Source organism: Cupriavidus sp. 291-E7 (genome assembly GCF_057798835.1).
Genome location: NZ_JBYOJV010000002.1, coordinates 112835 through 168719, shown reverse-complemented (window position 1 = coordinate 168719; position 55885 = coordinate 112835). Strand labels below are relative to the sequence as shown.

The following is a 55885-nucleotide window of genomic DNA, read 5'->3' as shown; positions in this document are numbered from 1 at the left end:
GACGCATGATTGAGTGGTTTCATCGCAAGCATCGGTTTCATCGTTTGATCGCTTCGACGGGGTCCCCAACGGGGGCGCTGGCGCCTTCCACGGCGGCATCGGCCGCGGCGCCGGAGCGCCGGTTCGAGTCGCCGGAGAACAGCGTACTCCAGTTGTTGAAGCGGCGGTTGAACAGCACGGACAGGCCGTTGATCGACCCGCCCTTGGCAATCAGCGACCAGCGGCGCGAGAACGCCCAGGTCAGCTTGACCACGTTCGACGCCGACGTCAGGCTCTGCTCGTAACCGACCGAAATCTGATCGGACACCGCCTTGCCGATGCTCACCACCTGCTGGTCATTCAGGCCGGCCGTGCTGGGTCCGATCGAGAATTCGTCGATGCCGAAGTGAGACACGACGCTCTTGCCCGCCTTGCCTCCGATCATGCCCAGCGCCGCCCCGCCTAGCGCGCCACCGCTCAACTGGCGCTGCTGACTCGAACCGGCGCTTTCGGCTCCGTAGCCGAACATCAGCCACGACAGCTTGTCTTCATCGGGCACGTTCGGCTCCGATACCAGCCGCACGCGCGGCAGACGCACCGTGCCCGTGACCTCGACGCCGGCTTCCACCTCCTGGTTGCGGCGCAGCGCGCGGATGTACATGTTCGGGTTATCGACCGGGCCGTTGAAGTTGATCGTGCCACGTTCGATGTCGAGCTTGCGCCCAAAAGCCTCGTAGGTGCCATCCACCACACGGACCGTGCCGGTCGCGCGCATCGGCGAAAGCGGCTCGCTCTTGATGCCGAGCTGGCCCGCCAGCAGGATGTCCGCACCGGCTCCACGGAAGCGGAAGTTGTCGCCCAGGTCGATCGTCACGTCGATCAGCGGACTGAAGCGGCTGGCCGGCTTGGCCTCCGGCACCACCGGCGTGGCGGCGGTCTTGAGTGCGCGCTCGTCCTTGCGGCGCACGACCACGACATCGTCGCCCAACACCGGCGCGCTGGCCTTGGGCAGGTCGAACAGCCCACGATCGACGCGGAATTTGCCGCGAATGGCGATCTGCTTGTTCTCATTGGCGATGCCCGCCTCGCCTGACACGATCAACGTGCGCTCGGGGCTGGCAAACAACTGCAGCTTGTCCGCCACGATCTTGCCGGTCAGGTTCGGATCGGTCTCGCCGAGCTTGACCGCGCCAGTGGCCGTCAGCGTGCCGTCACCGCCCCTGAAACGCACCTGCTTCAGTTCCACCGTGTTCTGGTCCAGCACCACGTGCACTTCGCCGTCGGTCAGCCGGATGCCCAGGTCATAGAGCGTGATGCCGATGTCGCTACCATCGATGGCGCCGGTCAGCAGCGGCTTGCCCACCGTGCCCGCCAACTGCAACGCGGCCGCCAGCTTGCCTTCCAGCGCGTATTGCGGCCCGGTCAGTGCCTCCAGCGACTTCAGCCTCGGTATGTCGGCGCTGATCGTGCCGCCGAGCGTCGACGCGGGCCCCACCGTCAGCAGGCCCTGCTCGCTGATCAGTCCCGCCGATGCATCGACGGCCACCTTGCCAATCCGTTGCGACGTGGACCCACCGCGCAGCGTCACGCGATTACCGCTGAAATCGGCGCGCAGCGCTGTCTCGCCAAGGCCGAGCGTGGTCCAGCCACGACCCGCGTTCACCGACGCATCGCCGCCGCGCCGCCGGATTTCGGCAAACCCGGTAGCAGTCTCCGCCAGGTTCAGGTTCCAGTTGGCATCGAGCACCAGATCGGAACGCACCGGCTGCGATTCGCCAGTGACCGTTTCCAGCAACTTGATGATGTTGGCCACTTCCACGCCATTGAAGTTGCCCTGCGTGCGGATGCGGCCACGATCGAATTCGAAACCATCGATTCGCATCGTCGCGCGCTCGAACTGCAATTGCGTCTGACCCAGCCGGATATGCTGATCGGCCACCAAAAGCTGCGTCGGCGCCACCAGCCTGACGCTGACAGCGCTGCGCTCTTCGAGCGTGCGGATCGTGCCCTCCCATCCCTTGGCACCACGCCACGCCCCTTGCCCCGACAGCGCCAGTTGCACCGGCCGGTCGTGCATCGAGCCAGCCGCCTTGGCATCGAACGTGTGGTTGCCCTGCGTGCCAGCCAGGGTTGCATCGAGCGTACGGATCGACGCCTGCGGGCCCTGATAATCGCGCGCGGCCAGTTGCGCGGACAGCGTGCCGTCCAGCCCGCCGCGCAGTTCCACATGGCCGCTGGCGCTGGCCACCTTGTGCGGCCCCACCACCAGCGATTGCGCGCTGTAGTCGCCCACCACTTCTGGCTTCTTCAGCGTGCCGGTGACCACGGCATCGACCTTGGCGCGGCCGCCCACGCCAAACTTCAGGCGATCCAGTTGTGGCGCGTCGATGTTGACCTTGAGACTGTCGCCGCGTGCGCCAAAGCTGCCATTCAGGTTCACCTGGTTGCCGGCCATCAGCAGCGATGCCTGGCTCGGCAGCAGCCGCTCGCCCTCCAGACGCACCTTGCCGTTGCCGGTCATCGGCAGGCCTGCATACTCGCTTTCGCCGAGCGCGAAGTCCAAGGCCACGCGCAGCACTTTCTCCAGCGAGCCTTTGGTTGAGAAGTCGGCATTGATGCGGCCCGGCGCCACCTTGGCCAGCCGCGCAGGATCGAAGTTGGCCAGCTTGCCCTTGAACTCGAACGCCTGCTCGTCCTTCAGGCCGAGCTTGCCGTCGGCGGTCAGCGTGCCGCCGCCAAGGCCCGCGCGCAGCGCCGTCAGCGTGACCGCGTCCTCGTCGATCCGCGCATCGGCAAACAGCTTGATTTCGCCGCCCGACACATCCAGCGCGACGCTCTGACGGCCCGGCTCCAGCCGAACGATCACCGGACCCGACAGGTTCGTGGCCACCATCCCCGTGTGCAACGCGGCGGCATCGAGACGGCGGACATCGAGATCGAAACCGCCGCGCCCCTCATGCAAGGTGCCCTGGCCGACGATCTCGGCACGGCCCGGCAGCGCGATACGCAGGTCGCGCAGCGTCTGCGTCATCTCGCTCAGTTCCACGCGCGTCTGCACGCTGTGCACCGGCAGCCGCTCCTTGTCGATCGGGCCGGGATCGAGGTTGCGCACCGAGACTTCGCCCGCAACGGCCAGCGGATTTCTGGCGGGTGCGGCAGGCGTGGGGACTGGCGCCGATGCCGACGCAGCCGAGGCGGCGGCCACTGCGCTAGCGGTCGACTCGCCGGGCTTGGGTTGCGCAACCTGGGGCGGCGGCGGCACCGATTCCACCGGGCGCAGCTCCGCGTGCACGGTCAGGTTGGCTTGCGGCGCGGTCGGGCTGAACAGACGCGGGTTGATGCGTTCGCCATCGACCATCAGGTGTGAAAAGGGCACCTTGCCGAACGGTGTCACGTCCGCGTTGCCACGCGCCCGAATGCGATCGCCATTGGCTTCCAGTTCCGCACGCAGGCTTTCCAGCGATCCGTTGGCCGTGGCGGAAACGGCGTACGCCTCGTCCTTCCAGCGGCCTTCCAGCAGCGCCTCGGCCGACAGCGGGAACGGCGTCTTGCCGCCGATCTGCGCATTGGCCTGCAGCTTGCCGTAGGGCGTGACGAGCTTGTCCACCACCACGCGGTGCCGCTGGCCATCGCTATGCAGCGCACCGGACAGGTCCGACAGCACCAGCGGGCTGGACGTCGTGGCCGGCCCCTGCAGCAGGGACAGTTCGGCAATCGTCAGCGTATCGACATCGACGGCAAGCGGCAGCTCCAGCGACTGCGGCATCTTTTCCGGCTCCGTGCTCGGCTCCGACGCCGGCAGCCGCGCATCGATCTTGCCAAGCCTGAGCCATTCCACATGCAGCCGCGCGGGCGACCACGTGATCTGCCATCTGGTGTCGATCCGGTCGATCGCCACGCGCGTATCGCCGCTGGCGAAGACCACGTCGTTCAGGCGCAGCCCGCTTGCCACGGTGCCGCCAGCGAACTGGCCGGCGAGCACGCCGGAGGACAACCGCGTGGCCACGTTCCAGAGCTGGCGCGTGCCGGCCTCCGTGCGTAGCGCCTGCACGGCCGTCACGACCACCGCGACCAGCAGCACCAGCACGATGGCGAAGGTCCATCCCAGCACCTTCCAGATACGGCGGCGAGGCTTACGAGGCTTGCGCGGCGAATCTCGATCTTCGCGCGGCACGGGCGGCATATCGGGCATGCTCATCAGAACGCCACCCCGAGCGAGATATGCGGACGGAACTGTTTCTGCTGGATGCCATAGCCGATATCGAGCTGCACCGGCCCTACCGGGCTGCGCCAGCGCGCGCCGACACCCACGCCGTGGTAAATCTTGATGCCGTCGAGGTTATTGGTGGCCGTACCCATATCCCAGAACACGGCCGCACCCCAGTCCGGTTTGAACCAGTACTGGTATTCGAGACTGCCCGTGCCGAGGTAGCGCGCCGGCAGCACGCTCTGGCCATTCGGTGTGCCGATCGACTGATAGCTGTAGCCGCGGATCGAATCGGTGCCGCCCGCGCGGAACCGCAGCGTCGCCGGAATCAGCGCCGGATCGTTCGAGGTCAGGTTCGCACCCAGCTCCAGCCGGGCGACGAACAAGTCCCGGTTGCCCACCGGCACGTACTGCCGAATGCGGCCGTACAGACGCAGGAACGTCGCGTCGCTGAGCACGTTCCGGGCGGCCACGCCGATCTGGGTGTTGATGACGTTGCCCCGGCGCGGGAACACGGGGTTGTCCACATCGCGGCGGGTCCATGCGAATGCCGGCACCAGCGCCTTCGAATACTGCGCGGGCTGGCCGTACGGCGTCAGCACGTCGTAGTAGAAATCGAGCGATACCGTGGTGTCGTACTTTTCGCGCGAACGCGAGCGCTTCAGGCCGGCGCGCCAGCTCTTCGTGTCGGTGCTCTCGACGTCGATCAGGCGCTCGTAGCTGGTATAGATGCTGTTCCGATAGGTGTGCGGGTCCGGCGGCATCGCCATTTCCACGAAACCGTACTGCCGCTTCTGTTCGATCCGTGCCTGCGAATCCAGCACCCAGGCGCGGTTGAACAGGTTGTAGTAGGAATAGCGGCCTTCCACCTGGGCGCCGGTATCGGTGGTGTAACCAACACCGGAACTGAGCCGGTGCGTGGGATATTCGCGCACCTTGACGCGCACTGGCGTCGTCACGGTCTGCTGCTGCGCCGCGGCCTCCTCCGAGGTGGCGGCTGGCGGCGTCTGCAGCTCCACCTGCACGTTTGAGAAGTAGGGCTGGTTCTGGATCGCGCGCTGAAATTCCAGCAGCCGCTCCACCCGATAAGGCTCACCCTCGTTCAGCGGATTGACGTTGCGGATGATCTGCGGCGGATAGCGGCGCGTGCCCTCGATCTCAAGCGGACCCAGCACATAGGCCGGCCCGCTTTCGTATTTGGCGGTCAGGTCGGCCGCCTGCTCGTCCGGTTCGATGCGTGCCTGCGACGACGCCAGCTTTGCGCCGTAATAACTCTTGCTCTGCAGCTGTACCAGCGCGTCTTCCTTGGCTTTGTCCCAATCGGCCTGGCGGAAAGGGTTGCCCACGGGCAGCCCCCACTTCTTGCGCATCTCGGCCACCTGCTCGGGCGACTGGGTGGCCGCGGGGCCGCTCACGTCAACATCGGCGCGCCGGATCAGCGTGCGCGCGCCGGGATCGACCGTGATATGGACCACGCGAGAATCGCCCTCGCCTTCGACGGTGGCCTTGGTGACGGGGTCGAACCAGCCCTCGGTGGATGCGAACTGGCGCACCTGGTCGCCCACGGTCTCCACCATGTACTGGAACTGGTCTTCGGAAATATCGGTGCGCGTGTTGTAGCGCGCCAGGTCGAGATGTTCCTCAAGGATGTCCTTGAGTGCCTTGGGCGCGTCGATCTCCACCTTGTAGACCGCCTTGGCCGCGCTGGCGGGTGCCGGCAGGGCAGCCAGCAGGATCAGCAGCAGGAACAGGGCGGCCAGCGTTGCCGCGTGCGCGAACCGGCGGGCACCGCCCTGGATGCGATGCGCCGGTGCTGCGGCGGTCGGGCCGGCCATGCGGCTCACATCAATCGTCATCCGTCCTTGTGGCTCTCGGAACAAGTCGCTATTTGACCACACCACCGGCGCCGCAAGGCCATCCGGCAGCCAAAATTCAGGATTCGGCAGCGCCGGGCGGCGGTAGCGCGCGCCGATACGGTAAAATCCTGCCCCGTTACCCCTTACACCGCCCCTGAGGGCACAGGTTTCGCTATGGCCATGTACGAATCGGATATCACCCAGTTCCTGAAGACTCTGAAGCAGGAGCGCCCGTCGCTGGAGACGGAACAGCGTGAAGGCCGCGGCCTGCTGTGGGACAAGGCCCCGATCGACCTGGACGAGAGCGCCCGCGCCGACGCCTCGCGCGTGGCCCAGAAGCCGTACGTTTACTCGTCCGACAACTGATCGGTCATCCGGCCAAGTCAGTTCCAGACCCGTCCCCGATGCATCCGAGCGATCCGCTGGACACCGGCGCGCAGGAAAAGCTGACCCTGCCCGTCGAGCTGCCCAGCGTGCCCCAGCCTGGCGCCGGCAGCGCCAATCCCGCCGACATGGTCGACGGCATGGCCTTCGCCCGCCTGTACGGCGAGCCGCTGTTCAAGCTGCCGCAGGACCTGTACATCCCGCCCGATGCACTCGAAATCTTCCTCGAAGCGTTCGAAGGCCCGCTCGATCTGCTGCTGTACCTGATCCGCAAGCAGAACTTCAACGTCCTGGACATTCCGATGGCCCAGGTGACCCGCCAGTATCTTTCGTACGTCGACCAGATCCGCCAGCGCAATCTGGAACTCGCTGCCGAGTACCTGCTGATGGCCGCGATGCTTATCGAGATCAAGTCGCGGATGTTGTTGCCGGTCAAGAAGGCCGACAGCGACGAAGAAGCCGAAGACCCGCGTGCCGAACTGGTACGTCGCCTGCTCGAATACGAGCAGATGAAACTGGCCGCCCAGCGCCTGGACACCGTGCCGCAGCTGGGCCGCGATTTCCTGCGCTCGCAGGTCTATATCGAGCAGAGCATGGCACCGCGTTTCCCGGACGTGGAAACGATCGACCTGCAATCGGCCTGGGCCGACGTGCTCAAGCGTGCCAAGCTCAACCAGCACCACAAGATCTCCCGCGAGGAACTCTCCGTGCGGGAACACATGAGCCAGATCCTGCGCCGCCTGCAGCACGCCCGGTTCATGGAATTCAGCGAGCTGTTCGAAGACGCGATCCGTTCTGGCAAGGGCGTGCCCGTGGTGGTGGTGAACTTCATCGCCATGCTCGAGCTGTCGCGCGAAGCGCTGGTTGAAATCACCCAGGCAGAGCCATTCGCACCGATTTATGTGCGATTGGCGTACACGCCGGCCTGATCCTTCCACCTCGCGGAACGATTCCCGGCGCGCGCCGGGCCTGAACCGGCACGGATGCTCTACAATCCGCCGACAGCCGGCCAATGTCTTCCCCCTAGAGTCCGGTACGCCAGCTGCCAGCCAGCGGCACGCTCCAACCACGACGGCACACCACATTCATGAAAGTCATTTCTTCCATCCAGGCGTTGCGGGACCAGTTGCGCGGCCAGAATCGCGTGGCCTTTGTCCCCACTATGGGAAACCTGCATGAAGGCCACCTGTCGCTGATGCGGCTGGCGCGCCAGCATGGCGACCCGGTGGTGGCGTCGATCTTCGTCAATCGACTGCAGTTCGGCCCGAACGAGGATTTCGACAAGTACCCGCGCACGCTGCAGGACGATATCGAGAAACTGCAGAGTGAAGGCGTGTACGTGCTGTTTGCCCCGACCGAGTCGGACATGTATCCCGTGCCGCAGGAATATCGCGTGGACCCGCCGCACGACCTGGGTGACATCCTCGAAGGCGAGTTCCGCCCGGGCTTCTTCAAGGGCGTCTGCACCGTGGTCATGAAGCTGTTCTGCTGCGTGCAGCCGCGCGTGGCCGTGTTCGGCAAGAAGGATTACCAGCAGCTGATGATCGTGCGCCGCATGGCCCAGCAGTTCGCACTGCCCGTCGATATCATCCCGGCCGAAACCGTGCGAGCCGAGGACGGCCTGGCGCTGTCGTCGCGCAATCGCTATCTCGCCGAGGCGGAGCGCAAGGAAGCGCCGATCCTCTACAAGACGCTGCACGAGGTGCGAGACTCCGTGCTGGCCAATGGCAACGTGGATCTGCTGAAGGTCGAGGCCGATGCGCTGGGCCGATTGCAGGCGCGGGGCTGGAAGCCCGACTATGTATCGATCCGCAAGCGCGACAACCTCCAGGCGCCCACGCGCGAGGAATTCGCCGCTGGCGAGCCGCTGGTGGTGCTGTCGGCCGCCAAGCTCGGCAATACCCGCCTGATCGACAACCTCGAAATCTGAGCATCCCCCTTGCCGCCTCCCCTCGCCCGCCACGCGGGAGAGGGGTTGGGGCAGAGGGCCGGGCGGTACAAATTCAGACTGTCGCGTCTGGAAATACCTGCCCCGCCCCGTCTCGTATCACGCCCGCTTCAGCCGCGCCCGCTCCCGCTCCAGGTGCCGCTTGTGGCCGCTGCGGCGCTTCCACCAGATCAGCACACCGGTCACCGCGAACGCCAGCGGCATCAGGCCGAACGCCGTGATAAACACGCGGCCGTAGGTACCGAACGCCTCGCCGGTATGAAGCGGAAACAGCCAGAGGATGAACGCATCGCCAGACTGGGCGTCGCGCGGATCGCGCGCGCCGAGCGGACGGCCGGTATAGGCATCGAGCCAGAGCCGCGTGGCGCCGCTGCCTTCCTGCAGCTCACCCTCCTGACGCAAACGGATCTCATAGGCATCGCCCGGCTTGCGTGGCAGGCTGATACGGGTGACCTGCGCACCGGGAAACTGCTGCTGCGCCGCCGTCATGGCCTGGGCAGGCGTGATGGCGTGGGCGCCGGCCGGCGGCGTGTCGGACTGGTGCTTGGCCGGCGGGCTGACGGTCATGACCGTGCTGATGATCGGCGTCACCCACTTCGGCAGGTTCAGGTACCAGCCCGAAAACGCGATGGTGGCCAGCACCGGCGCCACGAAAATCCCGCCTGCGCGATGGAACGTATAGACGAAGCGCGACCATGATCCGCCGTGCGTGATGCGGATCGACTGCTTCCACGCGCGCAGCCGCATCTTGGGCCACCACAGGGCCACGCCCATCAGCACCGTGAAGAACAGCACCATCCCGGTGATGCCGATGATGGTCTTGCCCGTGTCGCCCGACCACAGATAGCGGTGCAGGTGGAACAGCGTGGGCATGATCTGCTGGCGCGACATCCCTGGCACGCCAAACAGGCGCTCGCCCTTCACGGCCAGCGTGATCGGATCGATCATGACCTGGCGCGAGCGGCCGGGCGCGGCCTGGTCGCCCTTGATCGGGTAGTAGGCGATGAACACGTCATGCTCGTCGATTGGCAGCATGAGCAGGTTGGGCTTGCCGTAGTTCGGATCTACCATCAGTTTGGCCGTCACCGATTCCACCGTGGCCGCGCCCACCGGGATGCGGGTGGCCGACACACTGACCAGCAGGTCTGGATTCAGCCACTTGTCGATGTCATCGCGCCATGAAATCAGTGTGCCGGTCAGGCCCATCATGATGAACAGCAAGCCAAAGACCAGGCCGATATAGAGATGCAGTTTGACTAGAACGGTGCGGATACGACCGGAGACCATGTGAGTCTTTCTTATAGAGGATGTGGCACTTGCCGCATGCTTCAGGGGCACTCGGCATCGCATCTGTGCGGCAACGCGCAAATGCAAATGCGAGGAATTCGCAATTCTAGCAGCGTGAAGTTAAGATCGGAGACGCACCCATCCAATCCCCTCGTCTGGTGCCCCCTGCCATGCCTTTGATTGAACTGGTTCCCGCCTCGCCGGGCGATGCCGACCTGCTTGCCGCCATGCATGCGGACAGCTGGCGCCATGCCTATGCCGGACTGATTCCCGCCGAATACCTGGACACCCACGCACCGGCCGAACGGCTGACCACCTGGCGCGCGCGCATGCTTGAAGGCGCCGAGGCGCCGCTGGAAGCCATGATCCTGCGCGTCAACGGGCAGCCGGCCGGCTTTGCATGCCTGATGCCGTTGGCCGAACCCGGCTACGGCATCTACCTGGACAACCTTCATGTGATGCAGGAATACCACGGCCGTGGCTACGGCAAGACGCTGATGGCGTACTGCGCCACGCGCGTGGCCAGCCAGTGGCCGGGGAAGCCGCTATTTCTGTACGTGCTGGACGGAAATTCGCAGGCGCGCGAGTTTTACCGGCGCCTGGGCGGCACGGAATCGGACAGCTTCAACGACCCGTTTCCGGGCACCGACCTGATGGTGGCCGTGCGGCGCATCACCTGGGAAGACGTCGATGCGCTGGTCAGCCGGCTGGCGCCGGGTCCTTAGGTCCGTGGCTGGCATGCCGGCCGTCAAGCCAGTGCAGGATCGGCTGCCATTGCTCCCAGTCGCGCGCCACGCGTGACGGCGCCACATCCCACAGCGTCAGGCCGTGAGCGGCCAGCTGGACGTAGTTCTGCGTATCGCGCAGGTAGCCCAGCACAGGTAGCCCCAGGCCCTCTACGAAACGTTGCAGTTGTTCGGCGGCGCGCGTGCGCATGTCCACGCGCATGCCGATCACCCCGACGGTGACCTCGCCGTGCCGCACTTGCTTGTCGTCAGCCAGGTTCGCCAGAAAGTCCTGCGTGGCCAGGATGTCGAACATCGACGGTTGCAGCGGCACCACCACGCGGTGCGCCAGCTTCATGACCTCGGCGTGACGCTTGCCGTGCAGGCCGGCTGGCGTGTCGAGCACCACGTGCGTGGTGCCCTTTGGCGGACGGGCAATGTTGCCGGCGTCGATATCCCAGGTGCGGATCGGCGCGGCGGAAGCCGGGCGCAGGCCCAGCCACGCGCGCGACGACTGCTGGCGGTCGGTGTCGCCGAGCATCACGGCATGGCCGCGGCTGGCGAAATATCCGGCCAGGTTGGTGGCCAGCGTGGTCTTGCCCACGCCGCCCTTGGGGTTGGCGATCACGACTACCGGCATGAAAGTGCTCCGATATCCAGCGGATGGTCGATTCTAGCGAACCTCCAGCGGCGCGAACATCGCCCTGAGGTCCAGGTGCTCCGCCATGCTGCCGGCCAGCCGGTCGATCGACGCCTCTCGCAGCGCGTCGAGGTCCACCCCGTTGGCCTGGGCGAGTCCGGCCCAGCGCAGCAGCGCGCCGCAGGCCGCGGGCTGGTCGAACAGGCCATGCACGTAGGTGGCCAGCACCTGGTTGTCATCCGATACGGCACCATCGGGGCGCTGGCCGCTGCCGTTGTCGGCGAGCCACAGCGCCGGACGCGCGAGCGCCGGCCCTTGTGTGACACCAAGGTGGATCTCGTAACCCTCGACAGTCGCGCCGTCGGCCGCCCCATTGGCCGCCAGTTGCCCGGTCACGCGCCGCAGCTGTTTCTCGGGTGCCAGCGTGGTTTCGAAATCGAGCAGGCCCAGCCCCTCGCTGGTCCCGGCCGGTCCTTCCCGGCCGTCGGGATCATGAATGCATCGCCCCAGCATCTGCATACCGCCGCAGATACCCATCAGCTTGCCGCCATAGCGCAGATGCCGCAGCAGCGCGCGGTCCCAGCCATTGGCGCGCAGGAACGCCAGATCGGCACGCACGCTCTTGCTGCCCGGCAAGATCACGAGGTCCGCGGGCGGTATCGGCATGCCCGGGCCGATGAACTGCAGATCGACGTCCGGATGCGCGCGCAGCGCATCGAAATCGGTGTGGTTCGAAATCCGCGGCAGCACCGGTACGATCACGCGCAGCGCCTCACCTTCGCGGCTGGCTACCTGCGCGCTCGCGATGGCATCCTCGGCATCGAGATGAAGGCCGTGCAGGTAGGGCAGCACGCCAAACACCGGCTTGCCGGTGCGTTCGGTCAGCCAGTCCAGCCCCGGTTGCAGCAGCGCGATATCACCGCGAAACCGGTTGATGATGAAACCTTTTATGCGTGCACGCTCGCTTTCGGACAGGCAGTCGAGCGTGCCGACCAGATGCGCGAACACACCGCCGCGATCGATATCGGCCACCAGCACGACAGGACAATCGACCCGCTCGGCAAAACCCATGTTCGCAATATCGCGGTCCCGCAGGTTCACTTCGGCGGGGCTGCCCGCGCCTTCCACCAGCACCACGCCGTACGCCTGTTTGAGGCGGTCGTGGCTTTCCAGCACGGCGGCCATCGCCTGCGGCTTGTAGGCGTGATAGGCGCGCGCATCGAGGTCCATGCGCGCGCGGCCGTGGATGATGACCTGCGCGCCAATATCGCTGCTGGGCTTGAGCAGCACGGGATTCATGTCCGTGTGGGGCTGCAGCCCGGCCGCCTGGGCCTGCAGCGCCTGCGCGCGTCCGATTTCGCCACCGTCGACGGTGACCGCGCTGTTCAGCGCCATGTTCTGCGGCTTGAACGGTGCCACCGGCACGCCAGCGCGAGCCAGCACGCGGCACAGGCCGGCCACCACGGTGCTCTTGCCCGCATCGGAGGTGGTGCCCTGGACCATCAGGGTGCCGCGCAGGGCACGCGCCGCAAACGGAAAGGGTGGGGGATCGTTTCGCATCGCGCGATTATCGCAGCAGGTACCGCACGGGCGGCGCCGTTCTGCAAAAACCATGCATGCGGGCACCGGATGCCACGGCTACAATACGCCGGATGAAGACCCACGCCACGCCTCGGGCGCTCAATCTCTCGGCCACCTCCGAGCCGGCTTCGGCAGGCGCGGCCACGGACGCCGATCCGGCGACCGAGACCACCGCGCAACCGCAGGCCAGCACAGCCGTGCCGCGCGAGCTGACACTGGTGCTTGGCGGCGCGCGCTCGGGCAAGAGCCATTTCGCCGAACAACTGGCCAGCGATCACGCCGCCCTGACGCGCGGCCCGGTCACCTACATCGCCACGGCGCGCCACGATGCCGAGCCCGCCGACGAGGAAATGGAAGTCCGCATCGCGCTGCATCGGGCCCGCCGTCCGGCGGACTGGGCGCTGGTGGAAGAGCCGGTTCACCTGGCCGACGCCCTTTACGCGCACGCCCGCCATGATGGCTGCATCCTGGTGGACTGCGTGACGCTGTGGCTCAACAACCTGATCTTCGGCGAACATCGCAGCTACCCCGAGCACGGCGTCATCACGCCGCCGCCCGCCTTTACCGAGGAAATCGATGCACTGATGACCGCGCTGCCGATGTTGCCGGGCCAAGTCATCCTTGTGTCGAATGAAATCGGCTTCGGCGTGGTGCCGATGGGTGCCATCACACGGTTCTACGTCGACGAACTCGGCCGCCTGAATCAGAAGCTGGCCGCCGCCGCAGACCGCGTGCGGCTCCTGGTAGCCGGCATCCCGGTGGCGATCAAGGACCCGTCCCCTCCCCGACCGAACCACACGCGATGATCATGTTGTCCTGGCCGGCCTGCGTGGCGGCAGCACTTGCCGGCGTGCTGCTGGACCGCTGGCTTGGCGAGCCGCGCCGCTGGCATCCGCTGGTCGGGTTCGGCCGCATCGCCTCGGCCGTGGCCAACGCCCTCAATCGTCCCGAACGCGATGCACGCCGCCAGCGCCTGGCGGGTCTGCTGGCGTGGTCGGTCGCCGTGCTCGGACCTGCCGCCCTGGCGGCGTGGCTGGTCACCCTGGCCGGCGCGGTGCATCCGGCGCTGGCCTGGGCGATGCATGCGGCGGCGCTCTACTTCGCGCTGGGCGCGTGCAGCCTGACCCAACATATCGCGCCGATTGCCGACGCGCTGGCGCGCAACGACCTGCCCGCCGCTCGCACGCTGACCGCCCGCATCGTTTCGCGTGACACGGCCGATGCCGATGCCGAGGCCCTGGCACGCGCCGCCTGCGAATCGGCACTCGAAAACGGCAACGATGCGATCTTCGGCGCGCTGTTCTGGTTTCTGATCGGCGGCGCGCCAGCCGTGATCGTATTCAGGCTGGCCAATACGCTTGACGCGATGTGGGGCTACCGCACGCCGCGCTGGGAAATGTTCGGCTGGGCGGCGGCGCGCATCGACGATGTGCTCAACCTTGTGCCGGCACGGCTCACCGCCCTCTCCTATGCGCTGCTCGGCGCTACCGCCCAGGCGCTGCGCTGCTGGCGGATGCAGGCCGCCGCGTGGTCGAGCCCGAATGCTGGCCCCGTGATGGCGGCTGGCGCCGGCGCGGTTGGTGTGGCACTTGGGGGCGGCGCGCGCTACCACGGCGAATGGGAAGAACGCCCGCCGCTGGGCACGGGCGACGCGCCGCGCGCCGCGCACGTGCGAGCCTGCTTGCGGCTCGTGCAACGAACATTGTGGCTGTGGCTCGGCGTGGCAATGCTGAGCGTGCCGCTGGTTTCGATGGCGTCGTTGGTGTGGCCGGCATGAGCGACGTCGCACCGATCCGGCATGGCGGCAACCTGCTGGCCGCCGTGAGGCGCTATGAGCGCCCGGTGGAAGACTGGCTCGACCTGTCGACCGGCATCAATCCCGCGGGCTATCCCGTGCCGGCGCTACCCGCGGATGTTTGGCAGCGGCTACCGCAGGACGACGACGGCCTGGCGGAAATCGCCGCGCGCGCCTATGGCGCACCGCACGCGCTGCCGGTAGCCGGATCGCAGGCCGCCATCCGCACGCTGCCCACATTGCTGCAACCGGGGCGCGTGGGCATTGCCGCGCTCGGTTACAGCGAATATGCGCCTGCGTTCGCGCTCGCGGGTCATACGGTCGTGCCACTCGATGAGGCGGACTTCTCGCGCGACGACCTGCCCGATGGCCTCGATCACCTTGTCGTGGTCAATCCGAACAATCCAACGGCGCGGCTGATTCCAGCCGAGACGCTGCTGCGCTGGCACGCGCGGCTGAGCACGCTGATCGTCGACGAAGCATTCATCGACGCCACCGCCGCCCCATCGCTGGCCGCGCATGCCGGGCGCCCAGGGCTGGTGGTGCTGCGTTCGATCGGCAAGTTCTACGGGCTGGCGGGTATCCGCTGCGGTTTCGTGCTGGCCGCACCCGCTCTGCTGGATACCCTGTCACACCGGCTGGGCCACTGGACCGTATCCGGACCCGCGCGTGCCGTGGCCCGGCACGCCCTCTGCGATACGGCCTGGCAGGCACGGACAAGAGAATCGCTGACCCGGCAAGGCCAGCGCCTGGCAACGCTGCTGCGCGATCACGGCCTGCCGTCCGTCTCGCAACCGCTGTTCAGCTGGATACCGGACAAGCGCGCGCCAGCGCTGCATGAAGCGCTGGCGCGGCAAGGCATCTGGACGCGGTTGTTCGAAGCCGCTGGCGCCTGTCCGGCCAGCCTGCGCCTTGGCCTGCCTCCCGACGACGAAACGGCGTGGCAGCGGCTCGATGCGGCCCTGGCGGCCGCACTGAAAACCATCCTCTCCTGAATCCGATGAAGGCCAATCTTCTGCTCGCCGCGGCGCTGCTTGCCAGCCCCTGTGTCCACGCCGCTGTCTCCGTTGTCGACGATGCGGGCCAGACCGTCACGCTGAACCAGCCCGCGCGGCGCATTGTCTCGCTGGCGCCGCATGTGACCGAGATGATCTACGCGGCGGGCGGCGGCGAGCGCATCGTCGGCACGGTGAGCTACAGCGACTATCCGCCGCAGGCGCGCGACATCCCGCGTGTGGGCGACAACAAGGCGCTGGATCTGGAACGCATTGCGGCACTGAAGCCCGACCTGATCGTCGTCTGGCGCCACGGCAACGCCCAGAAACAGACGGACCGGCTGCGCGCGCTGGGCATGCCGCTGTTCTACAGCGAGCCGCGCAAGCTCGAAGCGATTCCCGAGAATCTGGAAAAGCTTGGCGCGTTGATGGGCACGGAGACCGTGGCCAACCGGGCCGCCAGCGATTTCCGCCAGCAGGTGGAAACGCTGCGCAAGACCTACGCCAGCCGTCCGCCCGTGACGGTGTTCTACCAGGTCTGGCAGCAACCGCTGATGACGCTGAACGGGCAACACCTGGTCAGCGATCTGCTGACGCTGTGCGGCGGCCGCAACCTGTTCGCGAAAGAAGCACCGCTGGTGCCGACGGTGTCGGTGGAAGCCGTGATCGCCGGCAATCCTGAAGCCATGCTGACCGCCGGCATGGGCGCCACGCGCCCGGACAAGCCATTGGCCGATTTTTCGATGTGGGAAAAATGGAAGCAGGTCACCGCCGTGGCGCGCAACAACCTGTTCATCATCGACGGCGACCTCGTCAACCGCGCCGGACCGCGCGTGGTGCAAGGCGCGACCGAGATCTGCAAGGATCTGGAGATCGCGCGATCGCGGCGCAAGAACTAGTCCGCCACGCGATTCCACCAGCTCATCCGCGCCGGTCCGTCGCCCAGCCGGAACCTGCACGTCGCGCCAAACTCCAGTGACCACTGCAGCGTCTGCGCCAGCGTCAGCCCCAGCCAGTGCGCGGCCAGCATGCGCATTGGCCCTGCGTGCGTGACGACCCATAGCCGTTCATCAGCGTTGACGTCGAGCGCATCGGCCCACTCGCCGACACGCGCCATGACCTGCGCCGGACTCTCGCCGCCATGCGGCCGTGCCCCCATCAGGTCGGCCGCCCAGAGGTCCAGCGCATCGCGCGGAATCGCATCCCAGCGCTGCCCCTCCCATGCACCGAAGTCCATCTCGCGCAGGCGTGGTTCCACTTCGCAAGCGGGTGGATCGGGCATGCACGCCCGTAGCCGTGCCGCGGTGTCCCGTGCGCGCTGCGCCGGACTGATCACGATTCGGTGCGGCAGCGGCAGCGCCGCTGCGATTTGCGCAGGCACCGGCGTCACGGGTTGAGCCAGCGCCAGATCGAGACTGCCATAGCAGACGCCCGCTGCCACCTCGGGCTTGGCGTGGCGGATCAGTACCACTTCCATGCGGCCGCCACGAGGTAGATCGACAGTTCCGCAAGCTGCTGCGCCATGCCCAGGCAGTCGCCGGTATAGCCGCCGATACGGCGGACGAAGTAGGCGCCCAGCGCGGCACGCACGCCTGCCAGCACCAGGACCACGATCACCGCGAACAGCGGCGAGATCCACAGCAGCGGCAGGACGCCACATGCCAGCGCAAACAGCAGGCTCTTTGTTTCCAGCCGCTGCGCCACGGGCTTGGCCTTGCCTTCGGCGCGTACATAGTCATGCGTGGCCAGGAACGTGATGGCCATCGCGCGGCTGGCGCCATGCGCGGCGATCAGTATCGCAAGCAGCATCTCGGCACCGCCGCGATCTTCCACCGATACCAGCAACTGCCATTTCAGCAGCAGCGCCACGACGATCGCGATGGCACCGAATGCGCCGACGCGCGAATCGTGCATGATCGCCAGCACGTCTTCGGGCCGATAGCCGCCGCCAAACGCATCCACGCAGTCCGCCAGCCCGTCTTCGTGGAACGCGCCCGTCAGCATCAGGGTGGCCGCCATGCCCAGCACGATGGACACCGACAGCGACCAGAACTGCCAGGCCAGCCCGGTCACCACGGCGCCAGCCAGGCCCACCAGCAGGCCCACCAGCGGAAAGTAGCGCGCAGCGGCATTCAGATAGTGCGGCGCGAATCCCACCCAGTTCGCCAGCCGCTGCGGCATGGGCACGCGCGTGAAATAGCCCACGGCGGTCAGGAAGAAACGAAGTTCGTCAGCCACGCTGCCCATGCCCGATGCTATGCCGATGTGTTGCTGACGCCCGCACCGCTGAACGTCGCCATTTCACGCAGGAAGGCGGCGGCGGATGCCACCAGCGGCCACGCCAGCGCGGCGCCGGTGCCCTCGCCCAGGCGCAGGTCCAGCGCCAGCAGCGGCTCGGCCTTGAACTCGGCCAGCAACGCACGGTGGCCCTGCTCGTGCGAGCAATGCGAGAACACGCAGTACTGCAACACGTTCGGATCGATGCGCGCGGCAACCAGCAGCGCCGCGGATGCAATGAAACCATCGACCAGGATCACCATACGGCTGGCCGCTGCCGCCAGATAGGCACCGGTCATGGCCGCGATCTCGAAACCGCCGAACGTGGCCAGCACGTCGAGCGGAGCCGTCACGTCGGGATGCCTAGCCAGCGCCCGCGCCAGAATCTCGCGCTTGCGGGCCACGCCGGCGTCATCCAGGCCGGTGCCGCGCCCGGTGCAGGCTTCCAGCGGCAAACCGGTCAGCCGGCTCATCACACACGCGGCCGCCGACGTATTGGCGATGCCCATTTCGCCAAAGCCGATCACGTTGGTGCCCTGCTGCGCGTGCCGCAGCACCCGGGCAATACCCGCATTGATCGCCGCCCCTGCCTCTTGCGGCGTCATGGCTGGCTGTTCGACAAAATTGCGCGTGCCATTGGCCACACGGCAATTCACCAGGGCCGGCGATGCGGGCAACGGCGCGCGCACGCCCACGTCGACCACTTCAAGCGCCAGCCCATGCAGCCGCGTGAACACGTTGATGGCTGCCCCGCCGTTGAGGAAGTTCAGCACCATCTGCGCGGTCACTTCGGCCGGAAACGCGCTGACGCCCGCGTCGGCCACGCCGTGGTCGCCCGCAAACACGATGATGGCCGGGCGGTTGAGATCGGGCACGGGTTCACCCCGGATGAGGCCGATCTGCATGGCCAGCGACTCCAGCCGGCCCAGCGAACCGGGTGGCTTGGTCTTGTCATCGATGGCGGCCTGCAGCACCGCGCGCAGCGATTCGTCGAGCGGCGCGACCGGCGGCAGGGTCAGGGCAAATTCGGAAATATGGGTCATGAGTCTTCTGCGAATTCCTACATCTCTACACCACGCTGGGCCTTGATGCCCTGTTGGAACGCGTGTTTAACCGGCGTCATGTCGGTGACCGTGTCGGCCGCCTCCACCAGCGCGGGCGGCGCGCCGCGTCCGGTGATGACCACATGCTGCATCGCGGGGCGCGCACGCAGATCCGCGATCACGGTGTCGACATCAAGATAGTGCAGTTTCAGCGCGATGTTCAGCTCGTCGAGCAGGACCAGGCCAATCGACGGATCGCGCAGCATGCGGCGCGCCACTTCCCACGCGGCTTCGGCCTTGGCCACGTCGCGCGAGCGGTCCTGGGTTTCCCAGGTATAGCCCTCGCCCATCACGTGGAATTCGCATTGATCGGGAAAGCGCTGCAGGAACATTTCCTCGCCGCTGGGGATGGCGCCCTTGATGAACTGAACCACGCCCGTGCGCATGCCATGCCCCATCGATCGCACCACCATGCCAAAGCCCGAGCTGGACTTGCCCTTGCCATTGCCCGTGGTGATCACGATCACGCCGCGTTCGGTCTGCGCGGCCGCGATCTTCGCATCGACGACTTCCTTCTTGCGCGCCATGCGCGCCTTGTGGCGTTCGTCGCGCCCATCGTCGGGATTATCTGTGTGTTCAACGTTGCTCATGGGGATTTCCGTCCGGGATCAGCGCGGTATGCGTGCCGTCGCTGATGCTGATAATCGGCGTGCGCAGCGCTCGCGAGCACTGCGCGGGAGTCAATACCTCGTGCGCCGGACCATGCAGCGCGTGGCCGTCTTCGGCCATCAGCAGCGCATGGCTGGCATAGCGGCGCGCGAGGGTCAGGTCATGCAGGATCACCACCGCGGCGTGGCGTCCCGCACCGGTCAGGCGGCGCAGCACGTCGAGCACCATGATCTGGTGTCGCATGTCCAGGTGCGAGACCGGTTCGTCCAGCATCAGCAGCGGCGCCTGCTGCGCCAGCACGGCGGCCAGCGATACGCGCTGGCGTTCGCCGCCGGATAGCGTCAGGACGTCGCGTGCGGCAAGTCCATCGAGGTCAAGTTCGGCCATCACATCGCGCACGATGCGATCGTCGTCGCGCTGCCCCCAGCCCCAGCCGCTCATATGCGGATGACGGCCGATGCGCACGGCATCCTCGACCATCATCGAGAACGTGTCATGCACGGCCTGTGGCAGATAGGCACGCTGCCGGGCCAGCGTAGCCGGGGCAATTTGTCCGATGGCCGTGCCGCCGACCTCGACCATGCCGCCATCGGACGCGCGCAGGCCGGTCAGCACGCCCATCAGCGTCGACTTGCCCACGCCGTTCGGTCCGACGATGCACCAGAGCTGACCGGCCTCGATCGACAGCGACAGCCCGTCGAGCAACACGCGACGGCCCGCTTGCAGCCGGACATCGCGCAAGGCGAGCAGCGGACACGTGGCCAGCGGTTCGAACCAGGCGCTCATCGCGGCCTCCGCAGCAGCAGGTAAAGAAAGGTCGGCACGCCGAGCAAGGCCGTGATGACACCCACCGGCAATTGCGCCGGGGCGATCACCGTTCGCGCGATCAGGTCCGCCGCCATCAGCAGCGTTCCGCCCAGCAGCACCGCCGCCGGCAGCAACTGGCGCTGATCGTTGCCCCACGCCAGCCGCACCATATGCGGCACCACCAGGCCGACGAAACCGATCGAACCGGCTGTGGTGATCGCGGCGGCAATCGAAAACGAGGCAATCAGGAAAGTGGCCAGCCGCACGCGGCCCACGCGCACGCCCAGCGATTGCGCCACGGTCTCGCCAAGCAGCATCACGTTCAGCGAGCGTGCCATCGGCATCGCCAGCAGCAGCGCCGCGATCAGCGTCGCCAGTGCCCAGCCATAGCTGGCCGTGCCACCAAGGTCTCCGGTGAGCCAGAACAGCATGCCGCGCAGGCGCGACTCCGGGGCGATGGCAAGGATCAACATGATCAGCGCGCCCCAACCCGCGGCCAGGATCACACCCGTGAGCAGCAGTCGCGCGCCGGCTTCGTGATGCCCGCCCTGGACCTGCGGATGCAGCAGATCGCGCCGCGCCAGCGTGGCCACCAGCAGCATCGAACAGAGCGCGCCACCGGCCGCGCCGGTCTGCACCATCCACACCGGCAGCGACATCAGCATCGCCAGAAGCGCGCCCGTGGACGCGCCACCGGACACACCCAGCACGTACGGTTCGGCAAGCGGATTGCGCAGCAGCACCTGCATCAGCGCGCCCGACAAGGCCAGCAGTCCGCCGCATGCGAACGCCGCCGCCGCGCGCGGCAGGCGCAGTTCGCGCACGATGGCGCCGGCCGTGCCCGTATCCGCGCCGGTCAGCGCCTGCCAGAGCTGCGCGGCGTCCAGCGACACGCTGCCGGCGGCCAGCGACAGCGCGAACACGGCCACCCCGGCCAGAGCCAGGACAGTCCATACGGCCAGCGCGCGCCGCAGCTCAGTCATGGGTTATTTCTGCCTCCATCCCAACGTGATGAACCCGGCCCGACCCTGCGTGTTGTACGGGAAGGCGAGCATGTAGTTCTTATCGAACAAGTTTTCCACCCGGGCGGCCACGAACCATTGCTTGTCGATGTTGTAACGGGCGTTGAGGTTCAAGATACCGTATCCGCCCAGCGTGCGGCCACTGTTGTCCAGGCGCGACGACGAGATCAACCATTCCCCGCCGAAACGCCAGTTGCCGAAGTTGCGGCCGACATCGAACGACGCATGGCGCCGCGCACGGCGCAGCAGTTGCGTGTTGCTGGACTCATCGACGGGATTCTGGAAGGTCACGTTGGCGCCAAGATCGGTGCCCCAGACGGTGGCACGCCACGATGCCTCGATACCCTGCACCTTGGCCTTGTTCACGTTCTGCGCCAGAAACACGCCACTGCCCACCGCCGTGGATACGATCAGATCGTCATAGCGCGTTTCGAATGCCGTCACGCGCAGCAGGCCGGCACTGGCGGTATCGACCTGCACGCCCGCCTCGGCAGACTTGGCACGCTCGGGCTGCAGGTTCGGCTGGCCGAAGCCGGGGAAATAGAGTTCGTTGAACGTCGGCGCGCGGAAGGCGTTGCTGACGTTGGCGATCAGCTTGACCTGCTCGGTCACGTTGAAGCCGTAGCCGGCAAAGAAACTGCCCTGGTTGCCGAAATCGGAATAGTGGTCGTTGCGTCCGTTCAACTGCAACTGGTGCTGGCCGATGCGGCCTTCATAGCCGCCATAGACCGAGAACACATTGCGCGACGGGGCGTTGTACGAACTGGACGCCAGCGTCTGCTGCAGCCAGTCGGTGCCGAACAGCAGCTTGTGGTCGGGCGTCAGCGCGTATTCGTTCTGCCAGTTGAACTGGCGGTTGCGCGTGCTGAACAGGCTGTCGAACAGACCGTTCTTGCGGCCCTCGCTGCGGTCTTCGCTCTGCGAAATCTTGAAGTGCGTGGTCCAGGCCGATGTCACCTTGCCGTTGACGAACGCCGACAGCGTGTAGAGCTCGCTGTCCATCGTGAAATTGTCAGTCGGCTTGCCGCTGGTGCTGTCATACGACAGCTGGCTGTTCGAGTAGTACGCCGCAAAACCGGCGTCCCAGTCCTGCGTGAGCTTGTGCCGCACCTGGCCCGAAACACTCTTGTTCTCGTAGGGATTGTCGTTCGGGTTCGGACCATTGCCACGCCGGACCGCGGCGGCGTTCGCGGCGGCCCACTGGTTATAGTTGATCGACGAAAAGCCATCGGTCTTGAACATCGAGCCGGTGATATTGAACGACGTATCGCCGATCTGGCCGCCGTAGCCCACCGTGCCCTGGCGTGTGTTGTTACTGCCGTACTCGACCTGCGCATTGGCCGCCGGGGCCTGCCCCACGCCGTTCTTGGTGAAGATCTGCACCACGCCGCCAATCGCATCCGAACCGTACAACGCCGACACGTTGCCGCGCACCACCTCGATATGGTCGATCTGATCGGGCAGGATGTTGGCAATCTGTGCCGTGCCGCCGCTCACACCGGCAACGCGCACGCCATCGATCAGGATCAGCACCTGGTTCGAGTTGGCGCCGCGCATGAACAGCGACGTGTTGGCCCCCATGCCGCCGTTGACGGCGAACTCGACCCCGGCCTGGCCGCGCAGCAGCGAGCGCAGATCCGGCGCCTGGGAATTGACGATGTCCTCCTGAGTCACCACGGTAGTGTGCGGCAGCGCCTCGGTCACGCGTTGCGCGGTGCGCGATGCGGTAACCACCACTGGCGCCAGCGACTGTGGCTGGGACGCGTCTTCGGCCGGCGCCGATTGCGCGAAGGCCGGAGCATGGGATGCGGAAAATACGGTGACGGCCGCCATGATGGCGGGCGCGGATAGCCGAACCGGCGGCCTTGCCGCGACAGTCGACCTGGATAGCGTGGAACGCATGAGCAGGATGGATGAGAACGGCCGGGTCCGTTCCCCCGCGGACCATATGGCGAATTGGCGTGCCGCGTTGGAGCGGACGCCCGCGTTCTTCAGGCCGGTATCCGGGCTGACGACATCAGGCAGGCCGCCTTCCCGATCGGATCGCCAGATGACTGACGGATCCGGATCAGTGGCGCTGGGCCAGCCCTGCGAGCCACGCTTTCTCAAAGCATGTTCGCGGTCGCTTACCGTTGCGGGGGCAGCACAGGTTGGCCTGCTCCGCTTGTCTCCAGATTGGTCACTTCCAACTTCCAATATGGCAACGGCACCCCGGCTCCCTGTTTCCCGTTGAACTGCGGCCCCTGCGTAAGGGGGCCGCGAGCACCTGGAACGTGCGCGAGTGTAGGGAGTTTCAAAGTTGACGTCAATGCGACGCATCAAGTTGCCGATATCCGTGGTTGACACGCGAAATCGCGCCGTTCACCGCAGATCGGTGCAACTTCCGTGCGACACACAAGTCTCACCGGGCGCGTTGGCGGTAGCCCCGGCGCGTGCATCGGCTAGAATCCCGAAACCTGACCCTTACTCCTACCGGACACGACAGGCACTATGCTCAACGAACTCGAACAACTGGCCGCCAAGATTGGACGCGTGCTGCATCACGCGGACACCCTGGCGGCGGAAAACCAGCGGCTGCGCGCGGAGATCGACCGCCTGCAGGCCGAGGCGGGCCAGTTGCGCGCGGACCGCGAAGCTATGGCGGCCGACCGCGAGCTGCTCAATATCAAGATCGAGGAAGCCCAGTTGCGCATCCAGTCCATCCTGGACAAGCTGCCCACGGCCAGCGATGCGCGTCAGCTCGACCTGCTTGGCGAAGGTGCGCGCGCCACGTCGGAAGGTTCGCAGCAAGCCCCCGGAGAACATGCATGAGCAACAAGCAAGTGGAAGTGAACATCGCCGGCCAGCCCTATCGCTTTGCGATCTCGCCGGATAACGAGGCCGCGCTGCTGGAGGCAGTGGCACTGGTCGACGACAAGATGAACAAGCTCAAGGGCAGCGTGGCGGCCAAGGGCGTGGAGCGCGTGGCCGTGATGGCGGCCATCAGCATTGCCTCCGATCTGCTGGCGATCCGCCGCAAACAGGAAGAGGATGGCACGATTCCCGTGGACGCTGTCCGAGCGCGTATCCGCGAACTCAACGAGCGCGCCGACGAGGCCTTGCGCCAGTACGCGCACGTGGGTACACGCTGAACCGTAAAAAAGACCCTGCTGGCGGCACTTGAATTGCGCGGCGATGGCCACATATCACGTGCATGTGAAGCCGGTGCCGCGCACAGGCCAGCATTGTGAGGGGTGTTGTGGAAAATGTAACGACGCGACACGTCCGGCTTGGTATGACTCACGTCGCGGTGTATAGTGGAGCCACTGCGCGGCGCGAGCGACCGACGCAGTTGGATGGTCGGGTTATCGTGCCTGGCCGCCGTTTCCATCCCATCCTAGTTTGAAACGGCAAACGTCTGACATCCCAAGCGTGTTGCACGCACAGGAGCCAAAGTCAGACGTTTGACAGTTTCCCTGCCTGGTTCGTGAGGGTCATAAACTCCTTGAACCGATATGCATTGCATGGTGCGGGATCATGTCGTATGGGCGAGCGCGTTACCGCATTCATAGTCTGGGCCAAGCTTGGACTCCCTGAGTGGGCGATGTACCCGAAATACGACTTCCGCAGCCACTCTGAACCTCACTTGGGTTCAGGATGCCGACCCAGCGGCCGAGGCGGGGACCCCCTTCAAGTGATGAAGAGGCGGTGGTTTCAATGAACCACCGCCTTTTTCATTTCAACTCCTGACCTGTCATCGATTCATGCCTGAACAGCGCGCGCGCCAGTACTGGCTGATGAAGTCCGAGCCGGACGAAGCCAGCATCGACGATCTTGCCCGTGAGGGCACGCTGCCCTGGACCGGCGTGCGCAACTATCAGGCCCGCAATTTCATGCGCGATCAGATGCGCATTGGCGATGGCGTGCTGTTCTACCACTCGTCGTGCCCCGAGCCGGGCATTGCAGGTCTCGCCGAGGTCAGCTCGCAGCCCTACCCCGACCCCACGCAGTTCGACCCCAAGAGCGACTACTACGACAAGGCTTCGAAGCAGGACGAGCCGCGCTGGTCGCTGGTGGACGTGCGCTTCATCAAAAAAAGCGCGTTGGTCCCGTTGCCTGCGCTGCGCGAGCACGATGCCCTGGCCGACATGGTGGTGCTGCGTCGTGGCAACCGGCTGTCGATCACGCCGGTCACGCCGGCCGAATGGCGCTACATCACCGAAAAGCTGATGAAATAGTTTCTGCCATCGCAGACCAGCTTTAACCCCGATCAAGCCGCTCGCCCGTTAGATCCTTCATGCAGGCCCGCATGGAACGAAATGTGCGGCCTGGCATCTGATAGCCATCACTTTGATCGGAGAACAATATGAAGAAACTGTTGGCCGCCTCGCTGCTTGGCACCGTCGCTACCGTTGCCGCTGCCCAGACCGTCACCATGCCGCAGCCCTCGGGCGTGCTGTCGTTGTCGGCACAGGCCGTGACCGAAGTGGCAACCGATGTCGTGCAACTGACGCTGGCAGCCGAGCAGGAAGGTCCCGAGCCGTCGGCCATTTCCAATGCACTGTCGTCACGCACGCAGGCGGCGCTGGCCCAGGCCAAGCGCGTATCGGGCGTGGAAGCACAGTCGGGCGGCTTCACGATTCATCCGAACACGGACCGCAACGGCAAGATCAGCACGTGGCGCGGTCGCTCGGAAATCATCCTCAAGTCAAAGGACTTCGCGGCAGTGTCGAAGCTGGCCGGCGAACTGGCCAACCAGATGCAGGTGCAGCACATCTCGTTCTCGCTGTCGCGTGAAGCGCACGAGGCAGCCGAGCAGAAGCTGGCCAGCCAGGCCGTGGCCGCGTTCCGCGACAAGGCGCAAGCCAGCACGAAACTGTTTGGCTACAGCAGCTATACGATCCGTGAAGTTTCGCTCAATGAATCGGGCGGCGTGATGCCGCCGATGCCGCGCATGTATGCGGCCAAAGCGATGTCGGCCGATGCCGGCGCGCCGATTCCGGTGGAAGGCGGCAAGACCCAGGTGACCGTGTCGGTCAATGGGTCGGTGCAAATGACGAAGTAATTCCTGGTTTGCTCCCATCCCCCGGGTACGGGGGACCGGAGCAGATCAGGCGAACACCGCGATCACAGTCCTGCAAACTGCTGACGCAGCACGTTCTTCTGCACCTTGCCCATCGTATTGCGCGGCAGTTCGTCCACCACATGCACGCGCTTGGGCACCTTGAAGTTGGCGATGCGGCCCTTGAGCGTGCCGATCATTCCAGCTTCATCGATATCCGCGCCGGGCTTGCGCACCACCACGGCGACCACGGCCTCGCCGAAATCGGCATGGGGCACGCCGATCACGGCCGATTCCACCACACCGGGCATCTCGTCGATAAAGCTCTCGATCTCCTTCGGGTAGACGTTGTAGCCGCCCGAAATGATCAGGTCCTTGCTGCGGCCCACGATAGTCAGGTAATCGTCCGGCACCTTACGCTCGCCGGCCTGGCTGACGATGGCGCCACCGAAACGGCCCACGTCACCGGTCTTGAACCAGCCATCGGCGGTGAATTCCTCAGCCGTCTTCTCGGGCATGCGCCAGTAGCCCTTGAACACGTTCGGACCCTTGACCTCGACGTTGCCGATCACGCCCGGCTCGCAGGCATTGCCTTCGGCATTCATCACGCGTACCGATACGCCCGGCAGCGGCATGCCCACGGTGCCGCCGATGCGGTCGCCCAGCGCCGCGTCGTACGGGTTCGACACCAGCATCACGGTCTCGCTCATGCCGTAGCGTTCCAGAATCGTATGGCCGGTGCGCTCGCGGAAGGCGTCGAACGTCTCCAGCAGCAGCGGCGCCGAGCCCGATACGAACAGACGCATGTTCTTGCAGAGGTCCTTGTCGAAGCGCGGCTCCTGCACCATGCGCACGTAGTACGTCGGCACGCCCATCATCACCGTGCAACGCGGGATGAATTTCAGGATCTGGCCCATATCCAGCTTCGGCGCCCAGATCATCTTGGCACCGGCCAGCAACGCGCCATGCGATGCCACGAACAGACCATGCACGTGGAAGATCGGCAGCATGTGCAGCAGTACATCGTCGCTGCGCCAGCCCCAGTATTCATGCAGTGTGAGCGCGTTCGACGCAAGGTTGCGATGGGTCAGCATCGCGCCCTTGCTGCGGCCCGTGGTGCCCGATGTGTAGAGAATGGCAGCCAGGTCGTCATCGGCGCGCTGCACGGTCTCGAACGTGTCCGGCTGCACGGCCGCGCGTTGCAGCAGCGACCCCGAGCGGTTCTCATCAAGCGTGAATACGTGCGCCGTGTTGTGCGCGAAGGCCACCTTCGACACCCAGCCGAAATTGCCGCTGCTGCAGACCACCACCGACGGCTCCGCATTGCCGATGAAATAGTCGATCTCGGCTTCCTGATACGCGGTGTTCAACGGCAGGTACACATAGCCCGCACGCAGCGTGGCCAGGTACAGGAACAGCGCCTCCGGGGATTTCTCGACCTGCACGGCCACCCGTGCGCCGGCCGGCAGCTTCAGCGCGGTCAGCAGATTGGCGATCTTGGCCGTGGCGCGGTCCAGGTCGTCCCACGTGTAGTACAGGCCGTCATGCGTCTCGATGCAGCAGGCGCTGCGATCTTCGGGAAAACGGGATTCGAACAGGGCGAACAGATTGGCGTTCATGGTACGGAGCGAAAGGGAATGGCATGCCCAGGGGGTGGCAGGCGAAAGGCCCGGGCAGCCGGCCATGATAGCTGGCCGGCCGACATATTACTCCCCGGTGAAATCCGGAGGCCGGTGCGCCAGGAATGCGGCCACGCCCTCGGCATGGTCGCGGCTGCCGGCATAGGCGAAGTGTGCGTCCAGCTCCGCCGCGGTCAGCGGCGCGGGCGCCGGCGACAGGCGGCGGATGGTCGCCTTATTGATGCGCGCGGCCAGCGGCGCACCCGCGCAAAGGCGCTGAACCGTCGCGGCCACCTCGTCATGCAGGGCGGCCTCGGGCACCACGCGCGTCAGCAGGCCCTTGCCGACGGCCTCGGCGGCGTCGAACACGCGGCCTTCGAGCAGGATTTCCAGTGTGACGGCGCGGCCAGTCAGGGCCAGCAGGCCCTGAAGCTCGCCGGGCGCCATCGGAAAACCAAGCCGGTTGATCGGCACGCCAAAACGGCTGCCGGCCGCGGCGATGCGCAGGTCACAGTTGCACGCGATTTCGAGGCCACCACCCACGCACACGCCCTCGATTGCCGCCAGAGTGGGCAGCGGGCATTCGGCAATGGCCTGCAGCGCGGGCGCGATGATTCCGGTGTGGTAGCGGCGGACCGCGGCTTCATCGCCACGCACCTCGGGAAACTCGGCGATGTCGGCCCCGGCGGCAAAATTGCCGTCGGCGCCGCGCACCACCACGCAACGCAGCGCCCGCGATGCTGAATCGGTCGCCGCCGCCACATCGGCGGACAGTGCGGCAAAGCCCGTGGCCAGTGCCTGCCACATGGACGTCGAGATGGCGTTGAGCTTGCCCGGATGCGACAGCGTGACCGTCACCACCTGCCCGGCGCGTGCGAACGTGACCGTGCCGCCCATCAGTCGATCTTCGCGCCAGAGCGCTGCACCACCTCGGCCCAGCGCTTGATCTCGGTGCGCTGGAACTGCGCGAACTGTTCCTGCGTGAACTGCGGAATCTCCGAGCCGTTCTGCAGCCAGATGGCCTTCATCTCGGGACTGTTCAGTGCCTTGGTGGTCTCGGCATAGAGCTTGTCGACGATGTCCTTCGGCGTGCCCTTGGGCGCCCACAGTGCGTACCAGGTCGATACTTCATAGTTCGGAACGCCTGCCTCGGCCGCGGTCGGCACGTTCGGGAATGCCGCCGAGCGCGTCTTCGATGCCACGGCCAGCGCCTTGATGCGACCCGCGCGAATATGTTGCGCCGATGAACCGAGGCCATCGAACATCAGGTCCACCTGGCCGGCGATCAGGTCCGACAGCGCCGGGCCGGCACCCTTGTACGGCACGTGCGCGAGGTCGGTCTGGGTCTGCAGCTTGAACAGTTCACCCGCCAGATGGTGTGCCGATCCATTGCCGGCCGATGCGTAATTGAGCTTGCCCGGATTCGCCTTGGCATAGGCGATCAGTTCCTTGAGCGTGTTGGCCTGCACCTTCGACGGATTGACGACGATGACCTGCGGCGGCTGCGCGATCACTGTGATGGGTACGAAGTCCTTCTCGATGTCGTAGTCGAGCTTCTTGTAGAACGACGGCGCGATGGCATGGTGCGCGCCGCCGATGAAGATCGTGTAACCATCGGGGGCGGCCTTGGCGGCCAGGCTGGCGCCCACGGTACCGCCGGCGCCGCCACGGTTATCGATCACGAACTGCTTGCCAAGCTGCTTGGAAAGCTGCGCCGTCAACGGGCGCGCGAAGGCGTCGGTACCGCCGCCGGCCGGGAACGGCACGATCACGGTCACGGGCTTGCTGGGCCACGGATCGGCCGCCTGTGCGGCAGGCGCATAAAGGCCGACCCCGGCACCGGCGACTAGGCCGGCTATTGCAAAGACGCGCGCGAACGCGGTCAGGCTACGCTGACGACTCATGTACTGTCTCCTCTCTCTACTCAATGCGTGGAAAGTCAATCGAAGTACTGCCTACTGCAAACCCACCCGACAAAAATTGCCCGGCGTCCGCGCCCGACCCAAGGGCTACAGCAGCTTTGCCACCGCACGGCTGATGCGGGGATTGCCGTCGCCAAGACGAGCCAGATTTTCATCTAGCGCGTCGGGCACGTAAAGATAATTCACCATCACCCCGCACGACTGTGCGCGGCCTTTTCGCGACAGATCGGCGCCCCAGTTCACGCGCTCGACACATGCCCCGTTACCAAGGTGGAAGCGCGCAACCGGATCGGCAGGCACACCCTTGGCACCCTCGCGTACCAGGTAATGCGCCACCAGCGTCAGCACGGTATCTTGGATCACCGGGTCCTGCGCATCGGCCGGCAAGGCGCCGAACCACGCTGCCCCGTCGGCGGGGGCATCGCCATGCCGCTCACGCCAGCGGGACAACCGCTTGTCACCCAGGATGCGTGCAACCGATTCGCCATCCTGCTTGCGCAGCCAGTCGGCAAAGCCCGGAATCGGCGACAGCGTGGCGAACTGCTTGAGCTTGGGGAATTCGCGCTGCAGTTCCTCGATCACGCGCTTGAGCAGGAAGTTGCCGAAGCTCACGCCGCGCAGGCCCGCCTGGGTATTCGAGATCGAATAGAAGATGGCCCATTTCACGCGGCGCAAGTCTTCCAGGGGCGCGGCTTCGTCGAGTAGCGCCTGCACATTGGCGGCCATCTCGGGCACGAACGCCACTTCCACGAAAATCAGCGGCTCGCGCGGAATGCGCGGATGAAAGAACGCATAGCACCGGCGGTCGGAATCGAGCCGGTTACGCAGATCGTTCCACGACGAAATTTCGTGCACGGCCTCGTACCGGATCAACTTCTCAAGCAGCGAGGCCGGCGAATCCCACGTAATCGGCTGCAATTCGAGCAGCCCCACATCGAACCAGTTCGAGAACAGCGCTTCCAGGTCTTCGTCGAGATCGCGCAGGCCGGCGATACGCTTTTGCCAGCGCAGCATGTCCGCCCGCAGCTGGATCAGGAAATGCAGGCCGCAGGCACTGTCGCCCCGCTGGCCGTGCTGCGCGGCAAAGCGCTTGAAGAAGCGGATGCGCGCATTCGACAGCGCCTGGGACAGACCCGATGCACCGCCAGCCGTGCTGCCTGGCACATCGCGCCCGGCCGCCACTTCGGCCAGCACGCCGAGCATGGCCTGGCGCAGTGGCTCCGGCGCGGCCTGGTATTCGTCCTGCCAGGCCAGCGCAGCCGCGTTGGCGGCGCCATCGGTCAGCCGTGCGTCGAAGCACTGGCGCAGTTGCTCGCGCTGACGCTTGATCGCGCGCGTCGACAGCGTCTGCTCCGCCGCATCCGGCGCGGCGGGCTTGCGGGCGTCATCGCCCTTGCGGCCCCACCACCGGCCAAAACGCGAGAACAGTGAGTCGCTGACTGGCTCGCCGGCTTCCAGCGGCGCACTGACTTTCTGTTGGTCTGCGGGATCGAGGGCAGTCATGTTCGTGTCCTGCGGAGTCGGTTGGCGATGGGGTCTGTCAGTTTGTAACGGTGACGGGGAAATCAGCGTTCAGGCTTGTCCGGCCAGGCGCAGATGACTGGACGCCGCCGCGCTCCCCGCTTCGTCGTCGTGCTCGGCCGCGTCGAGCATGCGCAAGGCGCCTCGCTGTCGCAGCACGTGGGTCTTCATCAGCGCCTCGGCCCCCTCCGAATCGTGGGCCTTCAGGGCAGAAAACACCGACAGGTGTTCGGCACACGACTCTTGAATTCGGCCCGGCAGCTTCAGGCTTTTGTGGCGCGACAGCCGCAGCACCTTGCGCAGATCGCTGACCACACCGGAAAGCCAGCGATTGCCGGCCAGCTGCTGGATCGCCTCGTGAATCTGGTAGTTCGTTTCGTAGTACGCGTCGATGTCACCGGCCTGGGCGTAGCGCGACAGATCGGCGTGCAGGCCCTCCAGCGCGTCCAGGTCCGCCTGCGTGGCGTTACGCGCGGCCTCGTACGCGCAGCGGCCTTCCAGCAGTGCCATCAGCGGAAAGATCTCGTCCAGGTCCTGCTCGGTCAGCGCGTTGACGAAGCAGCCCCGCCGCGGCTCCAGCCGCACCAGCCCCTCGGCCGCCAGCACCTTGAGCGCCTCGCGCATTGGCGTGCGCGACGTGCCCAGCGACGCGGCCAGCGCCACCTCGTCGATCCATGCGCCAGGCTGCAGCGTGCGATCGTCGATCATCCTTCGCAGTCGATCGGCCACCTCCAGATACAGCGCCTGCCTGACGATACGCATCGTGCCTCCTGCCTGCCGCAGTTTTAACGGGGGAATCGCATGCCAGAAATGGCACCTTCGGAGAGTCGATTAAGCCGCAATAATTCATAATTACGGGAAGTGCGCCCAATCGCAAGCGGTTTTTATGCTGCATTGCCGCAGGTGTGCGCGCGGCGTTGCAGCAGAGCGTCGCTCTGAGGGAAATCCATGAGACGGTGTGAAGGCGGGCGAGTGGAAATCCGGGGAATAAAAATAGGTGCGGCGGGCAACCCTCCTGCCTCCCTGCAGAAAGATTGCCCGCGCGTGAAATAACCGCTGTAGGTCTTGTCATAGGCGTCGGGCATGATGTGCCGGACGCTTGCGGGTCAGATTCACTTAACTGGCGCTGGCCCCGCGCCTGCCCCGTTCAAGCACTCTTCAGTGCGGATTTTCCCGTGCCTTTTCCCGTTCGGCTTTTTGTCGTTGGCACGGCATCGGCGCATCGTTGTGCGCACCCTCCCGGTGATGCCATGTTGGGTGGGTCTCTGCCCGCCCCGACCGATCTTGTAACAGCCTTAATAGCGAGGACCGTGCCATCGCACTTAAGTCGTTGATTTTATTGAGGCGGACGAAGCGCAACTTGTGACACGTGAGCGGTGATGTAACAGAATGTTTCTCCCTCGTTACGACCTCGGTTACCCTCGCTTTTGTATCGCAGGCGATCCCCAGCGGGATTTGTGACCGGTGTGATACCCGGCAATGCGAGAATGTGTTGGCCAGCGCACGAAAGCCGCGTGCCAACTGGTTGCAAAACTGAAACAGCGCCGGGCCACCGATCGAGCCACGAAAAGGCGCCCCGTAACAACTGGAGAGGTCGTTCGATGAACTGGGAAGATCAAGCCGGGTTGCAGGACAACCCTGTCACGCGGGACAGCGATGTGCCGCGTCATCTGAAATTCGTCTTTACGGGATCGGGGTCCGAGTATTTCCGGATCTGGATCGTCAACACGCTGCTGACCATCGTGACGCTGGGCATCTATTCCGCCTGGGCCAAAGTTCGCACGCTGCAGTATTTCTATCGCAGCACCCAGCTCGATAACGCTACGTTCGATTATCACGGCAATCCGATGGCAATCCTCAAGGGACGTGTCATCGTCTTTGTGCTGATTGCGGTGTACCAGGCAACCTCGCATTTTTCGCCGGCACTGAGCCTGTTGCTGGCGCTTGCGCTGGCCGTCGTGTTTCCGTTCCTGCTGGTGCGCTCGCTGCGCTTCCGTATGGCCAACTCCAGCTATCGCGGCCTGCGCTTCGCATTTACCGGAAGCGACCGTGGTGGCTACAAGGTCTTCCTGCTGTGGCCCGTGCTGGCCTTGCTGTCGCTCTATCTGCTGGCGCCGATGGCTCACCAGCGCTTCAAGCGCTATCAGCACGACAACACCCGCTTTGGCACGGCGCCGTTCGGCTTCCACGCCACGGCCGGCGCGTTCTACCGCGTCTATCTGCTGACGGCCGGCGTGGTGCTGCTGTTCCTGATTGCGGGCGGCGTGATCGGCGGCGCGCTTGCCACGACGGCCAATGGCACGAAGGCCGGCACGTTCCTCGTTGTCATCCTGATGGTGCTGGGCATGTACGCCGGCTTTCTGCTGGTTGGCCCGTACTTCCAGGCCAAGATGCAGAATGCCGTGTGGAACCACACGACCCTGGCGCCGCACAGCTTCCGTAGCGACGTCAAGGCCGGCACGCTGCTCCTGATCACCGTCACCAACCTGATTCTCACGGCATTGACGATGGGATTGTTCTATCCGTTCGCGCGCGTGCGCTCCGTGCGTTACCGCGTGGAATCGATGACGATGGTAGCCGTGGGCCAGCTCGACGCATTCGTGGCCGGCCAGCAGCAACAGGTAGACGCGCTCGGCGACGCCGCGGTCGACTGGTACGACATCGATATTGCCCTGTAGGCGGAGGACTGGATTGTCATGGTCGCTGCGCAATACTTCGATGGCCGCTCGTCGCGAGCGCATCCGGTGGTGCTACTGGTGCACGACGCTCAGGCCGTGTTGCACGATCCGGACGGAGAGGAACTGCGCCGCGCGCCGCTGGCATCGCTGCGCGTGTCGGAGCGCATCCGCCGTGGCCCGCGCCTGGTGACGTTCGACGACGGCGCGTACTGCGAGATCACGGACCACGACACGTTCGACGCGATGCTGGCCGCCACCGGATATCAGGAAGGCTGGGTATCGCGCGCGCAGAACAGCTGGCGGCTGGTCGGGTTGTCGATGCTTGGGCTCGCGCTGTTCGTGGTGATGTCCTACTTCTACCTGCTGCCGTGGACCGCGGCACTGGTTGCACGCACGATACCGGCATCGCTCGAAGCGCGGCTGGGGCGTGCCACGCTCGACAGTCTGGACAAGGGCCTGGTCAAGCCAAGCACGTTGGCCGCGGCGGATCAGCAACGCATCCGCGACAACTTCGCCGCGCTGCGCCGGCCCGCCGATTCCGGCCATGACTACCAGATCCTGTTCCGCCGCGGCGGCAGCCTGGGCGCCAATGCGCTGGCCCTGCCCGGCGGCACCATCGTCGTCACGGACGAACTCGTAAAGCTGCTCGGCACCGGCACACCCATGATGGGCGTACTGGCGCACGAGGCGGGCCACGTCACGCAGCGGCATGGGCTGCAGCAGGTGTTCCAGGCCTCGGCCGTGGGTGCGCTGATGGCCTACTTCCTCGGAGATGTCTCGTCGCTGCTGGCAACGGTGCCCACGGCGATGCTGGCGATGCGCTATTCGCGCGATCACGAGCGTGAGGCCGATGCATTTGCGGTGGAGGTGCTGCGGGATAACCGGCTGCCGCCAGCGGCGCTGGCCGACGCACTACAGCAGCTGGAGGACGCCCACGGCGCGCGCCGCAAGCGGTCCGACCGGGACGAAGACGAGGAAGGATTCTTCTCGACGCATCCGCTCACCAGAGAGCGGATCGACGCGATTCGCAACGCTCGGTAGCGAGTGACTGCTCCGATTGCTCCCACCCCGTTTCACCGGGGATGGGAGACCTGCCGGGATGCCTTACCGCGCCGCGCCCGCGGCCGCGCCGTTGGCCTGGCGGCGATAGGACCACACCAGTATCAGCACGCCAACCAGGATCATCGGCAGGCTTAGCCATTGGCCCATCGACAACTTGAGCGCCAGCAGCCCCAGGAAGTTGTCAGGCTCGCGCGCGAATTCGGCCAGGAAGCGGAATGCGCCGTAACCGATCAGGAACACGCCCGACACCGCGCCCATTGGCCTCGGCTTGCGTGAGAACAGCCACAGGATGATGAACAGCGCCACACCTTCGCCAGCAAACTGGTACAGCTGCGACGGATGACGCGGAATGTTGTCGCCAGCCTGCGGGAAGATCATCCCCCACGGCAGGTCGGTCGGACGCCCCCACAGCTCGCCATTGATGAAGTTGCCGATGCGGCCAGCGGCCAGGCCGCACGGAATCATTGGCGCGATGAAATCGGTCACTTCCATCCAATGGCGCCGGCGCACCTTGGCAAACACCCACATCGCCACCAGCACGCCCAGGAAACCACCGTGGAAGGCCATGCCGCCTTCCCATACCTTGAAGATTTCCAGCGGATGCGTCAGGTAGTAGCTCGGCTTGTAGAACAGCACATAGCCCAGCCGGCCGCCAAGGATCACGCCCAGCACGCCGTAGAACAGCATGTCGTCGAGGTCGCGTGTCACCCAGCCGCGCGCCGCGATATGGGGCTGCTTGATGCGGAGCCGGCCAAACCACAGGAACATGATGAAGCCGGCCAGGTACATCAGTCCGTACCAGCGGATGGCCAGCGGTCCCAGGTGGATGGCAACCGGATCGAATTGCGGATGAACGAGCATGGTGAAAGCGGGAGAGTAGCGGTAAGTTGAGTGCGCGGCCTGCTGCGCTATGTATTTATGTCACGATCGTGCGTCAGCCCGATGGCGCCGGCCAAACCAGTGGCGATATCGATGAACGAACGCAGCACCGGCGCCACGCCGGCGGCGCCTTCACGCCAGGCCAGGCCGGTCTCGATTTCCGGGCCGGCATCGCGCAATGTCAGGTACGACACGCCGGTCCGCCGCAGGTTGCACAGCGACGCGGGCACCAGCGCCACGCCCATGCCCGCGGAGACCAGGCTCACGATCGTCTGCATCTGGATGGCCTCCTGCGCAATCACCGGCGTCAAGCCGTCGCGCGCATAGTAGCCCGTAATGATGTCATAAAACGCTGGCGCACTTCGGCGCGGGAAGATGATCAACGGTTCGCGCGCGGCGTCGCGTAGCGATACCTCCGCGGGCGCGGCCACGCTGCCGGGCGGGCGCCAGCCATCCGGCACGGCCAGCACCAGCGGCTCGCGCACCAATGGCAGATATGACAGCCCGTGCGGCATCACGGCCAGTTGCGGGCGAATGACCAGCCCGGCGTCGATGGCACCATCGGCCAGCGCCTCCAGCTGGACGTCGCTGGTGGCCTCGCGCAATTGCAACTGGACGTCCGGATGCCGCGCGCGGAAATGCCGCAGCAGCTCGGGCAGGATGCCGTAGTCGGCTGTGCTGACGAAGGCCAGCGCCAGGGACCCGACCTCGCCGCGCGCCAGCCGCTGCGCCAACCCGGGCAACGCTGCCGCATCGGCCAGCACACGGCGCACTTCCGGCAGCCACTGCTGGCCCGCGGGCGTCAGCATCACCGAACGGCGCGTGCGCACGAACAGCTGCACGCCGATCTCCTCTTCCAGCGCCTGGATCTGCTGCGACAGCGGCGGCTGGGTCATGGCGAGGCGGCGTGCGGCACGTCCGAAATGTAGTTCCTCGGCCACGGTAACGAAGTAGCGCAACTGGCGCAGGTCCAAACGCGATGCCCTCCGGTGTTTGATATGTTTTTCGACTCAATAACGGTCGAATAATATATTGGACACGCAAAATCGCAAGGCGCATGCTCTCCGGCACAACAACGACATCCCCCGGAGAGACTTCATGGCATTCAACAAACGCTCCCAGCACATCACGCAAGGCGTGGCGCGCTCCCCGAATCGTTCGATGTACTACGCGCTTGGCTACAAGAAGGAAGACTTCGACAAGCCGATGGTAGGCATCGCCAATGGCCACTCGACGATCACCCCATGCAACGCCGGCCTGCAGCGCCTGGCCGACGCGGCCGTGGAGGCCATCCGGGCATCGGGCGCCAACCCCCAGATCTTCGGCACGCCGACGATTTCGGATGGCATGTCGATGGGCACGGAAGGCATGAAGTACTCGCTGATCTCGCGCGAAGTGATCGCTGACTGTATCGAGACAGCGGCACAGGGCCAGTGGATGGACGGCGTGGTCGTCATCGGGGGCTGCGACAAGAACATGCCGGGCGGCATGATCGCGCTGGCGCGCACCAACGTGCCCGGCATCTACGTCTATGGCGGCACGATCAGGCCCGGCAACTGGAAGGGCAAGGACCTGACCATCGTGTCGTCGTTCGAGGCCGTGGGCGAATTCACGGCGGGCCGCATGAGCCAGGAAGATTTCGAGGGCGTGGAGAAGAACGCCTGCCCTTCCACGGGCTCCTGCGGTGGCATGTACACGGCCAACACGATGAGTTCGTCGTTCGAGGCGCTGGGCATGTCGCTGCTGTATTCGTCGACGATGGCCAACCCGGACCAGGAAAAGGTCGACAGCGCCGCGGAGTCCGCCCGCGTACTGGTGGAAGCCGTCAAGAAAGACCTCAAGCCGCGCGACATCATCACGCGCAAATCGATCGAGAACGCCGTGACGCTGATCATGGCCACGGGCGGGTCCACCAACGCGGTGTTGCATTACCTGGCCATTGCCCATTCGGCCGAGGTGGAATGGACCATCGACGATTTCGAGCGCATTCGCCGCCGCGTGCCGGTGATCTGCAACCTGAAGCCGTCGGGCGACTACGTTGCCACCGACCTGCACCGCGCCGGCGGCATTCCGCAGGTCATGAAAATCCTGCTGAACGCGGGCCTGCTGCATGGCGACTGCCTGACCATCACGGGCCGCACGCTGGCCGAGGAACTGGAGCACGTCGCCGATCAGCCACGCGCGGACCAGGACGTGATCATGCCGCTCGACAAGGCGCTCTACAAACAGGGGCACCTGGCGATCCTGAAGGGGAATCTGGCCGAAGAAGGCGCCGTGGCCAAGATTACCGGTCTCAAGAATCCGGTCATCACCGGGCCGGCACGTGTGTTCGAGGACGAGCAGAGCGCGATGGAAGCGATCCTCGCCGACAAGATCAACGCCGGCGACATCCTCGTGCTTCGCTATCTGGGGCCCAAGGGCGGGCCGGGCATGCCGGAGATGCTGGCGCCTACATCGGCGATCATCGGCAAGGGCCTGGGCGAATCAGTCGGCTTTATCACCGACGGCCGCTTCTCTGGCGGTACCTGGGGCATGGTGGTTGGCCACGTGGCACCCGAAGCCCACGTCGGCGGCACCATTGCGCTGGTGCAGGAAGGCGATTCGATTACGATCGATGCGCACCAGTTGCTGCTGCAGTTGAATGTAGCGGACGACGAACTGGCAAAACGGCGCGCCAACTGGAAGCAGCCGGCGCCGCGTTATACCCGTGGCGTGCTGGCGAAGTTCGCGAAGCTGGCATCGACGGCCAGCAAGGGAGCGGTGACGGATTGAGGCCGCGGTTGAAACGGTCGAAGCTGCAGAAGTCCCGCTGACCAGCTTCCCTTTCCCTCCCGCGGGAAAGGGAAGTGAAAACTCTCACAACGAGCGTCAATCCCCGCCTGGGTCCCGCTCGATCTCTTCCAGCGTGGCGTCGAGCCACTCCACCAGCCGCGCCTCCAGCGCCTGGGTCAACTCGCTTGCCAATTGGGCGGTCAGCGGGGCCAGGCGCGACTGCAGCGTCGCTTCGGTATGCGCCTCAACCACCTGCGGCCACTCGGTGCGGAAACGCATCATTACGCGCGTCAGCAGCTCGGTGCGCACGGCGCGCAGGTCATCCTCGCCGGGCATGAATGCGGCGGCGTCGACCATCGGCGGCTGCGTGTCCGGGGCGGAAGCGGGAGCGGCCTGGATGGTGGATTCGGTGTCGCCAACCGCCGTTACCACGCCCGAATCGGGCATATCGGCAGTATCGATGACCGTGGCCGCCTGCCGCGCGGCGGGCTGCGGCTGGCTCAGCGGCTGGGTCGGGGTATCGAATACGGCGTCGGGCAGCTCGACGATTTCGGTCAGCAGCGGCACGCTGTCGTTGGGGCCTAACCGCGGAATCACCCGCGAAGTCGTGCGTTCGCTCATGCCGATTCTCCTTTGCCCTGCCCGATGTCATGGTGCGTGAGCGGGTAGCCGCGCTCACGATAGAAACGATAGCGTTCGCGGCCCGCGTCGCGGGCGTCCTGGGTGGCGCCCACCACCTCGATCAGGCGCTCGAAGCTGGCGAACTGCGCCGGAGCCTCCGGCGCGATATTCACCAGCAGCTGGTGGTGCGGCACCTGTTCCAGCGTAGCCGCCAGGATGATCGGCGTCACCGCCGCATTGGGGCTGTCGAGCCCGCAATGCGGCAGAAAGTCGAGCGGCGAAAACGACCACAGCCGCGCGTCAAGTTGCGCCAGCTGCTGTGGCGCGCCATAAACGATCACCTTCTGCCCTGCCCCATAGGCTTTGCGGACCAGGCGGCAGACATAGGCCAGCGTATCCGGCACGTTGCTGTGGAAGTCGATGCGCGTCATCCGTGGCTGCCTTCGTTTCGCCGATTACGACGCGCGGTCCATCAGGAACTGTGCCAGCAGCGGCACCGGGCGGCCCGTGGCGCCCTTGGCCGCGCCGCTCTTCCAGGCGGTACCGGCGATGTCCAGGTGAGCCCAGTCGTACTTCTCGGTGTAGCGCGCCAGGAAGCAGGCCGCCGTCACGCTGCCGGCTGGACGGCCGCCGATATTGGCCATGTCGGCAAAATTCGACTTGAGCTGGTCCTGGTACTCGTCGTCCAGCGGCAGTCGCCAGGCGGTGTCCATCGCCTTGCGGCCGGCGTTGAGCAGCTGGTCGGCCAGCAGGTCGCTGCGCGCGTACAGGCCGCTGTTCACGTGGCCCAGAGCGATGATGCAGGCGCCGGTCAGCGTGGCCACGTCGACCACGGCAGCCGGCTTGAAGCGCTCCACGTACGTCAGCGCATCGCACAGGATCAGGCGGCCTTCGGCGTCCGTGTTCAGGATCTCGATGGTCTGGCCCGACATGCTGACCACCACGTCACCCGGCTTGGTGGCGTTGCCGGCCGGCATGTTCTCGCAGGTGGGTACCACGGCGATCACGTTCAGCTTCAGGCCCATTTCGGCCACGGCCTGGATGGTGCCCAGCACCGAAGCGGCGCCGCACATGTCGTACTTCATCTCGTCCATGCCCTCGCCCGGCTTCAGCGAGATGCCGCCGGTGTCGAACGTGATGCCCTTGCCCACCAGCACGACCGGCGCGGCCTTGGCGCTGGCGCCGTCATAGCGCAGCACGATGAACTGCGGCGGCTCCACGCTACCCTTGGTCACGGCCAGGAAGGCGCCCATGTTCAGCGCCTCGATCTGCTTGCGGCCCAGGATCTCGGCCTTGAGCTTGTGGCGCTTGGCGATGCCGCGCGCGGCGTTGGCCAGGTAGGTCGGGGTGCAGATGTTCGACGGCAGGTTGCCGAGGTCGCGCGTCAGTTCCATGCCATTGGCAATGGCGGTGCCGCGCACCACGGCCTGGGTGGCCGCCTTGGCGTCGGCCGAGTCCACGGCCAGCACGATTTTGCGCAGCGTCGGCTTGTCGGCCGCGCCAGCTCCCTTGGCGGGGCGCTTGAGTTCGGGGTGACGCTCCAGCAGGCGGTAGCCGGCGTCGCGCACGATCGTGATCGTCGTGATGACGGCCCAGGCCACGTCGCGCTGCGGCGGCAGCTGTTGCGCCAGGCACCACAGCGCCGACGCGGCGCGCGTGCCGCCCAGCGCACGCATGGCCGTGCGCACGGCTTCGGCAAAGGCCTTGTCGGTAAATTCGACTTCCTTGCCCAGGCCCACCAGCAGCACACGGGCGGCGCCGATACCGGCTACTTCGTGCAGCATCAGGTGGGTGCCGCGCTTGCCCTCGAAGTCACCCTGCTTCACCAGGCGCGCCACCAGCCCCTTGGTGGCCACGTCAAGCGCCTTCCCCACGCCGGCCAGATTCTGGCCCTCGAACAGGCCCACCACCAGGCAGTCAGACTTGGTGGCCAGGAAACCATTTTGGCCGGCTTTGCTCAGATCCAGGGCTTTTGTGCTAAATTCCATCGCGCTTCCTTCCAGGGGCTCGTCGAAAAGAAAGCCCCCATTATCCGCGATTTTCATCCGCGATCTGCCGCCGCCGATCCTTCAAGCTGACAGCCCGCGGTCCTGCCAGTCCCTCGGCCCCCGGCATATCGCCCGCTCCGGCCGGAAGCCGGAAGCGATTGGCGCATGATTTTTCAACAAGCCCTGCGACGCGAGCTTGCCTACACCGCCGGTGCGGTGTTTCTGGTAATGCTGACGTTCATGCTTACGTCGCTCGTGATCCGCATCCTGGGCATGGCCGCCAGCGGTAAGGCCAGCCCCAACGATGTGCTGATGCTGATCGGCCTGGCCACCATTGGCTATCTGTCGATCCTGCTGTCGGCCACGCTGTTCATCTCGACCCTGATCGTCCTGACCCGGTGGTACAAGGATTCCGAGATGGTGGTGTGGTTCTCGGCCGGCATCTCCCTGCGCGACCTGGTCAAGCCGGTGCTGCAGTTTGCCGCGCCGTTCTTCGTCATGGCGCTGCTGCTGGGTATGTTTGCCTGGCCGTGGGCCAACCAGCAGAGCGCACTGTTCCGGGACCGGTTCGAGCAACGCGGCGTGCTGTCGATGATCGCCTCCGGGCGCTTCATCGAACCTGCAAACGGCAACTACGTGCTGTTCATCGAGGGCATCGACTCCGACATGAAGCACGCTCGTAACGTTTTTGTTGCAAATTCCGAGGCGGGCAAGATCGGGGTGGCGCTGTCGCATCAGGGCCAGTTCGAGACCCAGCCCAACGGCGACCGTCTGGTAGTGATGGAGCATGGCCGCCGCTACGCCGGCATCCCGGGCCAGCTTAACTATCGGATCCTCGAATTCGATAAATACGCCGTCAAGGTAGACAACAAGCCGCCGGAGACCGAAGCCGATCTGCCGGCCAAGAGCCGCGACACGATCGATCTGATCCGGAATCCCACGCGCGAGAACCTGGGCGAGTTGCTGTGGCGGATATCGCTGCCGATCCTGGCCTTCAACTTCGTGATGATCGCGATTCCCCTGGCCTATGTGAACCCGCGTCTGGGCCGCTATACGCCGCTGGTGTTTGCCGTGCTGATCTATCTGACCTATAGCAACCTGATCAATCTGTCCCAGGCCTGGGTGCGCTCCGGCTCGCTCTCGTTCTGGATGGCGTTGTGGCCGATCCACCTGATCGTGTTCCTGTGCGCGCTGATGATGTTCCGCTACCGTCAGAACCGCAGTCTCGGCGGGTGGCGCGCGGTATTCGGCTTGAAACGCAAGGCCAACGGCAAGGCCGGAGGCCAGGCATGAGGGTACTTGCCGTCTATGAGCGCTATTTCGCGCGGTTGATCTACGGGGTCTTCGCATTCATCCTGTTCGCGGTGCTGGCGCTGTTCGTGTTCTTCGACATGCTCAACGAGCTGGAGAGCGTGCAGGGCGGCTACACGTCGCTGGTGGCGTTCTTCCACGTCATGCTGCAGGCACCGACGCGGATCTACGAGGTGCTGCCGATTGCGGTGCTGATCAGCGCCATTTACGTGTTCTCGCAGCTGGCCAGCCAGTCCGAGTACACGATCTTCCGCGTGGCCGGCCTGAACACGCGCCAGGCGTTGTTTTCGCTGTTCAAGCTCGCCGTTCCGCTGGCACTGGTCACGTTCATTTTTGGCGAATTCATCGGCCCGGCGGCCGAGCAATACGCGCAGAAGATCAAGCTCGAGGCGATCGGCGCCACGGTGTCGTCGGGCTTCCGCTCCGGCGTCTGGGTCAAGGACCGCGACCGCGACACGGCGGCCGGCGGCGGTGAGATCACGCGCTTCGTCAACGTCCAGGGCCTGAAAGCCGACCAGACCATCAACGGCATCACGATCTATGAATTCGACAAGGACTACCGCCTGCGCGTGATTCGTGTGGCCAAGGAAGGCCGTTACCAGGGCGGCCAGCAGTGGCAGCTCAACGACGTCAACGAAATCCGTTTCGTGGAGTTGCGCGATGGCCAGGCCACGCCGCAGAGCGCGCCACAGCGCGACGCGCTGGCGCCTGACTTCCGTGCCGAGCAGGCGTTGTTCCCGAACATGGTGATGCACTCCGAGCTGACGCCGCAGATCCTGTCGGTGCTGCTGGTCACGCCGGAGCGGATGTCGACGCTGGACTTGTTCCGCTATATCCGTCACCTGCGCGATAACAAGCAGGACACCCAGCGTTACGAGATCGCGTTCTGGAAGAAGGTGGTGTATCCGCTGACGCTGTTCGTGATGGTGGCGCTTGCCCTGCCCTTCGCCTACCTGCACGCCCGTGCCGGCGCGGTGGGCGTGAAGGTGTTCGGCGGCATCATGCTGGGCCTGTCGTTCCACCTGGCCAATACGCTGTTCTCGCACGTCGGGCTGCTGCATACCTGGCCGCCGATCGTATCGGCGCTGGTGCCAGGCACGCTCTATCTGACCGTTGCGCTGACATCGTTGCGCTGGGTCGACCGGCACTGATCATGGCCTCCCGGCAAGCCATCGTCCTCTTTGGTCACGGCGCGCGCGATGCGCGTTGGCGCGAGCCGTTCGACCGCCTGCATGCCAAGCTGTCGGTGCTCCTGCCCGATTGCGCGGTCCGGCTGGCCTTTCTTGAGCTGATGGCACCGTCGCTGGCGGAGGCCATCGACGAGGTGGCAGGCGCTGGCGTGAAGGCAATCACGGTGGTGCCTGTGTTTTTTGGCCAGGGCGGCCATCTACGGCGTGATTTTCCGGTGCTGATCGAGGAATGCCGGGCGAAGTATCCGGGTGTGGAGATTCGTGCCGCGACGGCGGTTGGCGAGGTGGATGGCGTGCTCGACGCGATTGCAGCATATTGCGCGCTGACCCTCTCCCCCGGCCCCTCTCCCGCAAGCGGGCGAGGGGAGCAAACCGATAGCGTTTGAAATACCGCGAGCCTGTTCCTCTCCCGCCTGCGAGAAGGGCAAACCGATAGCGTTTGAAATGCCGCGAGCCTGTCCCCCTCCCCCTGCGAGGGGAGCAAACCGATAGCGCTCGAACTGCCGCAACCCTGTCCCCGCTCGCGGGAGAGGGTTAGGGAGAGGGCCAGCGGTTCAAAATGAAAAAAAGGCCAGAGCAAAACTCTGGCCTTTTTTTCATTCTTGTAGCTTACCGGCTCAAGCCGCCCGCTCGCCCACCTCGTGCGATTCCACACGCTCGGTTGTGCGGGTGCCCAACGCCTCTCCAATCATCAGCAGGCTCGGCTGCACCGGGTCCATCCAGCGCGACGCCTCGCCAGCCGCCATCTGGCGGAGCGTGAATTGCTGGCTGCGCTGATTTGGCGTGGTCGCCGATTCAACGACCCAGGCAGGCGTGGATGCCGGCTTGCCGCGCGCGATCAGTTGCGCGGCAATATTGGCCGCCTGATCGCGGCCCATGTAATAGACGATGGTGTCGGCCTTCACATCGGCTTCGACGTCGACAGCGTCAGCCGCCTTGGCCTGCGTGGCAAACGCGACGCTGCGCGATACACCGCGCTTGGTCAGCGGCCGTGCGATGGCACTGGCGGCGGCCAGCGCCGCCGTGATGCCCGGCACCACTTCATACGCGATACCAGCCGCTTCCAGCGCCTGCAATTCCTCGTCGGCCCGGCCGAACAGCATCGGGTCGCCGCCCTTGAGGCGCACCACGCGCTCGTACTTGGTGGCCAGGTCGACGATCTGGCGATTGATGAATAGCTGCGCGGTGGAGCGCTGCCCGCAGCGCTTGCCCACCTCGACCAGCTCGGCCTGCGGACACCAGGCCAGCATCTCGGGCGACACCAGGGCGTCGTGCAGCACGACCTGGGCTTCGCCCAACAGCCGTGCGCCACGCACCGTAATGAGGTCAGCCGCACCAGGGCCTGCACCAATCAGGTACACCTTGCCGGTCGACGTTGCCTTCTGCGCGTTCATCTGTGCCACCGTTATCCGATCTGTCCAGGCTGGACGATATCAGGCATACGCACGGATCATGCCCGCCGCCACCGTATGGTTGGTGGCTTCGTCGATCAGCACGAAGGCACCCGTGGCCGGGTTGTCGCCGTAGGTATCGCAGACGATAGGCTTCTGCAGCGAGATCTGCACCGAGCCGATGTCGTTCAGGTTGATCTCGTGACGACCCGTCTCGTGCGACAACGTGTGCACGTCCAGCACGCGATCCACGGCCGACACACGGGCGAATACGCTCGCCGTGGTGTGCTTGAGCACGTACTTGCGCGAAGGGTTCAGTGACTCGTCATCGAACCAGCACAGGTCGGCGGTCAGCTTCTTGGCCGACGCGGCCGTTGCATCCGCCGCCACGAACATGTCACCGCGTGACACATCGACGTCTTCGGCCAGGCGTACGGTCACCGTATCACCAGCGTTGGCCGAGTCGGCCGAACCGTTCGGCGTCAGCACCTCGGCTACCACGGCATCGCGGTTGGCCGGCAGCACGCGCAGCTTCTGGCCCACGCGCACGGTACCGGCTTCCACGCGGCCAGCGTAGCCACGGAAATCGTCGGCGGCGGCGCCATCCTGACGCACCACGAGCTGCACCGGGAAACGCAGCGCGGCATCGCCTTCCGGTGCCGGGTCTTCCACGGGCAGTGCTTCCAGCAGCGGCAGCAGCGACTCGCCCTGATACCAGGGCATGGAATCGCTCTCGTGCACGATGTTGTCGCCGCGCAGCGCCGATACCGGCACGTACGTCACGTCCTTCAGGCCCAGTTGCGTGGCCAGCTCGGTGTAGGCCGCGCGGATCTCGTTGAAGCGCTGCTCGCTGTAGTCGACCAGGTCCATCTTGTTCACGGCAACGATCACGTGCTGCAGTTCCAGCAGCTTCAGGATCGCCGAATGACGCTTGGTCTGCGCCAGCAGCTCGGCACGGCCATTGGTAACCGTGACGCGCGTGGCATCGACCAGCACGATCGCCGCATGGGCGGTCGAAGCGCCGGTGACCATGTTGCGCGTGTACTGCTCGTGACCCGGCGTATCGGCGATGATGAACTTGCGGCGCGCGGTCGAGAAGTAGCGGTAGGCCACGTCGATCGTGATGCCCTGCTCGCGCTCGGCTTCCAGGCCGTCGGTCAGCAGCGAGAAATCGATTTCCTCGCCGGCGGTGCGCTTGTTCTTGGCATTCGCCAGCGCGGTCAGCTGGTCGGACAGCACGGCCTTGCTGTCGAACAGCAGACGGCCGATAAGCGTGCTCTTGCCGTCATCGACGGAACCCGCGGTGATGAAACGCAGCAGGCCTTGATGTTGGGATTGGTGAGACATTGTCGTATTCCTCTGCTGCGTCGATCAGAAATAGCCTTCTTTTTTCCGGCGTTCCATCGACGCTTCGCTCGTCTGGTCGTCCATGCGGGTGGCGCCGCGCTCGGTGATCTCGGTCACCGCCGTCTCGGCGATGATCTCCACCGGCGACGCGGCAACGCTGGCCACGGGGCACGTGCAGCTGATATCGCCCACGGTACGGAAGCGGACCGACAGCACTTCGCTGACATCGCCATCCTGCTTCGGCGTGATCGGCGTCACCGGCACCAGCAGGCCGTTCTTGCGCACCACTTCGCGCTGGTGCGCGTAGTAGATCGGCGGCAGGGCCAGGTTCTCGCGGGCGATGTACTGCCACACGTCGAGTTCGGTCCAGTTCGAGATCGGGAACACGCGCATCTGCTCGCCCTGCGCCATGCGGGCGTTATAGAGGCTCCACAGTTCTGGGCGCTGGGCCTTGGGGTCCCATTGGCCGAATTCGTCGCGGAACGAGAAGATGCGCTCCTTGGCGCGGGCCTTCTCTTCGTCGCGGCGGGCACCGCCCATCAGCGCGTCGAACTTGTGCGCCTCGATGGTCTCCAGCAGCGTCACGGCCTGCGCGGCATTGCGCGAGTCGGTTTCCTTGCGCAGGCGCACGGTGCCGCGCTTGATCGAATCTTCCACATGACCCACCACCAGGCGCGCGCCCAGTTCGGCCACGCGTTGATCGCGGAATTCGATCACTTCCGGATAGTTGTGGCCGGTGTCGATGTGGACCAGCGGGAACGGCAGTTCCACCTTGCGGTCGCCCAGGCGGAATGCCTTCAGCGCCAGGTGCAGCATGACGATCGAGTCCTTGCCGCCGGAAAACAGCAGCGCCGGGTTGCGGCACTCGGCCACCACCTCGCGGATGATGTAGATCGACTCGGCTTCGAGCCGGTCGAGGTGGTCGTTCTGGACCTGCAGCAGGTGTTCCACGTTGGCGGCCACCCCTGCGTCTGCGATGTCGTTCATGATGCCCATGTCGTTCTGGCCTCGAATAATTCTGTTCAGTGCTTGATGTTCTGCTCGTGGAGGCCGCACTCTTTCGAGTCCTTGCTCTCCCACCACCACCGGCCCGCGCGTACGTCCTCGCCGGCCTTCACGGCCCGGGTACATGGCTCGCAGCCAATGCTGGGGTAGCCCTTGGCATGCAGCGCGTTGACCGGCACGTTGTGGCGCGACAGGTAGGCCCACACCTCGGCCTCGGTCCAGTCCGCCAGCGGATTGAACTTCGGAATGCCGCGCGCATCGTCCAGCTCCTCGAAAGGCAGCTCGGCGCGCGTCACGGCCTGTTCACGGCGCTGGCCCGTCATCCACGCGTCGGCATGCGACAGCGCGCGGTTCAGCGGTTCCACCTTGCGGATACCGCAGCAGCTCTTGCGCAGGTCCACGCTGTCGTAGAACGCGTTCAGCCCGTGGTTGCGCAGGTAGTTATCCACGGCTTCCTGGTCGGGCGTGAACTGCTCGACCGTGTAGCCGTAGTGATCCTTCACCTGGTCCAGCACGGCCAGCGTCTCGGCGTGCAGGCGTCCCGTGTTCAGCGTGAACACGCGGATGCCGGCGCGCACCGCATCGCTACCGCGCAGGATCGCGTCGGTCAGCACCATGTCTTCGGCGGCCAGGCTCGTGGCAAAGCGCGCGCGGAAGAAACGCGCGGCGATGCCCGACAGGCGTTCGGCCAGCTCGCGTTCCTTGGCTTCGAGCGCCTCGATCGAACCCGTGTATTCCGGCTTCGTCCACAGCGCTGGGGGGCGCAGCGACGAGACCGATGCCGACGCATCGACCACGGAAATGTCGGAAATCACGGCGCTCATGCCGCGCCTCGGGCCGTCACATCGGCACGTGCGCGACGGAACAGCGGCAGCGGCTCGTCCACCGATGCCTGGTAAGCCACGGTGAATTCGGTGAAGCCCTTGATCGCGTCCTCGATGTTCTTGTCCGCGCGCACGGCGAACGTATCGAAGCCGCAGCGCTTCATGAAGTTCAGCTGATCGCGCAGCACGTCGCCAATCGCGCGCAGCTGGCCCGCCCAGTGATAGCGGGTGCGCAGCAGGTAGGCCGACGAGAAGCCGCGGCCATCGCGGAACACCGGGAAGTCCACCGCGACGACCGACACGCGGTCGAGCAGCGCTTCGACGTCGCCCGGCTCGTCTTCGGGGGCCAGCCACACGCCGGTGATGGCCTTGTCGCGGCCGCCCAGCAGTGCCTCATTGGCCTTCCACACCGACAGCGGGAACAGCACGGCATCCGCGCCTTGCGCCACGGCGGCAATGCGGGCTTCGTCCAGCGGCTGTTCTTCGGTCGCGCGCAGCACGGTCCAGTTGTCTTCCACGATGACGGGGCGGAATTGGCCTGCGTCGTCGCTTTGCAGTTGAATGATCTTTGCCATGTTCAATCTCTCTCGTTCGTCAGGCTTCGGCGCGTTCTTCACGTTGCTTGTCGGCGTACACACGCTCCTTGAACGGAGCAATGCCGATACGTGCGAACGTGTCGATGAAGCGCTCGTCGCCGGCGCGGTTGGCCACGAACGTATCGATGATGCGGCTCACGACTTCGGGCATTTCCTCGGCGCTGAACGACGGGCCAATGACCTTGCCGATCGCCGAGTCGTTGCCCTGTGCGCCGCCCAGCGTCACCTGGTACCACTCGGAGCCGTCCTTGTCGACGCCGAGCACGCCGATGTTGCCGACGTGGTGATGGCCGCAGGCGTTGATGCAACCAGAGATGTTCAGCGAGACTTCGCCCAGGTCATAGACGTAGTCGAGGTCGTCGAAGCGTTCCTGAATGGCCAGTGCGATCGGAATCGACTTGGCATTGGCCAGCGAGCAGAAATCGCCGCCCGGGCACGCGATGATGTCGGTCAGCAGGCCGATATTGGCCGTGGCCAGACCGGCCTTCCTGGCTTCTTCCCACAGCGCGAACAGGTCCTTCTTCTTGACGTCCGGCAGCACCAGGTTCTGCTCGTGGGCCACGCGCAGTTCACCAAAGCCGTAGCGGTCGGCAAAGTCGGCCACCGCTTCCATCTGGTCGGCCGTGGCATCGCCCGGAGGCGACACGGGGCCAGGCTTGGTCGACAGCGTCACCGATGCATAGCCCGGCACGCGGTGCGCGCGCACGTTGCGGCTCACCCAGCGAGCAAAGGCTTTGCTTTCGAGCAGATGATTCTCGAACGAGGCATCGGTGTCGGCCAGCTTTTCATAGGCGGGCGGCTGGAAGTACTGCGCCACGCGGTCGAACTCGGCCTGCGTCAGCGTGCCGGGGCCGTCCTTGCTGAACTTCCATTCGTCTTCCACTTCGGCGGCGAACTTCTCGGCGCCGATGGCCTTCACCAGGATCTTGATGCGGGCCTTGTACTTATTGTCGCGGCGGCCGTAGCGGTTGTACACGCGAATCGCCGACTCCACGTAGGTCAGCAGGTGCTGCCACGGCAGGTCGTCCTTGATGATCGTGCCCAGGATCGGCGTGCGGCCCAGGCCGCCACCGGCCAGGATGCGCAGGCGCGTTTCGCCTTGCTCGTTCCGGTATGCATAGATGCCGATGTCGTGCATCTGCACCACGGCGCGGTCGTCCTTGGTGGCCGAGATGGCGATCTTGAACTTGCGCGGCAGGAACGCGAATTCCGGCTGGAACGTGCTCCACTGGCGCAGCAGTTCGGCCAGCACGCGCGGGTCCACCGATTCATCCGGCGCCACGCCGGCGAATTGGTCGGTCGTGATATTGCGCACGCAGTTGCCCGAGGTCTGGATGCCGTGCATTTCCACGCTGGCCAGGTCCGCCAGCACGTCGGGCACGCGCTCCAGGTCCATCCAGTTGTACTGGATGTTCTGGCGAGTGGAGAAGTGGCCGTAGCCGCGGTCATACTCGCGGGCGATATGGCCCAGCATGCGCAGCTGCTTCGAGGCCAGCAGGCCGTAAGGAATGGCCACGCGCAGCATGTAGGCATGGCGCTGCATGTACAGGCCGTTCTGCAGGCGCAGCGGCAGGAATTCTTCCTCGGTCAGTTCATCCGACAGGCGGCGGCGAACCTGGTCGCGGAATTGCGCGACACGTTCTTGGACGAGGCGCTGGTCGTATTGATCGTACTGATACATGGTGTGGGTCCGTTCAGTATTCGTGAATGCTTAGGAAACGAGCTTGATGGCCACCAGCGTCAGCGTGGTGGCAAGTGCGGCGCGCACCAGCCGTTCGGGCAGCGCCCGCGACAGTTGCGCACCGAGCCAGATGCCGGGGATCGAACCCACCAGCAGCGCCAGCAGCAAATTCCAGTCGACGGTGCCAAGCCACACGTGGCCCAGCCCGGCCACGGCCGTGAGCGGCACGGCGTAGGCGATATCGGTGCCAGCCACTTCGGCCGGCTTCATATGGGGATAGAGCAGCAGGATCAGCGTGGCGCCGACGGCACCCGCGCCAATCGACGACACGGTAACCAGCACGCCGATCACGGCGCCGACGATCACCGTGGCCACAACCTGTGCGCGGCCTTCGAGCTGGAAGCGCGGGTTGCGTTCCAGCCACGCCAGCATCTGCTTGCGGAACAGCAGCGACAGCACGGTCAGCAGCACCGAGACACCGATCGTCAGGCGGATGGCATGAAGCCACTGGGCATTGAGTTCACCGGCGCTCTTGAGCACGAGGATGGCGGCCAGCGCGGCGGGCAGGCTGCCCAGGCACAGGCGGCGCACCACTTGCCATTGCACATGGCCGTGCGCGCGATGCGCGATGGTGCCGAAACCCTTGGTGATGGCGGCAAACGCCAGATCGGTACCTACCGCCGTGGCCGGCGAAAAGCCGAACAGCAGGGTCAGCAGCGGCGTCATGAGCGAGCCGCCACCTACCCCGGTCAGACCAACCAGGATACCTACCAGCAAACCGGAAACGGTGAAGGCAAGGGACATCGGGGACGCTTCTCGACTTGCGCCTTGCCTCTGGTGGTGCCGGCTCCACCTTTTCAGGCGGAACGCGGACGCAATTCGGGCAGGCGAACGTTTAACAAAGTTCGAGAATCGTAATAAACTCGCCTCATATCTCAAACTAATAAGAAGTTGTTTGTTTATACGAGCGAAGTTATATGAATCTCCACCAGTTTCGCTTCGTGCGTGAGGCGGTCCGCCAGAATTTCAACCTGACCGAGGCCGCAAAAGCGCTCTATACATCACAACCAGGCGTTTCCAAGGCGATTATCGAGCTTGAGGAAGAGTTGGGTGTCGATATCTTCACCCGGCATGGCAAGCGCATCCGCAGCTTGACCGAGCCAGGCCGTCGCATCCTGGTATCCGTGGAAAAGATCCTGCAGGAAGTGGAAAGCCTGAAGCGCGTGGGCAAGGACTATGCGGCACAGGACCAGGGCAACTTCACGATCGCCACGACCCATACCCAGGCCCGTTACGCGCTGCCGCGTGTGATCGCCGAGTTCACCAAGCGTTACCCGAAGGTGCGGCTGTCGATTCAGCAGGGCACGCCCGCGCAGATCGCCGACATGATCCTGCACGACCAGGCCGACATCGGCATCGCCACCGAGGGCATCACCAGCGACAAGAGCCTGATCTCGCTGCCCGGCTATCAGTGGCAGCATATGGTGATTACGCCACCCGACCATCCGCTGCTGGAAAAGAAGCACCTGACGCTGGAGGATCTGGCCACCTACCCGCTGATTACGTACGACGTGAATTTCGCGGGCCGGCCCAAGATCGACAAGGCGTTCGAGCTTCGCCATCTGGAAGCGGATATCGTGCTCGAAGCCATCGATGCCGACGTAATCAAGACCTATGTGGAAATTGGCCTGGGCATCGGCATCGTGGCCGGCCTGGCCTTCGACCCCGAGCGCGACCGCAACCTGCGCGGCATTCCGGCCGGCCATCTGTTCGGCACGAATGTGACGCATCTGGCCGTCAAGCAGGGCGCCTACCTGCGCAGCTTTGTCTATACCTTCATCGAACTGTTCTCGCCGACGCTGAACCGCAAACTTGTGGAACAGGCCATGTCCGGCGACCACGAGGCTTACGAGCTTTAAGCCCGCTCTCTATATATATGTCCGTATCCGTATCCGAATCCCTCCCTACCATCCACTGGACCGAGGACGGCGTCGAGCGCAGCGCGCTCTGGCGCTCCGAGGCCGGCCTGCCGCCGCCCAAGCGCGTGGTCGTGGCCGACGATGAAATGGCGGCCGATACCGCCTACCGTCTGGCCAGCGAAGGCACCGCTCTGCTCTGGCGCGGCGACTTCCAGAACGCACGCCAATTGCTGCAGGCCGTGGCACGCCGCGTGGATCGCAAACCCCAGCGCAAGCAGCGCGGTGCGGCCAAGGCACCGGCGACGCTGACCGAAGCCTTTCACAAGCACCGGCTGGCCCAGTCGCAGCGCGCCCGCACGCTGGGCATGCTGCTGCTGCCGTTCGATGCTGGCCACGTGGTGCCGCTGCGCCGCGCGCCCGACGTGCACGAGGCGTGCGAGCTGGTTTACGGCAACGCGAACGCCCCCTACGTTGCGTCGATGCGCGAGCTGCTGGGCCTGATCGGCGCCTACGAGTGGCGCAAGAAAGGCGTGGAAATCCCGGTGCTTGGCGAGCGCATCCACCCCTGGTATGGCGTGTTCTCGCCAGTGCGCGGCGAATACGTCGAGCTCGTGGCCAAGGAGCCGCTGCCCACCACCGCCCTCGCCTTCGATATCGGCACGGGCACCGGTGTGCTGGCCGCGCTGCTGGCGCAACGTGGCGTCAAGCGCGTGACCGGCACCGACCAGGACCCGCGCGCGCTGGGTTGCGCGCGTGACAACATCGGCCGGCTCGGTCTGACGGATCAGGTCAAGATCGTCGACGCCAACCTGTTTCCCGAAGGCCGTGCGCCGCTGGTCGTCTGCAACCCTCCGTGGGTGCCGGGACGGCCGAGTTCACCGATCGAGCACGCCGTTTTCGATCCGGATAGCCGCATGTTGCGCGGCTTTCTCGACGGCCTCGCCGCGCACCTTGAACCAGGCGGCCAGGGCTGGCTGATCCTGTCCGACTTTGCCGAGCACCTGGGCCTGCGTTCGCGCGACGAACTGCTGGGCTGGATCGATGCTGCCGGCCTCAAGGTTCTGGGCCGCTCCGACATCCGCCCGAAGCACCCCAAGGCGGCCGACGCCGAAGACCCGCTTTACGCCGCCCGCAAGGCCGAGGTCACGTCGTTGTGGCGCCTGGCCGCCAAGTAAATCCGAAGGCGAGCCGCGCGTAGCGCCCTTTTCGCCGATCCGCTGTCACGTCCGGGAGCCTGTACATGCGCCTGCGCAGATTGCTGTTGCCGCTGGTTTCGATGTGCGTTGCCACCGCGGCCCATGCCGATATCCGCGTCGGGATCGATCTGTCGACGACCGGCCCGGCGGCGGCCATCGGCATCCCGTCGCGCAACACGGTGCAGTTGTGGCCGCAGACGCTGGGTGGCCAGCGCGCGCAGTACATCGTCCTGGACGACGGCACCGACCCGGCCGCGGCGGTGCGCAACGTGCGCAAGTTCATCGCCGAGGATAAGGTCGATGTGATCGTCGGCCCGAACATCACACCGAACGCCATCGCGGCGCTGGACGCGATTGCCGAGAATGAAACGCCGATGGTGGCATTGGCCGCCTCGGCATCGATCGTCGAGCCGGCGACCGAGGCCCGCCGCCGCTGGGCCTTCAAGATGCCGCAGAACGATGCCTTGATGGCGTCGCTGCTGGCGCAGCACATGGCCGACCAGGGGGTGAAGACCGTCGGCTTCATCGGCTTCAACGATGCCTATGGCGAAAGCTGGTGGCGCGAGTTCTCGAAGATGGCCGAGGTCCGCAAGTTGCGCGTCGTCGCGCAGGAGCGCTTTGGCCGCATGGATACTTCGGTCACAGGCCAGGTGCTCAAGCTGATTGCCGCCCATCCCGATGCCATCCTGATCGCCGGCTCCGGCACGCCGCCCGTGCTGCCGCAGAAGACGCTCAACGAACGCGGCTACAAGGGACGCATCTACCAGACGCACGGCATTGCATCGTGGGACTTCCTGCGCATCGGCGGCAAGGATGTGGAAGGCACGCTGTTTCCAACCGGGCCGGTCGTCGTGGCCCGTGAACTGCCCGACACCCACCCGGCAAAAAAGGTGGCACTCGATTTCGTCCGGCGCTATGAAGCCAAGTACGGCGCCGACTCGGTCACGCAGTTTGCCGGCGATGCATGGGGCGCATGGCAACTGCTGGACGATGCCAGCCGCCGTGCGCTGAAGACCGGCGCGCAGCCGGGCACCCCGGCATTCCGCCGCGCGCTGCGCGACGCAATCGAATCAACGAAGAATCTGACCGTGCCGAATGGCGTGCTGAACCTGAGCGCGCAGGATCACCAGGGCTTCGACCAGCGCGCCCGCGTGATGGGTACGGTCCGCAACGGCAAGTTCGCCTACGCAGGCGACAAGTAATCAACAAGGAAGCATTCATGACTACCGTGGCATTTATCGGCCTGGGCGCAATGGGCGCCCCGATGGTCGGTCACCTGATCCGCGCCGGACACGCCGTGCGCGCGTTCGTCCGTCGCCCCGAGGCCGCCGACGCGGCGCGCGAGCTGGGCGCCGAACCGTTCTTCACGCCCGCCGAAGCGGCACGTGGCGCGGCCGTGGTGTTCACCAACGTCACGTCGTCGGAAGACGTGCGCGCGGTGCTGCTGGGCAAGGACGGCGTGATCGAAGGCGCCGCACCGGGCACGATCTGCGTGGACCACAGCACGATCTCGCCGATCGTCACACGCGAGATTGCGCAGGCCCTGGCCGCGCAAGGCATCGAGTCGCTCGATTGCCCGGTGTCGGGCGGCACGATCGGTGCGCAGGCCGGCACGCTGACGATCATGGTGGGCGGCAAGGCCGAGAACCTGGAAAAAGTGCGTCCGCTGCTGGAATGCCTGGGCAAGACCATCACTCATATCGGTGACAACGGCGCCGGCCAGGTAGCCAAGCTCTGCAACCAGATCGCGCAAGTGGTCAATATCGAAGGCATTGCCGAGGCGATGCGCTTTGCCGGCGCGCAGGGCGTGGATACCGGCAAGGTGTTCCAGGCACTGTCGACCGGTTTCGCCGGAAGCCGCATGCTCGACATGTTGGGACCGAAGATGGTGGCCCGCGACTTCAGCGCCGGTATCGAATCGCGCCTGCATGCAAAGGACTTTGGGCTGGCCGCCGACATCGCCGGCGAAATCGGCCTGGACCTGCCCGCCATGCGCGCCACGGCGGTCCAGCTCGACGAGCTGATGGAGCAGGGTTGGGGCAAGGACGATACGTCGTCGCTGCTGAAGGTGTTGGAGCTGAAGAAGCCGTAAGGCTCAGACTCCCGC

At 65.4% G+C, this 55885-nt stretch carries 52 protein-coding genes, 1 other RNA gene and 1 riboswitch (1 of these 54 only partly in view); of the genes, 23 read left to right on the top strand and 30 right to left on the bottom strand.

Annotated elements, in window-relative coordinates; genetic code table 11:
- Positions 1-37: 37 nt before the first annotated feature.
- Positions 38-4177 (bottom strand): translocation/assembly module TamB domain-containing protein, encoded by a 4140-nt coding sequence (locus tag AC3FLX_RS03690; protein WP_488693977.1) that lies wholly within the window; start codon positions 4175-4177, stop codon positions 38-40.
- The gene (locus AC3FLX_RS03685; protein ID WP_488693975.1) at positions 4177-6021 is read right to left on the bottom strand and encodes an autotransporter assembly complex protein TamA; all 1845 of its coding nucleotides are present in this window, start codon (positions 6019-6021) and stop codon (positions 4177-4179) included. Before AC3FLX_RS03685 ends, AC3FLX_RS03690 begins: the two co-directional genes overlap by 1 nt.
- A gap of 195 nt (positions 6022-6216) precedes the next feature.
- Here AC3FLX_RS03685 and AC3FLX_RS03680 point away from each other — a divergent pair, with 195 nt between their 5' ends.
- The 3 genes from AC3FLX_RS03680 to panC all read left to right on the top strand — a co-directional run bounded on the left by AC3FLX_RS03680 (position 6217) and on the right by panC (position 8356).
- The gene (locus AC3FLX_RS03680; RefSeq protein ID WP_488693973.1) at positions 6217-6408 is read left to right on the top strand and encodes a DUF3460 family protein; all 192 of its coding nucleotides are present in this window, start codon (positions 6217-6219) and stop codon (positions 6406-6408) included.
- Positions 6409-6446: 38 nt separating this feature from the next.
- Complete coding sequence (locus tag AC3FLX_RS03675) at positions 6447-7355, top strand: segregation and condensation protein A (protein ID WP_488693972.1); 909 nt, start codon at positions 6447-6449, stop codon at positions 7353-7355.
- 158 nt (positions 7356-7513) lie between these two features.
- Positions 7514-8356: a pantoate--beta-alanine ligase gene (panC, locus tag AC3FLX_RS03670; RefSeq protein ID WP_488693970.1), complete on the top strand. Its 843-nt coding sequence runs from the start codon at positions 7514-7516 to the stop codon at positions 8354-8356.
- A gap of 117 nt (positions 8357-8473) precedes the next feature.
- On the opposite strand, the gene AC3FLX_RS03665 is transcribed toward panC, so the two are convergent.
- Entirely contained in the window at positions 8474-9661 is a 1188-nt protein-coding gene (locus AC3FLX_RS03665) for a PepSY-associated TM helix domain-containing protein (protein ID WP_488693968.1), read from the bottom strand.
- A gap of 170 nt (positions 9662-9831) precedes the next feature.
- Between AC3FLX_RS03665 and AC3FLX_RS03660 the strand changes: the two genes are divergently transcribed.
- A complete protein-coding gene (locus AC3FLX_RS03660; protein WP_488693966.1) occupies positions 9832-10386 on the top strand; it encodes a GNAT family N-acetyltransferase in 555 nt (184 codons plus the stop codon).
- On the opposite strand, the gene AC3FLX_RS03655 is transcribed toward AC3FLX_RS03660, so the two are convergent.
- Both AC3FLX_RS03655 and AC3FLX_RS03650 read right to left on the bottom strand, forming a co-directional pair.
- Positions 10361-11026 (bottom strand): nucleotide-binding protein, encoded by a 666-nt coding sequence (locus AC3FLX_RS03655; protein WP_488693964.1) that lies wholly within the window; start codon positions 11024-11026, stop codon positions 10361-10363. The two genes, AC3FLX_RS03660 and AC3FLX_RS03655, sit on opposite strands and share 26 nt — an antisense overlap.
- Before the next feature lie 33 nt (positions 11027-11059).
- On the bottom strand, positions 11060-12529 hold the full coding sequence (locus tag AC3FLX_RS03650) for a cobyric acid synthase (protein ID WP_488694698.1): 1470 nt from the start codon (positions 12527-12529) through the stop codon (positions 11060-11062).
- A gap of 275 nt (positions 12530-12804) precedes the next feature.
- Between AC3FLX_RS03650 and cobU the strand changes: the two genes are divergently transcribed.
- Genes cobU through AC3FLX_RS03630 form a run of 4 tightly spaced genes read left to right on the top strand, consistent with a single transcriptional unit; the run spans position 12805 to position 16296 of the window.
- Positions 12805-13413, top strand: coding sequence for a bifunctional adenosylcobinamide kinase/adenosylcobinamide-phosphate guanylyltransferase (cobU, locus tag AC3FLX_RS03645; RefSeq protein ID WP_488694696.1), 609 nt, complete (start codon positions 12805-12807; stop codon positions 13411-13413).
- Positions 13410-14384 carry an adenosylcobinamide-phosphate synthase CbiB gene (cbiB, locus tag AC3FLX_RS03640; RefSeq protein ID WP_488693962.1) on the top strand — a complete coding sequence of 325 codons (975 nt, stop codon included), beginning with the start codon at positions 13410-13412 and terminating at the stop codon, positions 14382-14384. Before cobU ends, cbiB begins: the two co-directional genes overlap by 4 nt.
- The gene (cobD, locus tag AC3FLX_RS03635) at positions 14381-15397 is read left to right on the top strand and encodes a threonine-phosphate decarboxylase CobD (protein WP_488693961.1); all 1017 of its coding nucleotides are present in this window, start codon (positions 14381-14383) and stop codon (positions 15395-15397) included. The genes cbiB and cobD overlap by 4 nt, the downstream gene beginning before the upstream one ends.
- A gap of 5 nt (positions 15398-15402) precedes the next feature.
- A complete protein-coding gene (locus tag AC3FLX_RS03630; protein WP_488693960.1) occupies positions 15403-16296 on the top strand; it encodes a cobalamin-binding protein in 894 nt (297 codons plus the stop codon).
- Here AC3FLX_RS03630 and cobC read toward each other — a convergent pair.
- From cobC to AC3FLX_RS03595, 7 genes are read right to left on the bottom strand one after another with little or no spacing between them, the layout of a single operon-like run.
- Positions 16293-16874: an alpha-ribazole phosphatase family protein gene (cobC, locus tag AC3FLX_RS03625; protein WP_488693958.1), complete on the bottom strand. Its 582-nt coding sequence runs from the start codon at positions 16872-16874 to the stop codon at positions 16293-16295. The genes AC3FLX_RS03630 and cobC overlap by 4 nt on opposite strands.
- Positions 16859-17644 (bottom strand): adenosylcobinamide-GDP ribazoletransferase, encoded by a 786-nt coding sequence (locus AC3FLX_RS03620; RefSeq protein WP_488693956.1) that lies wholly within the window; start codon positions 17642-17644, stop codon positions 16859-16861. The genes cobC and AC3FLX_RS03620 overlap by 16 nt, the downstream gene beginning before the upstream one ends.
- Before the next feature lie 8 nt (positions 17645-17652).
- Positions 17653-18717, bottom strand: a complete 1065-nt coding sequence (gene cobT, locus AC3FLX_RS03615) for a nicotinate-nucleotide--dimethylbenzimidazole phosphoribosyltransferase (protein WP_488693955.1) — start codon at positions 18715-18717, stop codon at positions 17653-17655.
- A 17-nt stretch (positions 18718-18734) separates the two neighbouring features.
- A complete protein-coding gene (gene cobO / locus AC3FLX_RS03610; RefSeq protein WP_488693953.1) occupies positions 18735-19367 on the bottom strand; it encodes a cob(I)yrinic acid a,c-diamide adenosyltransferase in 633 nt (210 codons plus the stop codon).
- Positions 19354-20172 carry an ABC transporter ATP-binding protein gene (locus AC3FLX_RS03605; protein ID WP_488693951.1) on the bottom strand — a complete coding sequence of 273 codons (819 nt, stop codon included), beginning with the start codon at positions 20170-20172 and terminating at the stop codon, positions 19354-19356. The genes cobO and AC3FLX_RS03605 overlap by 14 nt, the downstream gene beginning before the upstream one ends.
- Positions 20169-21176 (bottom strand): FecCD family ABC transporter permease, encoded by a 1008-nt coding sequence (locus AC3FLX_RS03600; RefSeq protein WP_488693949.1) that lies wholly within the window; start codon positions 21174-21176, stop codon positions 20169-20171. The genes AC3FLX_RS03605 and AC3FLX_RS03600 overlap by 4 nt, the downstream gene beginning before the upstream one ends.
- A 3-nt stretch (positions 21177-21179) precedes the next feature.
- Complete coding sequence (locus AC3FLX_RS03595; protein WP_488693947.1) at positions 21180-23117, bottom strand: TonB-dependent receptor plug domain-containing protein; 1938 nt, start codon at positions 23115-23117, stop codon at positions 21180-21182.
- A 75-nt stretch (positions 23118-23192) separates the two neighbouring features.
- Positions 23193-23500: riboswitch (cobalamin riboswitch) on the bottom strand.
- 205 nt (positions 23501-23705) lie between these two features.
- Between AC3FLX_RS03595 and AC3FLX_RS03590 the strand changes: the two genes are divergently transcribed.
- The 5 genes from AC3FLX_RS03590 to AC3FLX_RS03570 all read left to right on the top strand — a co-directional run bounded on the left by AC3FLX_RS03590 (position 23706) and on the right by AC3FLX_RS03570 (position 26259).
- A complete protein-coding gene (locus AC3FLX_RS03590; RefSeq protein WP_488693946.1) occupies positions 23706-24026 on the top strand; it encodes a hypothetical protein in 321 nt (106 codons plus the stop codon).
- The gene (locus tag AC3FLX_RS03585) at positions 24023-24346 is read left to right on the top strand and encodes a cell division protein ZapA (protein WP_488693944.1); all 324 of its coding nucleotides are present in this window, start codon (positions 24023-24025) and stop codon (positions 24344-24346) included. The genes AC3FLX_RS03590 and AC3FLX_RS03585 overlap by 4 nt, the downstream gene beginning before the upstream one ends.
- 318 nt (positions 24347-24664) lie before the next feature.
- A non-coding RNA gene (gene ssrS / locus AC3FLX_RS03580) (6S RNA) lies at positions 24665-24882 on the top strand.
- Positions 24883-24958: 76 nt separating this feature from the next.
- Positions 24959-25432, top strand: a complete 474-nt coding sequence (locus AC3FLX_RS03575; protein WP_488693942.1) for an EVE domain-containing protein — start codon at positions 24959-24961, stop codon at positions 25430-25432.
- Between the two features lie 128 nt (positions 25433-25560).
- Positions 25561-26259, top strand: coding sequence for an SIMPL domain-containing protein (locus AC3FLX_RS03570; protein ID WP_488693941.1), 699 nt, complete (start codon positions 25561-25563; stop codon positions 26257-26259).
- Positions 26260-26321: 62 nt separating this feature from the next.
- Here AC3FLX_RS03570 and AC3FLX_RS03565 read toward each other — a convergent pair whose 3' ends face one another.
- The 5 genes from AC3FLX_RS03565 to AC3FLX_RS03545 all read right to left on the bottom strand — a co-directional run bounded on the left by AC3FLX_RS03565 (position 26322) and on the right by AC3FLX_RS03545 (position 32080).
- Positions 26322-27875, bottom strand: a complete 1554-nt coding sequence (locus AC3FLX_RS03565; protein ID WP_488693940.1) for a malonate--CoA ligase — start codon at positions 27873-27875, stop codon at positions 26322-26324.
- A gap of 87 nt (positions 27876-27962) precedes the next feature.
- Complete coding sequence (locus AC3FLX_RS03560) at positions 27963-28772, bottom strand: enoyl-CoA hydratase/isomerase family protein (protein WP_488693938.1); 810 nt, start codon at positions 28770-28772, stop codon at positions 27963-27965.
- The gene (locus AC3FLX_RS03555) at positions 28772-29779 is read right to left on the bottom strand and encodes a Bug family tripartite tricarboxylate transporter substrate binding protein (protein ID WP_488693937.1); all 1008 of its coding nucleotides are present in this window, start codon (positions 29777-29779) and stop codon (positions 28772-28774) included. Before AC3FLX_RS03555 ends, AC3FLX_RS03560 begins: the two co-directional genes overlap by 1 nt.
- A gap of 105 nt (positions 29780-29884) precedes the next feature.
- Positions 29885-31300: a malonyl-CoA decarboxylase domain-containing protein gene (locus AC3FLX_RS03550; protein ID WP_488693935.1), complete on the bottom strand. Its 1416-nt coding sequence runs from the start codon at positions 31298-31300 to the stop codon at positions 29885-29887.
- Positions 31301-31369: 69 nt separating this feature from the next.
- Positions 31370-32080: a GntR family transcriptional regulator gene (locus AC3FLX_RS03545; RefSeq protein WP_488693934.1), complete on the bottom strand. Its 711-nt coding sequence runs from the start codon at positions 32078-32080 to the stop codon at positions 31370-31372.
- 839 nt (positions 32081-32919) lie between these two features.
- Here AC3FLX_RS03545 and AC3FLX_RS03540 point away from each other — a divergent pair.
- The gene (locus AC3FLX_RS03540) at positions 32920-33996 is read left to right on the top strand and encodes a YjgN family protein (RefSeq protein WP_488693932.1); all 1077 of its coding nucleotides are present in this window, start codon (positions 32920-32922) and stop codon (positions 33994-33996) included.
- An 18-nt stretch (positions 33997-34014) separates the two neighbouring features.
- Positions 34015-35037 (top strand): M48 family metallopeptidase, encoded by a 1023-nt coding sequence (locus AC3FLX_RS03535; RefSeq protein WP_488693930.1) that lies wholly within the window; start codon positions 34015-34017, stop codon positions 35035-35037.
- Between the two features lie 63 nt (positions 35038-35100).
- Here AC3FLX_RS03535 and lgt read toward each other — a convergent pair whose 3' ends face one another.
- Positions 35101-35919: a prolipoprotein diacylglyceryl transferase gene (gene lgt, locus AC3FLX_RS03530; protein WP_488693928.1), complete on the bottom strand. Its 819-nt coding sequence runs from the start codon at positions 35917-35919 to the stop codon at positions 35101-35103.
- 47 nt (positions 35920-35966) lie between these two features.
- A complete protein-coding gene (locus AC3FLX_RS03525; protein ID WP_488693926.1) occupies positions 35967-36911 on the bottom strand; it encodes a LysR family transcriptional regulator in 945 nt (314 codons plus the stop codon).
- Between the two features lie 124 nt (positions 36912-37035).
- Here AC3FLX_RS03525 and ilvD point away from each other — a divergent pair, with 124 nt between their 5' ends.
- Positions 37036-38709, top strand: a complete 1674-nt coding sequence (ilvD, locus tag AC3FLX_RS03520) for a dihydroxy-acid dehydratase (protein WP_488693924.1) — start codon at positions 37036-37038, stop codon at positions 38707-38709.
- 96 nt (positions 38710-38805) lie between these two features.
- Here ilvD and AC3FLX_RS03515 read toward each other — a convergent pair whose 3' ends face one another.
- The 3 genes from AC3FLX_RS03515 to AC3FLX_RS03505 are packed head-to-tail and all read right to left on the bottom strand — an operon-like array spanning position 38806 to position 41318.
- Positions 38806-39330: a hypothetical protein gene (locus AC3FLX_RS03515; RefSeq protein ID WP_488693922.1), complete on the bottom strand. Its 525-nt coding sequence runs from the start codon at positions 39328-39330 to the stop codon at positions 38806-38808.
- Complete coding sequence (locus tag AC3FLX_RS03510) at positions 39327-39761, bottom strand: DNA polymerase III subunit chi (RefSeq protein WP_488693921.1); 435 nt, start codon at positions 39759-39761, stop codon at positions 39327-39329. The genes AC3FLX_RS03515 and AC3FLX_RS03510 overlap by 4 nt, the downstream gene beginning before the upstream one ends.
- Before the next feature lie 24 nt (positions 39762-39785).
- Positions 39786-41318, bottom strand: coding sequence for a leucyl aminopeptidase (locus tag AC3FLX_RS03505; protein ID WP_488693919.1), 1533 nt, complete (start codon positions 41316-41318; stop codon positions 39786-39788).
- Positions 41319-41483: 165 nt separating this feature from the next.
- On the opposite strand from AC3FLX_RS03505, the gene lptF reads away from it, so the two are divergent.
- Genes lptF through AC3FLX_RS03490 form a run of 3 tightly spaced genes read left to right on the top strand, consistent with a single transcriptional unit; the run spans position 41484 to position 44205 of the window.
- Positions 41484-42611 carry an LPS export ABC transporter permease LptF gene (gene lptF / locus AC3FLX_RS03500; protein WP_488693917.1) on the top strand — a complete coding sequence of 376 codons (1128 nt, stop codon included), beginning with the start codon at positions 41484-41486 and terminating at the stop codon, positions 42609-42611.
- Positions 42608-43780 carry an LPS export ABC transporter permease LptG gene (gene lptG / locus AC3FLX_RS03495; RefSeq protein ID WP_488693916.1) on the top strand — a complete coding sequence of 391 codons (1173 nt, stop codon included), beginning with the start codon at positions 42608-42610 and terminating at the stop codon, positions 43778-43780. The genes lptF and lptG overlap by 4 nt, the downstream gene beginning before the upstream one ends.
- Positions 43781-43782: 2 nt before the next feature.
- Entirely contained in the window at positions 43783-44205 is a 423-nt protein-coding gene (locus tag AC3FLX_RS03490) for a sirohydrochlorin chelatase (RefSeq protein WP_488693914.1), read from the top strand.
- Positions 44206-44436: 231 nt separating this feature from the next.
- On the opposite strand, the gene cobA is transcribed toward AC3FLX_RS03490, so the two are convergent.
- Genes cobA through AC3FLX_RS03455 form a run of 7 tightly spaced genes read right to left on the bottom strand, consistent with a single transcriptional unit; the run spans position 44437 to position 51467 of the window.
- Positions 44437-45213, bottom strand: a complete 777-nt coding sequence (gene cobA, locus AC3FLX_RS03485) for a uroporphyrinogen-III C-methyltransferase (protein ID WP_488693913.1) — start codon at positions 45211-45213, stop codon at positions 44437-44439.
- A 39-nt stretch (positions 45214-45252) separates the two neighbouring features.
- Positions 45253-46557: a sulfate adenylyltransferase subunit 1 gene (locus AC3FLX_RS03480; protein ID WP_488693912.1), complete on the bottom strand. Its 1305-nt coding sequence runs from the start codon at positions 46555-46557 to the stop codon at positions 45253-45255.
- A 24-nt stretch (positions 46558-46581) separates the two neighbouring features.
- Complete coding sequence (cysD, locus tag AC3FLX_RS03475; protein WP_488693911.1) at positions 46582-47553, bottom strand: sulfate adenylyltransferase subunit CysD; 972 nt, start codon at positions 47551-47553, stop codon at positions 46582-46584.
- A 26-nt stretch (positions 47554-47579) separates the two neighbouring features.
- Positions 47580-48386, bottom strand: coding sequence for a phosphoadenylyl-sulfate reductase (locus AC3FLX_RS03470; protein WP_488693909.1), 807 nt, complete (start codon positions 48384-48386; stop codon positions 47580-47582).
- On the bottom strand, positions 48383-48961 hold the full coding sequence (locus AC3FLX_RS03465; RefSeq protein WP_488693907.1) for a DUF934 domain-containing protein: 579 nt from the start codon (positions 48959-48961) through the stop codon (positions 48383-48385). The genes AC3FLX_RS03470 and AC3FLX_RS03465 overlap by 4 nt, the downstream gene beginning before the upstream one ends.
- 19 nt (positions 48962-48980) lie before the next feature.
- A complete protein-coding gene (locus AC3FLX_RS03460) occupies positions 48981-50663 on the bottom strand; it encodes a nitrite/sulfite reductase (protein WP_488693905.1) in 1683 nt (560 codons plus the stop codon).
- 30 nt (positions 50664-50693) lie between these two features.
- Entirely contained in the window at positions 50694-51467 is a 774-nt protein-coding gene (locus AC3FLX_RS03455) for a sulfite exporter TauE/SafE family protein (protein ID WP_488693903.1), read from the bottom strand.
- A gap of 173 nt (positions 51468-51640) precedes the next feature.
- Between AC3FLX_RS03455 and AC3FLX_RS03450 the strand changes: the two genes are divergently transcribed.
- From AC3FLX_RS03450 to AC3FLX_RS03435, 4 genes are all read left to right on the top strand, one after another.
- Complete coding sequence (locus tag AC3FLX_RS03450; RefSeq protein WP_488693901.1) at positions 51641-52582, top strand: CysB family HTH-type transcriptional regulator; 942 nt, start codon at positions 51641-51643, stop codon at positions 52580-52582.
- A gap of 17 nt (positions 52583-52599) precedes the next feature.
- Complete coding sequence (locus AC3FLX_RS03445) at positions 52600-53757, top strand: methyltransferase (RefSeq protein ID WP_488693899.1); 1158 nt, start codon at positions 52600-52602, stop codon at positions 53755-53757.
- Positions 53758-53822: 65 nt separating this feature from the next.
- Positions 53823-54980, top strand: coding sequence for an ABC transporter substrate-binding protein (locus tag AC3FLX_RS03440; protein ID WP_488693897.1), 1158 nt, complete (start codon positions 53823-53825; stop codon positions 54978-54980).
- A gap of 17 nt (positions 54981-54997) precedes the next feature.
- On the top strand, positions 54998-55870 hold the full coding sequence (locus AC3FLX_RS03435) for an NAD(P)-dependent oxidoreductase (RefSeq protein WP_488693895.1): 873 nt from the start codon (positions 54998-55000) through the stop codon (positions 55868-55870).
- 3 nt (positions 55871-55873) lie between these two features.
- Here the strand turns inward: AC3FLX_RS03435 and AC3FLX_RS03430 are convergent, their stop codons facing one another.
- Positions 55874-55885, bottom strand: partial view of an alpha/beta hydrolase gene (locus AC3FLX_RS03430; RefSeq protein ID WP_488693893.1) — the 3' portion only. Its footprint extends 927 nt past the window's final position; only the last 12 of its 939 coding nucleotides appear in the window; its start codon lies beyond the right edge, outside the window; it ends in the stop codon at positions 55874-55876.

Excerpts from the sequence above, each read along its gene's own strand:
- AC3FLX_RS03690 (WP_488693977.1), bottom strand. The coding sequence starts at position 4,177 with ATGAGCATGCCCGATATGCCGCCCGTGCCGCGCGAAGATCGAGATTCG.
- AC3FLX_RS03685 (WP_488693975.1), bottom strand. The coding sequence starts at position 6,021 with ATGGCCGGCCCGACCGCCGCAGCACCGGCGCATCGCATCCAGGGCGGT.
- AC3FLX_RS03680 (WP_488693973.1), top strand. The coding sequence starts at position 6,217 with ATGGCCATGTACGAATCGGATATCACCCAGTTCCTGAAGACTCTGAAG.
- AC3FLX_RS03675 (WP_488693972.1), top strand. The coding sequence starts at position 6,447 with ATGCATCCGAGCGATCCGCTGGACACCGGCGCGCAGGAAAAGCTGACC.
- panC (WP_488693970.1), top strand. The coding sequence starts at position 7,514 with ATGAAAGTCATTTCTTCCATCCAGGCGTTGCGGGACCAGTTGCGCGGC.
- AC3FLX_RS03665 (WP_488693968.1), bottom strand. The coding sequence starts at position 9,661 with ATGGTCTCCGGTCGTATCCGCACCGTTCTAGTCAAACTGCATCTCTAT.
- AC3FLX_RS03660 (WP_488693966.1), top strand. The coding sequence starts at position 9,832 with ATGCCTTTGATTGAACTGGTTCCCGCCTCGCCGGGCGATGCCGACCTG.
- AC3FLX_RS03655 (WP_488693964.1), bottom strand. The coding sequence starts at position 11,026 with ATGCCGGTAGTCGTGATCGCCAACCCCAAGGGCGGCGTGGGCAAGACC.
- AC3FLX_RS03650 (WP_488694698.1), bottom strand. The coding sequence starts at position 12,529 with ATGGTCCAGGGCACCACCTCCGATGCGGGCAAGAGCACCGTGGTGGCC.
- cbiB (WP_488693962.1), top strand. The coding sequence starts at position 13,410 with ATGATCATGTTGTCCTGGCCGGCCTGCGTGGCGGCAGCACTTGCCGGC.
- cobD (WP_488693961.1), top strand. The coding sequence starts at position 14,381 with ATGAGCGACGTCGCACCGATCCGGCATGGCGGCAACCTGCTGGCCGCC.
- AC3FLX_RS03630 (WP_488693960.1), top strand. The coding sequence starts at position 15,403 with ATGAAGGCCAATCTTCTGCTCGCCGCGGCGCTGCTTGCCAGCCCCTGT.
- cobC (WP_488693958.1), bottom strand. The coding sequence starts at position 16,874 with ATGGAAGTGGTACTGATCCGCCACGCCAAGCCCGAGGTGGCAGCGGGC.
- AC3FLX_RS03620 (WP_488693956.1), bottom strand. The coding sequence starts at position 17,644 with ATGGGCAGCGTGGCTGACGAACTTCGTTTCTTCCTGACCGCCGTGGGC.
- cobT (WP_488693955.1), bottom strand. The coding sequence starts at position 18,717 with ATGACCCATATTTCCGAATTTGCCCTGACCCTGCCGCCGGTCGCGCCG.
- cobO (WP_488693953.1), bottom strand. The coding sequence starts at position 19,367 with ATGAGCAACGTTGAACACACAGATAATCCCGACGATGGGCGCGACGAA.
- AC3FLX_RS03605 (WP_488693951.1), bottom strand. The coding sequence starts at position 20,172 with ATGAGCGCCTGGTTCGAACCGCTGGCCACGTGTCCGCTGCTCGCCTTG.
- AC3FLX_RS03600 (WP_488693949.1), bottom strand. The coding sequence starts at position 21,176 with ATGACTGAGCTGCGGCGCGCGCTGGCCGTATGGACTGTCCTGGCTCTG.
- AC3FLX_RS03595 (WP_488693947.1), bottom strand. The coding sequence starts at position 23,117 with ATGCGTTCCACGCTATCCAGGTCGACTGTCGCGGCAAGGCCGCCGGTT.
- AC3FLX_RS03590 (WP_488693946.1), top strand. The coding sequence starts at position 23,706 with ATGCTCAACGAACTCGAACAACTGGCCGCCAAGATTGGACGCGTGCTG.
- AC3FLX_RS03585 (WP_488693944.1), top strand. The coding sequence starts at position 24,023 with ATGAGCAACAAGCAAGTGGAAGTGAACATCGCCGGCCAGCCCTATCGC.
- AC3FLX_RS03575 (WP_488693942.1), top strand. The coding sequence starts at position 24,959 with ATGCCTGAACAGCGCGCGCGCCAGTACTGGCTGATGAAGTCCGAGCCG.
- AC3FLX_RS03570 (WP_488693941.1), top strand. The coding sequence starts at position 25,561 with ATGAAGAAACTGTTGGCCGCCTCGCTGCTTGGCACCGTCGCTACCGTT.
- AC3FLX_RS03565 (WP_488693940.1), bottom strand. The coding sequence starts at position 27,875 with ATGAACGCCAATCTGTTCGCCCTGTTCGAATCCCGTTTTCCCGAAGAT.
- AC3FLX_RS03560 (WP_488693938.1), bottom strand. The coding sequence starts at position 28,772 with ATGGGCGGCACGGTCACGTTCGCACGCGCCGGGCAGGTGGTGACGGTC.
- AC3FLX_RS03555 (WP_488693937.1), bottom strand. The coding sequence starts at position 29,779 with ATGAGTCGTCAGCGTAGCCTGACCGCGTTCGCGCGCGTCTTTGCAATA.
- AC3FLX_RS03550 (WP_488693935.1), bottom strand. The coding sequence starts at position 31,300 with ATGACTGCCCTCGATCCCGCAGACCAACAGAAAGTCAGTGCGCCGCTG.
- AC3FLX_RS03545 (WP_488693934.1), bottom strand. The coding sequence starts at position 32,080 with ATGCGTATCGTCAGGCAGGCGCTGTATCTGGAGGTGGCCGATCGACTG.
- AC3FLX_RS03540 (WP_488693932.1), top strand. The coding sequence starts at position 32,920 with ATGAACTGGGAAGATCAAGCCGGGTTGCAGGACAACCCTGTCACGCGG.
- AC3FLX_RS03535 (WP_488693930.1), top strand. The coding sequence starts at position 34,015 with ATGGTCGCTGCGCAATACTTCGATGGCCGCTCGTCGCGAGCGCATCCG.
- lgt (WP_488693928.1), bottom strand. The coding sequence starts at position 35,919 with ATGCTCGTTCATCCGCAATTCGATCCGGTTGCCATCCACCTGGGACCG.
- ilvD (WP_488693924.1), top strand. The coding sequence starts at position 37,036 with ATGGCATTCAACAAACGCTCCCAGCACATCACGCAAGGCGTGGCGCGC.
- AC3FLX_RS03515 (WP_488693922.1), bottom strand. The coding sequence starts at position 39,330 with ATGAGCGAACGCACGACTTCGCGGGTGATTCCGCGGTTAGGCCCCAAC.
- AC3FLX_RS03510 (WP_488693921.1), bottom strand. The coding sequence starts at position 39,761 with ATGACGCGCATCGACTTCCACAGCAACGTGCCGGATACGCTGGCCTAT.
- AC3FLX_RS03505 (WP_488693919.1), bottom strand. The coding sequence starts at position 41,318 with ATGGAATTTAGCACAAAAGCCCTGGATCTGAGCAAAGCCGGCCAAAAT.
- lptF (WP_488693917.1), top strand. The coding sequence starts at position 41,484 with ATGATTTTTCAACAAGCCCTGCGACGCGAGCTTGCCTACACCGCCGGT.
- lptG (WP_488693916.1), top strand. The coding sequence starts at position 42,608 with ATGAGGGTACTTGCCGTCTATGAGCGCTATTTCGCGCGGTTGATCTAC.
- AC3FLX_RS03490 (WP_488693914.1), top strand. The coding sequence starts at position 43,783 with ATGGCCTCCCGGCAAGCCATCGTCCTCTTTGGTCACGGCGCGCGCGAT.
- cobA (WP_488693913.1), bottom strand. The coding sequence starts at position 45,213 with ATGAACGCGCAGAAGGCAACGTCGACCGGCAAGGTGTACCTGATTGGT.
- AC3FLX_RS03480 (WP_488693912.1), bottom strand. The coding sequence starts at position 46,557 with ATGTCTCACCAATCCCAACATCAAGGCCTGCTGCGTTTCATCACCGCG.
- cysD (WP_488693911.1), bottom strand. The coding sequence starts at position 47,553 with ATGGGCATCATGAACGACATCGCAGACGCAGGGGTGGCCGCCAACGTG.
- AC3FLX_RS03470 (WP_488693909.1), bottom strand. The coding sequence starts at position 48,386 with ATGAGCGCCGTGATTTCCGACATTTCCGTGGTCGATGCGTCGGCATCG.
- AC3FLX_RS03465 (WP_488693907.1), bottom strand. The coding sequence starts at position 48,961 with ATGGCAAAGATCATTCAACTGCAAAGCGACGACGCAGGCCAATTCCGC.
- AC3FLX_RS03460 (WP_488693905.1), bottom strand. The coding sequence starts at position 50,663 with ATGTATCAGTACGATCAATACGACCAGCGCCTCGTCCAAGAACGTGTC.
- AC3FLX_RS03455 (WP_488693903.1), bottom strand. The coding sequence starts at position 51,467 with ATGTCCCTTGCCTTCACCGTTTCCGGTTTGCTGGTAGGTATCCTGGTT.
- AC3FLX_RS03450 (WP_488693901.1), top strand. The coding sequence starts at position 51,641 with ATGAATCTCCACCAGTTTCGCTTCGTGCGTGAGGCGGTCCGCCAGAAT.
- AC3FLX_RS03445 (WP_488693899.1), top strand. The coding sequence starts at position 52,600 with ATGTCCGTATCCGTATCCGAATCCCTCCCTACCATCCACTGGACCGAG.
- AC3FLX_RS03440 (WP_488693897.1), top strand. The coding sequence starts at position 53,823 with ATGCGCCTGCGCAGATTGCTGTTGCCGCTGGTTTCGATGTGCGTTGCC.
- AC3FLX_RS03435 (WP_488693895.1), top strand. The coding sequence starts at position 54,998 with ATGACTACCGTGGCATTTATCGGCCTGGGCGCAATGGGCGCCCCGATG.